Origin of the sequence: Pseudoduganella sp. OTU4001 (assembly GCF_038440195.1) — a bacterium.
Lineage (GTDB): Bacteria > Pseudomonadota > Gammaproteobacteria > Burkholderiales > Burkholderiaceae_D > Rugamonas.
Genome location: NZ_JASATG010000001.1, coordinates 1 through 57,671, shown reverse-complemented (window position 1 = coordinate 57,671; position 57,671 = coordinate 1). Strand labels below are relative to the sequence as shown.

Below are 57,671 nucleotides of genomic sequence, written 5' to 3'. Positions count from 1 at the left end.
TCAGGCTCTTTGGTAGACACGGGCTCTGCCCATGTCTACCAAAGAGCCTGACCCCAAGGTGGACACGAGCTGGGCTGTTAGGTGTTGCGGGGGTGGCATTGACTTCTTTGATTTCTGGTTAATACTTCCTTGACCGCCCATCCCGCCCGAAGGTGTCCTATGGAATTGTTGCACCACACCCCCCGCGCCGATGTTGCGCGTAGTGAAATCGTTGATCGTGGTATCGAAGTGCAAGCCAGCTTCAGCACCCTGTGTGCGGTGGAGTACATGAAGTCCCACAATATCCCGCCCGCCATCATCCAGCGCGTCTTGCTGCAGCCCGCCAAACGGCGCTCAGCTGCTCAGGTTATGCACAAGAATTAACGAGAAGTAACGCGCGACTTTAATTACTTAAAGATTGCGTGTGATAATTCGTGAGTTTGTAAGTGCTTGATTTTGAACGTGCTTTTTTCTGCACATTGAACGGGCAGTTTGTTGGAAATGGCGTCGTTGAGGGCTGTTTGCCTTGTCAAGACCCCCTTATCAACAAAGATATCCACAAACAATGTGGATAATGCAAAAAGCCCTTTTCAATCCGCCACTTAGCGCGGGTTGGCCGAAATTAGAGGCTAAATGGAGGTAAAATAACTACTGTAAATGCATACAGTAGTTATTTGATGATGCGGCCGGAAGCGCTGAAACTGCCCGGTTCCGCCCCAGGCTGGACCTGGATATCCACAGTTGAGGCAGGCTGGCCGATGACCAGCTGGCCCGACCATGCTTCACCCTTCTGCAAACCCTTCAGGATGCTGGCGAACAGTTCGCGGTGCTGGTTGTATTTGGCCAGCTGGGCTTGCAGCTGCTGCAGGTCGGCGTAATTGCGCAGCGAGGAAATCACCGTCGTGAACAGCTTGCGCGTGGTGAGGTCGGTCTTGCACCAGAAATCGTTGATGTCGTAATCGAGGATGATGCTGTGCTCCAGCGCCTGGCCGGGCTGGCCGGTACGCAGGACAATGCGCACCAGTTCATTCTTCAGCTCGGAGCGGATCTGGTTGGCGACACGCAGGCCGGCATCGCTGGTTTCCATGATCACGTCCAGCAGCACCAGCGCCACGTCGGGATTGTTGCGCAGGGTGGTGAGCGCCTCTTCGCCTGAGTAGGCGTGGAGGAAGCTGAGGCGGCGTCCCATGAAGCACGCATTGCTAAGGGAGAACTTGGTGACGACGTGGACGTCGACATCATCATCAACGATCAGTACCCGCCATGGCGCAGGAGTGGCGCCAGCCGCCTGTTCAGCTGAGCCGGCTTGCGCCTCATCGTCAATCATCCAACCTTCTGCTGCGTCGTCCTCAGGAACATTCACGTCCATGCATTTTCCCTTCATCCATTGTGGACACACTATTCTGCGGCAGGGCTTTTGTCAAAATATTTTCCAACAGCCCAGTGAGTTGCAAGAAAGCATATGCCTGCACTCGCTAAGTCATTGATTTTATTGAGTCTAGCGTCTTGCCAAAGAATTGGGCAATTTGTTGAAAGCCGCGCCGTTACAGGCGAAACAGGCTGTCAAGACCCGCTTTTCCACACGTTTATCCACAGTGAAAGTGGATAACTAGAAATTCGTCTTTAAAAACTTCGTATTAGAGCAATTTTATCATCTGGTCTATGAGGCTGCGTCCTTTAGCCGGTTCAGCTCAGCAAGAAAACGCTCGCATGCCAGGCCCGGCGGCCATGGTTCCCAGGCCCTTTCACCGTATAAGACATGCAACGGATCTTCATCCAGGGGCACGGCCGTGATCTTCAATGTGCGTTTGACTTCTTCACCGCTCCAGCCCACCACATGCACCGCTTCACTGGCCGCCGCCAGCCGGTCGGCGCGCTTGTGCACCTGGTAATCCTTGGGCGTCCAGGCCGGCAAGCCGTAGCGCAGGAAGACAGCTTGTTCCAGCCGTTTGCTCAGCTCGCGGAAGCTGTCGCCGAGGAAGGGCTTGAGCACGGAAATACAGTCGAAGCCGAGCAAGCCCTCTTCGGCGTCGTGCAGCAGTTCGCGCAGGGAGGACAGCGGGTCCAGCGGGGTGGGCGACCACATGCGCCGCAATTGCAGCACGGTGATCGAATGCTGGGCGACGGAAAGCGGCAAGGGCCAGGCGGAGTGGCCGCCCCAGCGATAGGTGCGGGCCAGGCCCAGCGCCAGGTCGGAATCGTCCCAATCGAAGGGCGTGGGGTCCAGCAGGTCCAGCCGGCGGCCGGAAGGCATGCGCACCCAGGCGCGTTGTGTCGTCATGCCGCTATCGTATCGTCGCGCCGCAGGTCGGCGCAAGCTTGCAGGATGTGGGTCTCGAGTTCCGGCAACAGTGCGGCCGCCGCTTGCAGGTCGCCGGCGGCGCTGGCTTTTTCCATCTGGTGGCACAGGGTGTGCAACTCCGGCGCGCTCAGGTAGCCACAACTGCCTTTCAGCGCGTGGAAGGCGCTGGTGGCGCCTTCGCCGTCGCCATGCTGCAAGGCCAGCCGGCCTTCGTCCAGGCGGCGCGGCGCTTCTTCCAGGAAGGCTTGGGCGATGCGCTGCTGGTGGCGCGGCGTCATGCCGCTGAGCGGCAGGATGTGGATCGCCGTGCTGGCGGGCTCGACGCCGAACATATCATCGAGTTCGGCCAGCGTCGGTGCAGTGCGCGGCAACTGGCGGCCACGCGCCAGCAGCTGGGTGATGGTCTTTTCCAGCTGGTCGTACAGCAGGCGCTCGTCGACCGGCTTGCTGAGGAAACCGTCCATGCCGGCGGCGCGGTAGCGCGCGCGGTCCAGGTCGGTGCCGTTGGCAGTGAGCGCAATAATGGGCACCAGCGGGTCGCGTACCGGCAGGTCGAGGCTGCCGCCGCGGCGGATCAGGCGGGCGGCCTGTTCGCCATCCATCTGCGGCATGCGGCCATCCATCAGCACGATGTCGAAATCCTCGCTGTGCAGGGCGCGCAGGGCTTCCAGGCCGTTTTCCGCCACCACCACCTCATGGCCCATGCCTTCCAGCAGGGTGGTGATGATGATCTGGTTGGTGCGCACGTCTTCGGCGCACAGCACGCGCAGGCGATGGGTATGGCGCAGGTGGGCCGGCACATTAAGCGGGTCGCGTTCTGGCGGGCCGCCCAGGGCCAGCGGCAGCGTGAAGCGCACCGTGGTGCCCTTGCCGAGGCGGGTGTCGGCTTCGATGTGGCCGCCCATCAGGTCCACCAGCTCCTTGCAGATGGCCAGGCCCAGGCCCGGGCCTTCGGTGCGGCGGGTGGAGGACAGGTCGGCCGGCTCGAACTTGCGGAACAGGCGCGGCAGCATTTCCAGCGGAATGCCAGGGCCGGTATCGCTGATGCTGAAGCCGATGCGCGCCAGGCCATCGGCAGTTTCGCCCGAGGCGCGCAGGCGTACCTCGCCGCGCTCGGTGAACTTGATGGCGTTGCCCAGCAGGTTGAGCAGGATCTGGCGGATGCGGTTGGGGTCGCCCTGCACATGGCGCGGCAGGCCCGGCGCCAGCTCGCAGCGCAGCAGCAGGGCCTTGGCGTCCGCTTGCGGGCGCAGGATGGTGATGGCTTCGTCGATGACGTCGATCAGGTCCAGGTCCTGGGTGCTGATGGAGAGCCGGCCGGCGTCGATGCGCGAGAAATCCAGCAAGTCGTTCAGCATGGCCAGCAGGGCTTCGCTGTTCTTCAGGCCGATGCGCAGGTACTCAACGGTGCGGTCGGCAATGCTGCTGTCGCGCAGGGCAAACTTGAGCATGCCGATCACGCCGGCCAGCGGGGTGCGGATGTCGTGGCTCATCGCAGCCAGGAAGTCGATGCGGTGGCGGCCCAGCTTTTCGTTTTGCAGCTGGAGCTTCTTTAATGTGGCTTCGCTGTCGGACAAGCGCCGGCGCAGGCGCCAGTTTTGCCAAAGCAGCAGGATAAGCGCCGCCAATCCCGCGATTATTATCAGGGATGCCGGATTATCAAATAGCGAAGCAAACGAAGAAAACAATTTTGAATGATCTCCTCAGTAGCAATATTGTAATGGACAACGGCGACATTTGTTATTGGTGTATCATCCTTGCTCCCTAATTTCACCTTGAAAGTCCACGGTGTTGATATCTCCAGAACAAGGGCTGGCCTTCCTGGCCGCCGCCATGCTGATTACTGTTTCCCCCGGTCCCGATAACCTGATGGTGTTAAGTATGGGCATGTCGCGCGGGCGCAAGCAGGGCGTCGTGTTCGGCCTGGGCTGCGCCCTCGGTTGCCTGAGCCATACGATCCTGGCGGCGCTGGGAGTTGGGGCGCTGATCGCTGCCTCGCCGACGGCATTTACGGCGCTGAAGGTTGCTGGTGGACTGTATCTGATCTGGATGGGAATCGGCGCACTGCGCAGCAAGGGCGGAGCGCAGGTGGGGCAGGCGGCCTTGCCGGAAGAGTCGCTGGGCAAGCTGTTTGCGAAGGGGCTGTTCGCCAATGCGATCAATCCCAAGGTGGTGCTGTTCTTCCTGTCCTTCCTGCCGCAATTCGTTGTCGCGGGCCGGGGCGACGCCAGCTGGCAGACTGCCCAGCTGGGCTTGCTGTTCACCCTGCAGGCGTGCTTGCTGTTCGGCGCCCTGGGCTATTTCTCGGGCGCGGTGGGCAAGTGGATTAACCGAAATCCACGTGCGGGACTGTGGCTGGACCGTGGTGCCGGGGCAATCTTTGTTGGCCTGGGTCTGCGTCTTATCGTCGCGCGCTGATCGCGAAACGCAGCTCCAATTCATCCTTCACGGCCAGCGCGCCGCCGAACACGGAAAACGGGGTGATGCCGAAGTCGCTCTGTTTGACGGTGAAGGCGCCACGCGCCTGCAGCGCGCCGCCATCCTCGCGCAGGTCGACCGGCACCTGGTAGCGGCGCGTCACGCCATGCAGCGTGATGTCCGCCGCCAGCGTGCCGCCTTCAAGCGCGGCCCGTACCAGCACCCACGGGTGCGCTTCGGCCTGCAATACCTTGCTGAACATATTCCTGCGCGTGCCATCGATGGCATCGGCCGATGGCTGGGTTTCCAGGCCGGCTTGCTTGCGCAGGTCGGGCTCATCCACCGTGAGCTGGTCGAGGCGGAAGCGCAGCTCGGTTTGTCCTTTGGCGGTATCCACAAATCCCTCCAGCTGGCGCGTGGCGACCACGTGGTCGTGGCCCATGCGCGCCAGCGGGCCGCTGCGGCGCACCGTGATGGCGACCAGTGATTCGCCGCTGACGATACGGTGGGCCTGCTGTGCGGCCGAAAGTTGCGGGGCTGGCGCCGGCGCGGCGGGCGCTTGCGGTGGCTTGGTGGTGCAGGCGGAAATGGCCAGCGCGCTAATCGCAAGCGCGAAGTAAATGGTCCATTTACAAATTTTTTCCCGCATTGTGACTATTGGAGAGTTTCTATTATAAAAATTGTACTATCTTATAGGAAGTTGTGATATTTCAGATTTAGCGATTTGAATATCACCCCCTTGCACTTTCAAATCTCTCCCGATTTGAATCCCTTCACCCGCGCTCGTCGCGGGTTTTTTTTTGCCGCGTAAATATTTTGTTTCTTAATGAACTCCTAAGCCTTGAGCAAAGGAAAGGTGGCAAAGTAGTTCCATAGCGTACAGCAAAGCTGTGCGCCGGGTTGCCGGATTCCTCAATCCGGCACGATTTCTTTCTTCTATCCCCGCGCCTTAAAAAGCGTTTTTCACCGGCCCCCTCCCAATCGGCCGGTTTTTTTTTGCCTGCTGTGTTATCTTTTTCCGATGATCGACCTGTACACCGCCGCCACGCCGAATGGCCACAAGATTTCCATCGCGCTTGAAGAACTGGAACTGCCCTATGAATTGCATGTGCTGAACCTGGGGCAGGGCGAGCAGAAAGAGCCGTGGTTCAAAGCCATTAACCCGAACGGGCGCATCCCCGCCATCATCGACCGGGCCAATGACAACTTTGCCGTGTTCGAGTCGGGCGCCATCCTGGTCTACCTGGCGGAAAAGACCGGGCGCCTGATGCCGCAGGACTTCAAGGCGCGCTCGCTGGTCATGCAATGGCTGATGTTCCAGATGGGCGGCATCGGACCCATGATGGGCCAGGCCAATGTGTTCTACCGCTATTTCCCGGAAAAGATCCAGCCGGCTATCGACCGCTACCAAGGCGAGTGCCGGCGCCTGTTCAAGGTGCTGGACGCGCGCCTGGCCGACCATGAATTCCTGGCCGGCGAATATTCGATTGCGGATATCGCCAACTGGGCCTGGGTGCGCACCCACCGCTGGTCCGGCGTGGAGACCGAGGGCATGCCGCACCTGCAGCGCTGGATCCAGCAGATCCGCGCGCGTCCCGCGGTACAGCGCGGCATCGAGCGCCCGCCCAGCGAGGTGTTGGTTCGCCCCGACAATGCTGAAAAAGCGGAGCAATTTGCCGCCGAGGCGCGCAAAATGCTGGAAACCGGTCAATCCGGCCGCCCATCATCAGGAGACTAAATGAAGCTGTACACCGCCCCACGCGCCCCCAACCCTCGCCGCGTCGCCATGTTCATGGCGGAGAAGGGCATCCGGATTGACCAGCAGATGGTCGACCTGGGCGCCGGCGAGCATCGCAGCGAGAGCTACCTGGCGGTGAACCCCTTCGGCCGGGTACCGGCGCTGGAGCTGGACGATGGCCGCATCCTGTGCGAAACGCGCGCTATCTGCACCTACCTGGAGGGCCTGCACCCGGCGCCCAACCTGATGGGCGAAGGCCACGAAGAACGCGCCTTCATTGAAATGGCCGACCGCCGCATGGAACTGCACCTGTTTGCGATTGCCGCCAACTGCATCCGCCATTCCCATCCTGGTTTCGCATCGCTGGAGAACCCGCAGTTCCCCGACTTCGGCACGTCGCAAGGCGGCAAATTCCGTGAGAACGCCCAGTGGCTGGATGGCGTGCTGTCGCGCCAGGCCTACGTTGCGGGCGATCGCTTTACCATCGCCGACATCACCGCCTTCTGCGCCATGGAGTTCGCGCGCGGCTTGATGAAATTCCGTCCGGGCGAGGCCGGGCTGACCGCGCTGCAGGCCTGGCGCGACCGCATCGCCGAGCGTCCAAGCGCCACCGCCGGGACCTGAACCATGGACCTGGCCCGGCGTCGGCGCCTGCTTGCCTGCCTGCCAGGCTTGCTGGCGCTGGGCGCCGCGCCGCATGCCGCCGCCGAACGCCGGCCATTGCGCGCTGCCGTGATGCAGATCGAACCCTATGGCGTGATCGATTCCCAGGGCCGCGTATCGGGCGCCTTTACCGAAGTGTTCGAAATGCTGGGCCGGAACCTTGGCCGCCCCACGGAAGTGGTGGTGGCGCCGTATGCCCGCACGCTGGCGCTGCTGCGCTCCGGCCGGGTCGACATGCTGCTGGCCATGCCCAGCCCCGCCATCTCGGAAGTGGCGGTGCCGGCGGGCGCGGTGTGGTCGCTGGAGACCATTGCCATCGGCCGCGCCGGCACTGACCTGCACCGCATCAGTGACCTGCATGGATTGACCGTGGCGCGCATACGCGGCACTGATTACGGCCCCGAGCTCATGGATGACAAGGCGATACGCCATTACGAAGTCACCGACCACGTGCAAGGCTTCCAGATGCTGATGGAAAAGCGCATCGACGCCATCGTCGGCGGCCGGCCGGGGGTTCTCTATGCGATGCGCAAGCTGGGCATCCGCCGCAACCAGCTAGGCGCCTCGTTCGTGGTCAATGTGCGCGAGGTGCAGCTGCACTTGTCGCGGCGGCTGGTCGATGAGCAGTTTGCGGCCGAACTGCGGCGCGGCATGGCTGCGCTGCGCGCCGAGGGCCGTATCGAAGCTGTGATCGCTAAGTATTCGGCCGGCCTGCCGCGCGATTGAGCCTGCCCACGATCCCGCTCGGGAAAAAATAGATGGCGAGGATGAACAGGATGCCGAGCCACAACAGCCAGCGGTCCGGATGCAGGGCCGCTTCCAGTACCGGTATGCCGGCCAGCGCGCCGCCGGCCTTGGCCATCAGGGCTTTCAGGTAGTTGTTGGCGAGGATGAAGAGCACGGTGCCAAGCACCGCGCCGTACATCGTACCCATGCCTCCGATCACCACGATCAGCAGGATGTCGGTCATCACTTCGAAGCCCAGGGTGGTGCGCGGACCGACATAGCGCAGCCACAGCGCCAACAGCGCCCCCGCCAGCGCTGCGGCCAGCGCGCCGATGCAATTGGCGGCAATGCGGTACAACACGGTGCGGTATCCCAGCGCCTCGGCGCGGAATTCGTTTTCGCGGATGGCTTGCAGCACGCGGCCGAAGGGCGAGTTCACCACCCGCAGCAGGGCCAGGAAGATCAGCGCGGCGCAGAAGAACACGATGTAGTAGGTGAGTACCTTGCCGTCCACGATACGGCCCATGAACTCGCCGAACTCGTTGGCGGGCGAAAGCAGCTCCGGCACGTCGAAGGTTTTGCCGTCCTCGCCGCCGGTCCAGTCGGAAAGCTGGGAGGCCAGCACCGCGAAGGATGAAGCGACGGCCAGCGTGATCATGGCGTAGAAGATGGCGCGCACGCGCAGGGCAAACAGGCCGATGACCAGGGCCAGTACCAGGGTCAATACCAGCGCGGCCGCCAGGCCGATCGCAGCTCCGCCCCAGGTGGGCGTCATGCCGACGAAGCCCAGCCCGACGCCGTAGGCGCCGATGCCGAAGAACATGGTGTGCGCGAACGAGACGATGCCGGTGTAGCCAAGCAGCAGGTCGTACGACGCCACCAGCACGATATAGATGCAGATGGTGGCGGCGGTATTCAGCGGCCGCGCGCCGGTGGTGATGAAGGGCGCCAGTGCCAGGCCAAGCACCACCAGGGACAGCAGGATGCCGAGCGTGCGGCTGCGCGGCAGGTCGCCGGAGAACAGGGTATTCAGCATTATTTCCTCGACAGGCCAGCAGGGCGCCACAGCAGGATGGCGATCATCAGCACGATATGGGATACCAGCGCGAACTTGGGCGCCAGGAAGCCGGCATAGTTGGCGGTCAGCGCCATCAGCATCGCGCCGATGAAGCAGCCGCCCACCGAGCCCAGGCCGCCGATGATGATGGTGATGAAGATCATGACCATCACTTCGCCGCCCATGGTGGCGGTCAGCGTTTCCTTGTACAGGCCCCACATCACGCCGCCCAGGCCGGCCAGCGCGGAGCCGGCCGCGAACACGGCGATGAACAGGCGGCGGATGCGGTAGCCGAGGGCTTCCACCATTTCGCCGTTTTCCACGCCGGCGCGGATCAGCAGGCCAAGCTTGGTGCGGTTCAGCACCAGCGTCAGTGTGACGAACACGATCACGCCGACGGCGACCGCCAGCAGGCGGTACTTCTCGATCGCAGCGTCGCCCAGCACGATGGCCCCGCGCAGCGCGGTCGGCAACGGCATGGGCTTGTGGTCGGCGCCCCAGATCACGTGGATCAATTGCTCCACCACGATCATGCCGCCCATGGTGATCAGGATCTGTTTCAGGTGCTGGCCGTAGACCGGCATGATGATGACGCGTTCGAAGATCCAGCCCAGCACCGCCGTCACCGCCATGGCCACGGCGATCGCCAGGCCCAGCGCGGCCAGGTTCACGCCGAGCGAGTCGGCTTCCAGCCAGCCTTGCATCGGCACCAGCACCAGGGTGGCGGCGAAGGCGCCGACGGAGACGAAGGCGCCGTGGCCGAAATTGAGCACGTCCATCAGGCCGAACACCAGTGTCAGGCCGCTGGACATGATGAAGATCATCATGCCCATGGCCAGGCCGGCCACGGTCAGGGTAACCCAGGTCGGCAAGCTGCCGACCAGCGGCAGCATGGCCAGCATGAGCGCTGGCGCCAGCAGCATGGGAATGTAGTCGCGAGGGACCGAAGGTAGGGTGGTTTCGCTCATTTTGCTCATTGGTGGGAATCGAGGGCCAGGCCGAGCAGGCGTTCCTGCAGGGCGCGGTCGGCGGCCAGTTCGGCCATGGCGCCGCTGTGGACGATGCGGCCGTCATCCATCACAGCCACGGTGTCGCCCAGCTGGCGCACGAAGTTGAAGTTCTGCTCCACCAGCAGCACCGTGGTCTGGCCTTTGAGCTGGCGGATGGCGTCGGCCAGGCTCTGGATGATGGCCGGGGCCAGGCCCTTGGTCGGCTCGTCGATCAGCAGCAGCTCGCGCGGCTCGATAATGGCGCGTGCGATGGCGACCATCTGCTTTTGGCCGCCGGACAGGTTGCCCGCCGGGTAGTTCCAGAACTTCTTCAGCGCCGGGAAGAAGGAGAAGATCCATTCCAGCCGGGCCGTGTCCATCGGCCCGCTGCGGGCGGCCAGGTAGAGGTTTTCGCGCACGGTCAGGTCGCTGAACACCGCCATCGATTCCGGCACGTAGGCGATACCTGCCTGCGCGATATCCGGTGTGCGCAGCTTGCTGATGTCGCGGCCATTGAATTCGACCTTGCCGGCACTGGCCTGCCACAGGCCCATGATGGTGCGCAGGGTGGTGGTCTTGCCGGCGCCGTTGCGGCCAAGCAGCACGGCCAGGCCGCCGCGCGGCACGGCCAGGTCGACCCCTTGCAGGATGTGGTATTCGCCGATGTGCGTGTGCACGCCGGACAGTTTGAGCAGGGCGTCAGTCATAGCTTGCAGTCCCGAGATAGGCTTCCTGCACGATGGCGGAGGACATGACGGCGGCGGGTTCGCCATCTGCCACCAATGCGCCATGGTGCAGCACGATGATGCGGTCGGCCAACGCGCGCACCACGTCCATCTTGTGCTCCACCAGCAGCACGGCCTTGTTGCGTTCAGCCTTGACCTGGTGGATCAGGTCCAGCACGACGGGCACCTCATCCACGCTCATGCCGGCGGTGGGTTCGTCGAACATCATCACGTCCGGCTCCAGGGCGAGCAGGATCGCCACTTCCAGCTTGCGCTTGTCGCCGTGCGACAGGGCGGCCACCGGGGTGTCGCGCCGCGCCGCCAGGGATACGCGCTCCAGGTAATGGTCGGCGCGCTCGATCAGCTCCGTGTGGCTGGACCAGATCGACCATAGCTTCATGCCGGCGTTGGCGCGCGCCTGCACCGCCAACCGCACGTTTTCATGCACGCTTAAATGCGGGAACAGGTTGGTCAGCTGAAAGGCGCGGCCGATGCCTTTGCGGGTGCGCATTGCCGGGCCGTTGCGCGTGATATCCACGCCGCGCAGCAGCACCTGGCCGCCGGTGGCGGGCAGCTGGCCCGACATCAGGTTGAAGTAGGTGGTCTTGCCGGCGCCATTCGGGCCGACGATTACCGTCAGCTGGCCCGCATGGAAATCGGCGCTGACGTTATCGACGGCCGTGTGGCCGCCGAAACGGATCGTCAGTCCGCGTGTAGACAGCAGAGGGGTCATGGTTCAGCGCTTGTTCTTGACAGGGACGGGCAGCTCGGAAGCCGGGATTTCGCGCACCAGTTCCAGCAGGTCCCATTCATTCTTCTGCTCCTTCTTGATGCGGAAGTGGTACATGGGCTGCATGGCCTGGTGGTCTTCCGTGCGGAATTGCATGCGGCCTTTCGGGGTGTCGAATTCCATGCCTTCCATGGCTTCGATCAGTTTTTTGGTATCGCCGCCGCCAGCCTTGGCCAATGCCGTGACCACCGCGCTGGCTGCGGTGAAGCCGCCGGCGGTGAACATGTCGGGCGGCGATTTGTAGCGCTTCATGTGTTCGGCCACGAACCAGTCGTTCATCGGGTTTTTGGGGAAGGCGTAGTAGTAATAGATGGTGCCTTCGGTGCCGCCGAAAGCCTTCCAGGTCTTCAATACCGGCAGGATGTTGCCGCCCGGCGCCAGCGTGATGCCGTAGCGTTCAGGCTTCATGTCGGCGATCTTGTTCATCGGGTTGGGGCCGGCCCAGATGATTTGCAGGATGCGCGGCTGCGGCTTGTCTTTCAGCTTGTCGAAGATGCGCTGGGCGGAAGCGGTGAAGTCGGTGGCGTTTTGCGGCGCGTATTCCTCGTGCACGATATTGGCCTTGGAACCGGTCAACGCCAGCGCTTCGCGCGCGGCTTTCACCGCATCCTTGCCGAAGGCGTAGTCCTGCGCCAGGAAGGCGACGCTGCCTTGCTTGAAGGTCGAAGCGGCGGCCAGGCCGTCCTGCATCGAGTTGCGTGCGGTACGGAAGATGTACTTGTTCCACTTCTCCCCGGTGATCGCGTCGGCCACCGCCGGTTCGACGATCAGCACCTTCTTGTATTCGGCGGCGATGGGCAGCATGGCGATGGCCGAGCCGGAAGAACTGGTACCGACAGCGATATCGACCTTGTCGTCGCCATAGGCCTCGGCCAGCATGGTGCGGCCCAGGTCAGGCTTGCTCTGGTCATCCTTGACGATGACCTTCAGCTTGCGGCCTTTGATTTCCATCTTACCCTTGGTAAGGTATTCAAGGCCCAGCATGAAGCCGGCTTCGGTCTCCTTGGCATAGGGCTCCAGGATGCCGGTCTTGCCCGTGATCAGCGCGACCTTCAGTTCCTGCGCCGGCGCGAAGGCAGGCGCGAGAGCGAGGATCAGCGGTAGGTATTTTTTCATTCAGTGTCTCCGTCTCCGCCCAATATAGTTCAATCCACGCTATCGAGGAAGCTGCGCAGCGCTTCCTGTGCGGCGGGTTCGGACAGCATCGGAGCGTGGCCGATGCCGGGTACTTCGGCATACAGCATGCCCGGCGCGGCGGCGCGCATCGCATTGGCCTGTTCCGGCTCGATCAGGTCGGACGTACCGCCGCGTATCAGCATGGTGGGACGGCGCCGCGCCAGGCGGCGGAAGGCGAAGTGCGCGGCCAGCGAGGTGGCTTTAAGCTTGTTGGCGCGGATCGGTACCGCGATATTCGGGTCGTAGCGCAAAGCCAGGTGGCCGTCGCGGTCCTCGCGGAAGGCGCGGCGCGCCCAGCGCTCCCATTCCTGCGCCGTGTTCCCGGGGAAGGCCACCGCGTTGATGCTGCTCATGTAATCCGCCGCCTGCTGCCAGCTGGTGAACGCCTCGCCCTTGCCGGTGTAGCTGCGGATGCGCGACAGGCCGCGCTCGGAAAGTGCGGGCCCCACATCGTTCAGCACCGCTGCCGCGATCAGGCTCGATTTGCGCACCGCCAGGGTCATGGTGATCAAACCGCCCATCGAGGTGCCGATGAAAACCGCGCGCTCGATGCCCAGGTCGTTCGCCAGCTTGACCACGTCGTTGGCGTAGACGGCTGGCGTGTAGCGGTCCGGCTTGGGATCGTAATCGGAGTTGCCGCGGCCGCGCACATCGACCGCGATCACGCGCCGGCCTTGCGCTGCAATCCATGGCGCGACATCTTCGAAGTCGGCCGAATTGCGCGTCAAGCCGTGGATGCAGATGACGGGCAGGCGCGCGGCGCCGCTGGCGGCAGGATAATCGCGCGCATACAGGCGCAATCCATCGTCGCTGATGTAGCTGATCTCGGAATACATAGGCCTCGTTGGCAGCGTTGCAGGAGCGTGCAGTGTGCAAGAAATGCATCGAAGCTTGAACTGGTGGCGGCGCCCACCGTGTGTGCAATTTTGCACAGCAACACTACAACGCCGGAAAATGATGCACAATACGCCGCATGAAAACACTGCCCGAATGGACTGACCTGCGTTTCTTCCTCGAGCTGGCGCGTGCCGGCACGCTGTCCGGCGCCTCGCGCCGGCTGGAAGTGGAGCACACCACCGTATCGCGCCGCATCGACCGCCTGGAGCAGCAGCTGGGCGCCACGCTGTTCGACCGCTCGCGTGAAGGCTATGAACTGACCGAGATGGGGCATGCCGTGCTGCCGCATGCGGAAGCGATGGAGAGCGCCTTGCTGGCCGCACAGGGGCAGCTGTCGGGCACCGAAGTCGGCATCCGCGGCGTGGTGCGCCTGGGCGTACCGGAAGCGCTGGGTGTGCGTTTCATCACGCCGCTGTTGGCCGGCTTCCTGCAAAACTATCCCGAGCTGGCGGTGGACCTGCTGGTGCAGCCGCGCTTTGCCAACCTGGCCAGCCGCGAGGCCGACCTGGGCGTAACGCTGGATGCGCCGAATACCGGCCGTTACATGGTGACCCGCCTGGCTTCCTTCCGCCTGTACGTGTACGGCTCGCCGGACTACCTGGCGCGCCATGCGCCGATCAAGAAACGCAGCGACCTGGCGGGACACGACTTTGTCGATTACGTGCAGGACCGCCTGGCCAGCAACGAGCTGAACTTCCTCGACGAACTGGGCGTGAACCCGCGCCGCCGCCTGTGCTGCACCGGCATGCTGGCGCAAGCCGAAGCCGCAGCAGCGGGCCTGGGCCTGATGATGGCGCCGCCGTACATGGCAACCGACGGCCGGCTGGTGCCGGTTCTGCAGGATGAAGTGTATGTGGAGCGTGCGTACTGGCTGGTGGCGCCGGTCGACCTGTACCGCCTGCCGCGCGTGCGCACCGTGTGGAACTTGCTGAGGGAATTTGCGGAAACGCAGCCAGGGCTGTTCGCCCTGGCTGGTTCTTGAAGCTTAGAACTTATAGGAAGCGGTCAGCTTGTAAGTGCGCGGATCGCCATAGTAGGTGGTGATGGTGTTGAAGAAGCCACCGAATGCATAGCCTGCCACTTTATAGCGCTTGTCGGTCAGGTTGCGGCCGTGCAGGCCGATTTGCAGGCGGCGGTCGGCACTGGTCCAGACCAGGCCCGCATCCCACAGCCCGAAGGCGCCTTGCGCCAGCATCTGGTTCTGCGGCACCAGCGCATCCAGCGAGGCGACGCCGGTCGGACGCACGATTTCGGCCTGGTACACCTTGTCCTTGTAGGACAGGCTGTTGTTGAAGCTCATGCTGCCGCTGCGGCCCATGACGTTGACCGGCCATTCGTAAGTAGCGCTCAGGTTGGCCGACATCTTCGGCGTGTTCTGGATTTCCGCGCTCTTGGCGATGTTGACCAGGTTGGCGCCGCTGGCGACGATCCACTCCTTGTACTCGGCATCGATGTAGCTCAGCATGCCGTTCACGGTCAGAGCATCGGTCACGCGGGCAATCGCTTCCAGTTCCACGCCCTTGATCTTGGCCTTGCCGGCGTTGGTCAGGGTGCCGGCGAAGCCGCTTACCTGGCCCTGTGCGTTGTAGGTCGGGATCGAACCGGCGATCTGGACGTTCTTGTAGTCGGTGTAGAACAGCGCGGCATTGGTCTGCAGGCGGCCGCCGTTCAGCGACGATTTCAGGCCCAGTTCAACCGTGTCGACTTCCTCCGGACTGACGCCCTTGCGCTTCTCCAGCGAGGCCGGGGTGTTCGGGCCGCCGGTTGCCGCCAGGTCCATGCGCGGATCGTACATGCCGCCCTTGAAACCGCTCTGGTAGGTACCGTAGACGTTGTGCTCCGGCGCCACCTTCCAGCCGAAGCCCACTTTCGGGGTGAACTTCTTGTCCTTGCGGTGCAGGTCGCCCTTGCCCATATCGGTGTTGGCAGCCAGGCCCACGGCTGCCGGATTGCCCAGGTTAGGCGAACCGGCCAGGCCCAGGTAGGTACGCTTGAAGATCGCAGCTTCGCGCTCGTCGTCGGTCCAGCGGCCGCCGACGCTCACGTTGAAGCTGTCGGTGACGCTGTAGCTGGCGTCAGCGTAGACCGCCCAGGTCCTGGAATCGATATCGTCGCGGGTCAGCAGCGACAGGCCGCCGGAGGCGTTATACAGCACGTCGAATTCGTTGAAGGCGTTGGTCTTCATATAGAACAGGCCTGCCACCCCTTGCCACTTGGAGCCGGCGTAGGTCAGCTGGAACTCCTGGCTGTCCTGCTTGTCGCTGTAAATTGCCGGTGCTTCCCACAGCGGCGCGTTCAGCGAGTCGAAGTCGATCGGCGCGTAGGACTTGGAGGAGCGGTGCGCGGTAACCGATTTGAACATCAGCTCCTGGCTGATGTTGTAGTCGATCGTCAGCGAGACGCCCTTGGTGGTCACTTCCTGGTCGTGGCCATTCACCTTGTACAGGTTGGCGCGGGTGTCGTAGTCGCCGGCCAGCGGCGGCTCGTTGCCAGGCGCCGGGCCGTTCAGCAGGCGATAGCCTTGCTTCGGCTGCGAATCGTCCTTGGTGTAGTCGCCGGCCAGGCGGATGAACAGGTCGCTGTTCGGCACCAGCTCGGCGCTGACGCGGGCTGCACCGACATCCTTGTTGTAGTTTTCGCGGCCGTTGATCACGTTCTTGCCGAAGCCGTCGCGGTTGAAGGTACCGACGGTGGCGCCGAGGCGCAGGATATCGCTGACCGGGGTGCTGCCTTTCAGGACCAGGTCATGCTGGCCATAGTTGCCCACGGCGCCCTTGATTTCAAAGGTCGGGTTGGGCGACAGCTTGCGGGTCACGTATTTGACCGCGCCGCCGATGGTGTTGCGGCCATACAGCGTGCCTTGCGGGCCGCGCAGGACTTCGATGCGCTCCAGGTCGTAGATGTCGGTCAGGGCGCCTTGCGGGCGGGCCAGGTAGACATCGTCCAGGTAGATGCCGACGCCTTGCTCGTAGCCGGCCACCGGATCCTGCTGGCCGATGCCGCGGATGAAGGCGGTCAGCGTGGTGTTGGTGCCACGCGAGGCCTTGAGGGTGGTGTTCGGCACGATATCGGTCAGTGCTGTGATATCAGGCAGCGCCTTCTTTTCCAGCTGTGCGCCGGAAAGCGCAGTCACCGCGCCCGGCACGTCCTGGATCAGCTCCTCGCGTTTGCGGGCGGTCACGATGACCCGGTCAATCGCGCCTTCAGCCTTTTCCCCGCCGGCGTCTTGCGCCAGGACAGGTTGGGCGTAGATGGCGGGCAGGGTCATCATCACTGCCGCCACGGAGCGGCGCAGCATGAACTTGTGTTTCGACACACGCATCAAAGTCTCCTTGGGTTTTGTTATGCGAGGAGTGTGCATGTTTTGCCAACTGTGCGAAACTGACAGGGTTGCACTCACGTTGTGCAATTTTGCACACGCCGTCAGGCAACCCGTTTGTACCAGGATTGGCTAGGGGAGAGGGGCTGGTAGGCGGCGGAAAGGGGATCGGACGGGTCGAGTTCGCGGTCCAGGCCGAGGGTGCCGAAAGAGTAGGGGTCGTGTCTGACATTCGGACATACCTCCGGCCTTATACATGGAAGCGGATTCATTGTCGCTTTCGAGAGTTTCCCTTTTTTCTTGACCAGCTCAATTACTGAAAGACATACTTGGCAGATTTCTTTTTGTATAAGACGAAACATGAGCCGATACTGCGATCTACCGATAACTTCAATTCTGGCTGCAGCCGAACGCTGGAAGCAGCGCTGTTTGACGGAAGGGCTGTCCATTTTCACTGACCTGTCTGTTTGGTCGACATCCGCATTCGATGAACTGAAACGCTTGTATATCGACGCACCGGATATGGGCTCAGGGAATTTCTACGACAAGTTGAAGGGGCAGTTGGCAACCGCTTCGGACGAGGCGAAATGGCTGGCGGTTGAGGTGACTTGGGTGTTGTATCTGTTCCCTGCAAAGTTAATCGGCATCCAGGGTAAACGCAAGAATCTTGAACTAATCTGCAGTAACGCTGGGCTGCAACTTCCTAAGGATCATTGGGCGCTGCAAGATAAGGTGCTATCAGGGGTTGGGAACCCCGGAACATACTTTAATACGGGATTTTGGGTCGAACTTTCATATACGCTTCTGGTGTTTCGGGCGCTTATCAGGCTTCCTCGAGAGCAGCGCGAAGCGGTGCTGCAAGAAGACGATCTTTTCGTTAGCTGGATTGATTCGCTTGCCGATGTGCTGGAATCGGACAAAGTTATGAATCCGCATAATCGACAGGCGAGGCATATCTTTCTATTCCTGCTCCAGCCGGACTTTCACGAACGGATTGCTTCATCAACTCAAAAGCGCAATATCGTCAAAAAGTTGGCAAACCGTGCTGGTCTTAGACCAGATGTTGGTTCGCCTAGCGCCATTGATAAACAGCTGCTGGCGATTCGAAACCATTTCGAATCGGTCTATGGGACGACGGAGCTGGACTTCTATCGCTCCCCATTGTATGAGTTATGGAATGAGGAGAAATCTTTGGCTGTCGAGGAAGCATCGAGCGAATACATGGTGGGCCAAGCGGCGGGAACGGAGCCCGAAACTGATGCCGGCCTGGATTTGGGAGCATTCCCCCGCAACGTAATTTTTTACGGGCCGCCTGGGACGGGCAAGACGTGGACCCTAATGAATCAAGTGCTGTCAGGTGGGCACTATGTGTCTCCTGCTGGGCCGCATGCCAGTGGCGAAGTCGAAACCCGCTATACATTTGTTACTTTTCATCCCTCCTATTCGTATGAGGATCTTATCGAGGGCTTACGCCCAGTTGAGGTCCAATGCGCAGATGGTAGGACTGAAATCCAAATCAAGACACGGGACGGGGCATTGAAGGCACTTTGCAAGCGCGCCATTGCGGATCCCAAAAAGCGATTTGCGCTGGTAGTTGATGAAGTGAATCGGGGAAATATCGCAAAGATCTTCGGCGAACTGATCACACTTATGGAATCTGATAAGCGGCTGAGGTTCGACAAAAGCGGCAAGCCAAAGTATGAGCCAGGTCGCTCAGTAACGCTGCCGACGTCGCAAGAATTTTTCGGCATTCCCGAGAATGTCGATATCTACTGCACAATGAACACGGCGGATCGTTCGATAGCTCTGGTCGATATCGCCCTACGTCGCCGCTTCGTTTTTCGTGAATTGCTTCCCAATCCTGGTGTCATTGCGGGGGAACAGGAAACTGGGTCCATTCCATCCGATGATGACGGTGGTCGGATTGATTTGCGGCGATTGTTGTTAGTGCTGAATGCCCGCTTGACAGTGTTACGTGGTCGGGATGCATGCATTGGACACGCCTACTTCTGTAAGGTCACCTCGATTGATGATTTGCGTTCGACTTTCCGAGACCGCGTCATCCCGCTTCTACAAGAGTATTTCTATGAGGATTGGGAGGGAATTTCGTTGGTATTGGCAGTAAGCGGCGGTGCCAAAGCCTTCGTTGAAGCAACGCAGACAAACTTGGAAGGGTTGTTTGGTCCTCAATCGAGAGAGGTCGTGAAACTATCTGAAGCACCGGTATGGCGCATCGCCCGCTCGTTGCGTCCAGATGCCCCGGATGATGAACTATTCCCGGCTTCCTCATTTCGGGCCCTTTACGAGAGCGTACCGTTGGCAGCTACGGACCTTTCCTAGAGCGGGGGGGAGAGTGCGCCATCTCATCGTCCGTGAGCACGAACGTGTTCACGTTGTAACTAGCCCCATCTCTGGCAAGTACATTACACAGCAGGAGCTGGAAGAACTTTTCCGTGTTTGCGAAGAACACGCGGTTTCACCATTCGTGCCTGGCTATCGATGCATCAAGTTCTCGCATTTTTGCGGCCTTATCCAAGCTGGCGACCTGTCGATAGAGATCTTGCCAAAGGTTTCCGACGATTATGGGTATGAGCGCGGCACTTTATTGAGAATGCTGGCAATCGCTTCGGAATTCCCAGTTCGCAGCATGATGGGGGACAAGATGGATTCACAATCGCATAGCTTGCTTGCGGTGCTCGCACGCTGGTTTTGTGATGAAGTGTATGCGTTATGCCATCGAGGATTGGTCCGTCGGTATGTCACGCATCAGGATGATCTCCCGGTTGTTCGTGGCCGTTGGCATCCCGCGACCGACTTACAACGATTCCCTGGGCGTCGGGACCGTCTGCATTGTGAATTTGATGAACTGACAGCCGACAATCCTCATAACCGCATTTTGAAGGCCGCTCTACGAAAGCTGAAGGCACTTTTTGGCGGGCATGCAGCTATACGGCGCGATTCGGAAACGCTGCTGATTTGGTTCGGCGAAGTAGCTGACGTGGGAGTGACACGAAATGAATTACTTCGCCTAAGCACAGATCGCTTGGTGGCACACTATAAACGTGCCTTGATGATGGCCGAATGGTTTCTCTGTGAAAGAGCTACAGATTTTGGCTCTGGGAGAAATGAAGGCTTTACACTACTTTTTGACATGAATGCGCTCTTTCAGGCGGTTACTGAAAAGCTCATACGGAAAGCGCTTCCCTCTGGCTTTGCATTGCGCGAAGAGGGACCTCGCTATTTCCTGACGAGGGCCATAGATGGTAGCTCGCGCTTTCAAATGAGACCTGACTTCTGCCTCCTCCAGGGAACCAGGATTCACGCCATTATTGATACGAAGTGGAAGCGTCTCGAACCGGAGGACAAGGATGGAAAGTGGGGCGTCAGTCAATCGGATGTCTACCAGTTAAATGCTTACGCCAACGCATACGCATGTCCGCATGTTGTCCTGCTCTACCCTGGGCATTCTGGGTTGGGAGAAGATGCTAGCCGCCCTTGCTTCAGCTTTCTTACGCAAGGTCAGGCGGAATCTGGCGCGAAACTGCTTGTCGACTGGATTCCTTTGGGATTCAATCGGGAACGGATCAATTGGTTGGCAAGTTTGCAGAAAGAGGTCACCTCAGTTCTTGCCCGAGTCAATGTTGCTAACTAAATTTCATAGCGCGGCCTATTAAGCAATCCGCTTATACCAAGCCAGTCCCTGTGTGATGGACTGGTAAGCCAAGTTCAGTGGGTCGTTTAGGTCGAGTTCGCGGTCCAGGCCGAGGGTGCCGAAGGGGGCGAGGCTGTCGTGGAAAAGCTGCAGCACGCGCTGGCGCAGCAGCGGGCCGAAGTCGGGCAGGGCGCGCTGGCAGGCGATCAGATTAAACTCGTTAAACGATGCGTCGGTGACCAGGTTGTACTGGGCCCAGGTGATATGGCTGCGCAGGGACGGCGCCAGCACGGCGCGTCCCGATTGCAGCTGGAAGTGGTCGGCCAGCCGGCCATGGCAGCCGGCTTGCAGGTAGGCGGCCTGCGCGCGTTCCAGTTCGGATTCCGGCAGCCAGGCGCCAGCCGCTTCCTCCAGCATATCGTCGCTGGCGACGGTGGCGTGGATTTCCGCATGCGCCAGCAGCCCAAGATCGGCCAGGATGGCGGCCAGCGTCCAGGCCTGGCCCGCGCCGGCGCAATCGGCCAGCCAGATGCGGGGCAGGGCGACGCCGCGCAGCGAGTGCTCGGCTGCGGCGCGCAGCATCATGGCTTCCGCAGGATCGTCGAACAGGGTGGCGGGCGGCACGTGCAGGGCGCGCAGCAGGCTGCCGGCGGTGGCTGCGTCGTGCAGCACCTGGTCCTGCAGCTGCGACAGGGTGGCAAGGCCGCGCTGCTGCATGAAACCAAACAGCTTGCGTTTCAGCAGCGCGCGCTCGTGCAAGCGGAAGTCGAAGCCGAAGCGGCGCACCACCGCCTCCAGCAGCAATTCCAGCTCAAGCTCCTCCAGTTCCGGCGCCGTGTTGCGGCGCAGCTCCTCGTTGGCGCCCATCAGTGCAGCCAAACGCGCATCAGGGACAACAGCTGCGCCACATCCACCGGCTTGGTGATGTAGTCGGAAGCGCCGGCGGCAATACACTTGTCACGGTCGCCCTTCATCGCCTTCGCCGTCAGCGTGATGATCGGCAGCGAACGGAATTTCGGGATGCGGCGGATGGCGCGCATGGTGTCGTAGCCGTCCATCTCCGGCATCATGATGTCCATCAGGACGATTTCGATGGTCGGGTCGCGTTCCAGCACCTCGATCCCATCGCGCCCGTTTTCGGCGAACGAGACCTGCATCTGCTGGCGTTCCAGCAGCGAGGACAGGGCGAAGATGTTGCGCAGGTCATCGTCGACGATCAGCACCTTGCGGCCCGCCAGGCCGGCATCGGCGGCATGCACCTCCTCCAGCATGCGGCGCTGCGCCTCCGGCAGGTTGGCCTGGGAACGGTGCAGGAACAGCGCCGTTTCATCGAGCAGGCGTTCCGGCGAGCGGGCATCCTTGATGACGATGGTCTTGGCGTAGCGCTTCAGCTTCGCCACTTCCTTGCGGTTCAGCTCTTTGGCGGTGTTGATCACGATGGGCAGGTCGCGCAGGCGCTGGTCCTTGCCGATCATGTCCAGCAAGTCGAAGCCGCTGATGTCGGGCAGGGTCAGGTCCAGCACCATGCAATCGAAGTGGGCGGCATGCAGGGCTGCCAGCGCATCCTGGCCGGTGCCCACCGCCGTGATGTCCACGTCCGACTCGCCAATCAGCTTGACGATGGCGGCGCGCTGGTTTTCCTCATCGTCCACCACCAGCAGGTTGCGTTTGCCGCCGATCAGGAAGCGCTGGATGCGCGTGAATTCCTCGTTCAGGTCTTCCTTGCTGACCGGCTTATTCAAATAGGAGATGGCCCCGCTGCGCAGCGCGCGTTCGCGTTCGCGCATGCTGGACATCACATGCACCGGGATATGGCGCGTGCTGGGGTCGCGCTTCAGCCGTTCCAGCACGGTGAAGCCGTCGATATCCGGTAGATCCAGGTCGAGCAGGATGGCCGATGGCAGGTAATCGCGCGCCAGGCTCAGGGCCCAGTCGCCCTGGTGCGTCACGATACCCTTGAAGTTCTTCTCGCGCGCAAAGTCCAGTACCACCTTGGCGAAACGGTCGTCGTCTTCGATGATCAGCACCGAAGGATCGCCCGGTGCGGTCAGGCCGCGGTCGTCGATGGTCGAGCCGTAGATTTGCTCGTCCCGCTCGGCCGCCTGGTCCTGCTGCGCCGGCGTGTAGACCACGGCCGGCGTCGTGATGATCGGCTGCGTGGCCGTTGCGGGGGCGGGCAGGCGCGGCATGGCCGGCTGGCGCGCGGTTTCGTAATACACGAAGCCGGAACGGTTATATGGCAGGAACAGGGTAAAGGTCGAACCCGAGCCGACCACAGACTCCACGCGGATCTCACCGCCAAGCAGGCGCGCCAGTTCGCGCGAGATGGACAGGCCCAGGCCGGTGCCGCCGTATTTGCGCGCGGTGGAACCGTCCGCCTGCTGGAAGGCCTCGAAGATCAGCTGCAGCTTGTCGCTCGCGATACCGACGCCGGTATCGCTGACGGCGAAGGATAGTACCGCGTCCGCATTGCCCAGGTTCGGGTGGTCGCTGCTCCAGCCGCTCTGTACCAGGGCGATGTTCAGCGAAACCTGGCCATGGTTGGTGAACTTGAACGCGTTCGACAGCAGGTTTTTCAGAACCTGCTGCAAGCGCGTGGTATCGGTCATCAGCGAAGCGGGCAGGTTGTCGCCCAGTTCCACCGTGAAGCCCAGGTGCTTGGCTTCGGCCATGTGGCGGAAGGTGCGTTCCACATAGCTGCGCAGGTTGGCGAAGCGGTACTCGGAAACGTCCAGCGTAACGGTACCGGACTCGATCTTGGACAGGTCCAGGATGTCGTTAATCAGCGTCAGCAGGTCGGAACCCGAACCGTGGATGGTCTTCGCGAACTCCACCTGCTTGCCGGACAGGTTGCCCTCCGGGTTGTCGCCCAGCTGCTGCGCAAGGATCAGCAGCGAGTTCAAAGGCGTACGCAGCTCGTGCGACATATTCGCCAGGAACTCGGATTTGTACTTGGAGGACAGGGCCAGCTGGGTCGCTTTTTCTTCCAGCGCCAGTTTTGCCTGTTCCACCTCCCGGTTTTTGCGTTCCACCTCGATATTCTGCTCGGACAGCAGGCGGGCCTTTTCCGCCAGCTCCTGGTTGGTCTGCTGCAGCTCCTGCGCCAGCGACTGCGACTGCGTCAGCAGCGACTCGGTTCGGCTGTTTGCCTCGATGGTGTTCAGCACCACGCCGATCGATTCCATCAGCTGGTCCAGGAAGGACAGGTGGGTTTCAGTGAAGCGGTCCAGCGATGCGATCTCGATCACCGCCTTCACCTGTTGCTCGAACAGGATAGGCAGCACCACGATATTGGTCGGCGGCGCCGCGCCCAGGCCCGAACTCACCACGATATAGTCGCGCGGCACGTCGGTCAGCCAGATACGCATCTTCTCCAGCGCGCACTGGCCCACCAGCCCCTCGCCCGGCAGGAAGGAGGTCGGCAGCTTGCGCGAGGAACGGTAGCCGTAGCTCGCGATCATGCGCAGGCGCGCATCGGCCAGCTGCGAGTCCATCATATAGAACACGCCGTGGTGCGCCGACACCAGCGGCGCCAGTTCGGACAGGATCAGTTTCGTCACCGCCTGCAGGTCGCGCTGGCCTTGCAGCAGGCGGGTGAAGCGCGCCAGGTTGGTCTTCAGCCAGTCCTGCTGCGCGTTCTTCTGCGTGGTTTCCTTCAGGTTGCGGATCATCTCGTTGATGTTGTCCTTCAGGTAGGACACCTCGCCGCGCGCCTCCACCTGGATGGAACGGGACAAGTCGCCGCGCGTCACGGCGGTTGCCACCTCCGCAATCGCGCGCACCTGGTTGGTAAGGTTCGCCGCCAGCTGGTTCACGTTCTCGGTCAAGTCCTTCCAGGTACCTGCCACGCCGGACACGTTTGCCTGGCCGCCCAGCTTACCTTCGGTACCCACCTCGCGCGCCACGCGGGTCACTTCCGATGCGAAGGAAGACAGCTGGTCCACCATCACGTTGATGGTGTCCTTCAGTTCCAGGATCTCACCCTTCACGTCCACCGTAATCTTCTTCGACAAGTCGCCGCGGGCCACCGCGGTGGTCACCGCCGCGATATTACGCACCTGGCCCGTCAGGTTGGACGCCATGAAGTTCACGTTATCGGTCAAGTCCTTCCAAGTGCCGCCGACGCCCGGCACGTAGGCCTGGCCGCCCAGCTTACCCTCGGTACCCACCTCACGCGCCACGCGGGTCACTTCCGACGCGAAGGATGACAGCTGGTCCACCATCACGTTGATGGTGTTCTTCAGCTCCAGGATCTCGCCCTTCACGTCCACCGTGATTTTCTTGGACAGGTCGCCGTTCGCCACCGCCGTGGTCACCTCCGCGATGTTACGCACCTGGCCCGTCAGGTTGGATGCCATGAAGTTCACGTTGTCGGTCAAGTCCTTCCAGGTACCGCCGACGCCCGACACGTTAGCCTGGCCGCCCAGCTTACCCTCGGTACCCACCTCACGCGCCACACGCGTCACTTCCGACGCGAAGGAGTTCAATTGGTCCACCATCACGTTGATGGTGTTTTTCAGTTCCAGGATCTCGCCCTTCACGTCCACCGTAATCTTCTTGGACAAGTCGCCGTTTGCCACCGCCGTGGTCACCTCCGCGATATTACGCACCTGGGAGGTCAGGTTACCCGCCATCGAGTTCACCGAGTCGGTCAAGTCCTTCCACGTGCCCGCCACGCCTTTCACCTGTGCCTGGCCGCCCAGCTTACCTTCGGTACCCACCTCACGCGCCACGCGGGTCACTTCCGATGCGAAGGAAGACAGCTGGTCCACCATCACGTTGATGGTGTTTTTCAGTTCAAGGATTTCGCCCTTCACGTCCACCGTGATTTTCTTGGACAGGTCGCCGTTTGCCACCGCCGTCGTCACCGCCGCGATATTACGCACCTGGCCCGTCAGGTTGGACGCCATGAAGTTCACGTTGTCGGTCAAGTCCTTCCAGGTACCGCCCACGCCCGGCACATAAGCCTGGCCGCCCAGCTTACCCTCGGTACCGACCTCGCGCGCCACGCGGGTCACTTCCGAAGCGAAGGAACGCAGCTGGTCCACCATCACGTTGATGGTGTCTTTCAATTGCAGGATCTCGCCGCGCACGTCCACCGTGATTTTCTTGGACAAGTCGCCGTTTGCCACCGCGGTGGTCACCTCCGCGATATTACGCACCTGGGAGGTCAGGTTACCCGCCATCGAGTTCACCGAGTCGGTCAAGTCCTTCCAGGTACCGGCCACGCCTTTCACCTGCGCCTGGCCGCCCAGCTTACCCTCGGTACCCACCTCGCGCGCCACGCGGGTCACTTCGGAGGAGAATGAAGTCAGCTGCTCCACCATTGTATTTGCCGTCATCGCGGCCCGCAGGTACTGGCCTTTCAGCGGATGGCCGTCGACCTCCAGCGCCATGGTCTGCGACAGGTCGCCTTTCGCCACGGCGCCGATCACGCGCGCCATTTCTGTGGTCGGCCGCACCAGGTCATCGATCAGGGTATTGACCGCGCTGATGATGGTCGCCCAGCCGCCGGAGACGTGCACTGTCGCGCGCTGCGTCAATCGGCCCTCGCGGCCCACGACGCGGCTAACTTCCGTCACCGACTTCACCATACGTTCGTTGGTTTCGATGATGTCGTTGAGGGTATCGGCGATCTTGCCCGAGACGCCGGTCCAGTCAGACGGCAGGCGCGCCGAGAAATCACCTTTCTTCAGGGCCATCAGAGTGGACAGGATCAGTTTGAGGTCCAACTCTTCCGGCAGTTCGGTCATGTCATTCATCGACGCTACCTCAGGTATGAAGGTGGAAAGCGGGGGAAGGCTTAATTTACTCCTGCGCCTGCGACAGTCAATCACAAAGTGTTAAAAAGCTTCACTTTGTTAATAATGCAACACGCCAGGCAACACTTTCTTAAGCATAACGAGCCCCACCTTTCCCCCGCGCACGATTGGTCAAAGTCAGTGCCAGGTCTGTCAAATGAACGGGGCACCGACTCTTACTTCAGCTGTTTGAGGAGGAAGGCGTAGGTCAAGGCCCACATTTGGGCTTGCTGGTCGTTATTGGCCGCGCCGGCGTGGCCGCCTTCGGTGTTCTCCCAGTACAGCACATCGTGCCCCTGTTCCTTCATCTTGGCGACCATCTTGCGGGCGTGGCCGGGGTGGACGCGGTCGTCGCGGGTGGAAGTCGTGAACAGAACGCGCGGGTAGTGCTTGTCCTTGAACACGTTCTGGTACGGCGAGTATTTGCTGATATAAGACCACTGCTTCGGATCATCCGGATCGCCATATTCCCCCATCCACGACGCACCGGCCAGCAGCTTGCTATAGCGCTGCATGTCCAGCAGCGGGACCTGGCACACCACGGCATTGAACAGGTCAGGACGCTGGGTCAGCGCGGCGCCAACCAGCAGGCCGCCATTGCTGCCACCCATGATGCCCAGGTGGCGCGGGCTGGTGATCTTGCGTTTGATGACGTCCTGCGCGACGGCGATAAAGTCGTCGAACGCGCGCTGGCGGTTTTCCTTCAGCGCCGCCTGGTGCCAGCGCGGGCCGAATTCGCCGCCGCCGCGAATATTGGCCAGCACGTAAATACCGCCTTGCTTGAGCCATGCTTCGCCGGTGGTGCCGCTATAGAAGGGCTTCATTGAAACCTCAAAGCCGCCGTAGCCATACAGCACGGTCGGATTCTTGCCATTCAGCTTGGCCTTCTTGTCCATCAGGACGAAGTAGGGCACCTTGGTGCCGTCCTTCGAGACAGCCATGTGCTGCTGCACGGTGTACGGCTTGGCGTCAAAGAAGGCCGGCAGGGCCTTAAGCGCCTTGCGTTCATCGCTGCCCGCCTGCGCCAGGTACATCGTGGTGGGATTGAGGAAATCGGTCACCGTCAGGAAGTACTGGTCGGACTCGATCGGTTCCAGCGCCTGCACGGCCAGCGTGCCGAAGGCAGGCGCCTTGACGTCGCGCTGTTGCCATTTTCCGTCCACATGGCGCAGTTCGACCAGACGGTTCTTCACGTTATCCAGCACGTTGAGCAGCAGCGCGCTGCGGGTAGCGGTCACGCCGTCCAGGGAGCTGGTTGGCGTTGGCGTGAACAGCACTTCGAACTGGCGGTCGCCGGCCATGAAACGTTTGAAGTCCGTCGCCAGCAGCGAACCTTGCTTGTAGGTGGCGCCGTTGACTGTCCAGTCGGAGCGCAAATCGATCACCAGCTGGTCGCGCACGGTGTAGGCGTTGGCGTCGTCCGGCTTGTCGACTTTGGCCAGCGTATCGCCCATGCGTACAAACAGCTCGCTGGAGTAGAAGCCGATCTGGCGTGTAATGAATTGGTAGCTGTGGCCCTGCGTGAAGTCCTTATAGGCGCCCACGCCAAGGTCTTCGTTCTTCGCTTCGTACAGGGTCACGGCCTGCGCCAGCGGAGCGCCGCGCTTCCATTCCTTGACGATGCGGGGATAGCCGGAGGTCGTCATGCTGCCGGCGCCAAAGTCGGTAGAGACAAAGATGGTGTCGGCATCAATCCAGCCGATATCGCTCTTGGCCTCGGCCAGGTTGAAACCGTCGCTGACGAAGGCGCGTTTGGCGACGTCGAACTCGCGCACCACATGGGCATCGCCGCCGCCGCGCGACAGCTGCACCAGGCATTTCTCGCCCTGCGGATAGAGACACGAAACCCCATGCCACACCCAGTTTTCGTTTTCGTCCTTGGCCAGCTTGTCGATGTCGAGCACAGTCTCCCACTGCGGCTCGGCCTTCTGGTACTGCTCAAGCGTGGTGCGGCGCCAGATGCCGCGCGTATGCTCGGCGTCGCGCCAGAAGTTGTAGTAGTACGCGCCGTGCTTGCTGACGTAGGGGATACGTTCTTTGGAGTTCAGGATGGTGCGCAGGCGTTCGTGGATGCCGTTGTAGCTTGGATGCGCTTGCAGTTCCTTCAGCGCGACGGCGTTCTGCTCCTTGACCCAGGACAGGGGCTTGTCGCCGCCCACGTCTTCCAGCCAGAGATACGGATCGGGCTTCTGCGCGTATGCGCCGCCCACTGCCGCCAAACCAAGCACTACGCCGGATGCCATTTTTCGATACGAGCGCATTCCCACTCCTCTAAAAAAGAATGCGCTTAATCTACACTAAAGCTGGCGGGCCTCAAAGGTATTGCACTGGGCGATTTCGCCGGATTCGATGCCGCGGTTGAACCAGCGTACGCGCTGGGCGGAACTGCCATGGGTGAAGGAGTCCGGCACCACCTGGCCGCCGGCCTGGCGTTGCAATGCATCGTCGCCGATGGCGGTGGCGGCAGCCAATGCGGCTTCTACGTCGCCTTTTTCGATGATGCTGCGGGCGCGGTTGGCGTGGTAGGCCCAGACGCCGGCAAAGCAGTCAGCCTGCAGCTCAAGCCGCACCGACAAGGCGTTGGCCTGCCGTTCGGAGGCGTTGCGCTGGGCGTTGTGCACCTTGTCGCTCAGGCCCATCAGGTTTTGTACGTGGTGGCCGACTTCATGGGCGACCACATAGGCTTGCGCAAACTCGCCTGGGGCGTGGAAGCGGCGCTCCATCAGCTTGAAGAAATCAAGGTCGATGTAGATGTCCTGGTCGCCGGGGCAGTAGAACGGGCCGGTGGCCGAGCGTCCAGTACCGCAGGCGGTCTGGATTGCGCCGCTGAATACTTTCAGCTTGGGTACCTGGTAGTTGCCGCCATTGCGGCGGAACAGGTCGCCCCAGACGTCTTCAGTATCGGCCAGCACAACCTTCATCAGTTTGTATTCGCGGTCCGTGGCTTCGGCGCGCGGCTGGCGCGGTTGCTGCTGCTCGCTTACCTGGACCGGGCCGCCGCCGCTCAGCAGCCCGAGGATGGTGAGGGGATTGATGCCGAATACCCAGCCGCCAATCAGGGCGAGGACAATGGTGCCGATGCCGATCGAGCGGCCGCCGAAGCCGAAGCCCCCGCCGCCTCCGCCGCCATCGCCACGATGGTCCTCGACGTTTTCACTTTCACGGTTGCCTTCCCAGCGCATTTTTCTAACTCCTTACTAGTTTTCGCTAAGTGTAACGCATTGGTGTGGGCCGCTGGCGCACGTACAATGCTGGGCATGAGAAAACGAATCTTTGTGGCGCTGGCCGCCCTTGTGGCTGTTGCGCTGGCGACGGGCGGCGCCTGGTATTACAAACGGCAGCAGGAACGCGGCAGTTTGCCGTGCGCGCAGCAGCCGCCTTCCCAATTCAGCCCCTATTGCCTGGCCCAGGCGCAGGCAGCGGCCGGGCGCCGCGATCGCGCGGCAATGATGTCCCTGGTCGAGTATTTTGAAAAGCGCCAGCCGGCCGAAGCGGTGCGCTGGACCCGCGCGGCGGCGGCGCTGGGTGAACCGCGTGCCATCAGCCGGGTCCTGTCCACCTGCGGCGAGGGCAAAGCGTTCACGTTGGCCGAGGCGCAGGCATTGCTGCCACAGGCGCCGCAGATGGAGGTATTGAATTTCCAGTTGGGAGGTTCCTGCGCTGGCGCGGATTTCGCGGTGGTGCGTGGCCTGCATCCGGCGCAGATGCTGTCGGAGCCGGATAGTGCGGGGCTGTGCAAGGTGGCAGTACGCTATGGCTTGCTGCGCCTGTCGCGCGACGGCGCGCAGCTGGATTCCCAGGCGGCGCAGCAAATGCTGGCCGAGTGCGAACGCCGCCCTCAAATTTCACCAACGGCGCGCAGGCAGGCGGAGTCGGTGCGCCAGATGCTGGCGCGCGAGATCCGGCCAGTCCATATCAGCGTTGATTGACCCATACCGGGGCCGACCAGAGCTGCCTTCCGTCGTCCTGTGTGATGCGGGCGTAATAGAAGTGCGGGCCTGGCGCCGGTGTGAAGCGGTGCTGCAGGGCGCTCACTCCGGGGAGCGGGCGCACCTCGCCCTGGCGGCCGGGGATGCCTTCCATGATTTCCAGACTGGCGATGCCGCGTCCTGCGGCGCTGGTGAAGTGCACTTGTAGTGTGAGCTCGCCGCTGTTGTCGATTTCGCTGCCCATCATGGCGCCGTTGGCGGTGAGGGCAATGGCGCTTTGTTTATCCATCGTGGCGAATACGCGGCGAGCGCGGATGGCGTTGAGCAGGGCTTGCGGCGATGCGGCTTCGTTTTCCGGCAGCAGGATGCCGGTGCGGTTGCTGTAGGCGGCGCCCCAGTTGGCGCAGTGGTTGTCCTGGTTGCTGCTGAAGGCGAGGCGGTAGCCGGCTTCCAGCAGGCGGTTACAGGCGTCTTCAAAGAAGCTGTGACGGGTTTCGCCTTCATCCAGGCGGGTGGAGAAGGCGTTGCTGTTCATGATTTCGCACAGGGCCATGGCGTTTGCTCCGTCTTCGCTGAAGGCTAGGGGCTGGCCGGCAATGGGGAAGTGGTCGCGCTTGGGGTGGTTGAACTGGCCTAGCCAGCCCTGGTCTTTCATTAGCTTGTATAGCGCGGCGTAGTCGTTGCGTGGGGTGACCACGTCGGCAAACGGTTGGCCGTCGGTGTTGCGCTCCCAGCCGAGCAGGGCGGGGCTGTTAAGGATGTTGAGGTGGCCTCCGCCGCTGATGACGCCCCATTCCTGGCCGTACATGGCGCTGAAGCCGGGGGTGGCGGTGTTGAAAGACTCGGCGCGGTCGAGGCCCAGCCGATAGAGCTGGCGGGCGGCCAGCGGGTCGGCGTTGGGGACGCTGCCTTCGCTGCCGTCGTACATGTGGTTGTGTTCTGAGGCTAACAGGAAGTCCAGGCCGTGCTGGTGGGCGAAGGTATAGGCGTCTTCAGGACCGAATGGGGCGGATTGCGGCTCTTGCGCTCCGCGACAGGTGGCCGGGTCGCCGCCGCCGTCGCTGTGGTTGGTTTGGCTGTGCAGGTTGCCATAAAAGATGCTGGAGGGGAGGCCGGGAAGGCGTTGTGGGCCGGTTGCCGGCACGTGGGCACGGGCGGCGGAATCGCGTGGCGTGGCGGAGGCGGATTGCGCTGTGGCGGCTGCGGGCGGCACTGCGGCGGCAACCAGCGGGATGGGGTGGCCGACGGCGATCGGGCGGCGCTGGGTGGTGTCGCCGGCCTGGAGGCGCAGCTCGTAGATGCCGGCTGGCAGCGTCGGGGCGGCGCGCCATTGCACTTGCACGCGGCCGTTGCCGCGCAGCAGGGCGTGGCGTCCGCGCCACTGGCGCAACAGGCGGCCATCGGGACGGTGCAGGTTGAGTTGCCAGTCGATGGGCAACGCCGCTTTTGCACCCGGCAGTGTAAAGTGCAGGATGAAAGCCCTCGTCCGGCCTGGCGCGGGCGCCGTAAAAACAGCTTCCAGCATGGCGTCAAATTCCTGGTGTTCCAGTATTGGCGCGGGTGCTGGCGGCGGGGCGGGCGGGGCGGCGGCGCTCGCTCCGGGACTAAGGCAAAATGCCACCATTTGTGGAATGACTATCAGACCCCGGCGCATCCGGTATGCCGGTAAGATGTGGAATCCGTTTTTCATGGTCAGCCCTCCTGTTGGGCTTTAGACCAATGGCCAAGGATTTGGTTCCGTTCCGGGCTGCTTTAATAGTATGCTGCTTAAATGCAAGACTTTTCTCATTGGATTAGACGTAAGCTGAGGAGCCTGGCTGCCGGGCGAGCCCTGCTATGGCTGCTGGGGCTGTCGCTGGCGGCGGCGGTCGGCACCACCTTGTACGCCACCACGGCCAATACGGTCGAAGACCAGGCGCAGCTGCGCTTCGACAATATGAACCGCGCCACCCAGTACAGCATTTCGGCGCGCGTGAAAGCCTATTCGGATGTGGTGCGCGGCCTGGTGGCGCTGTTCCAGACGTCCGACCATGTGAGCCGCCTGCAGTTCCGCCAGTACGTCACAACGCTGGACGTGGGCAAGCATTTCCCCGCAATCGAGGCGATCAACTTCGCGCCGGACGTGCAGCAGGAGCAGCGCGATGCCTTCGTGGCCGCCGTGCGCGCCGATACCAGCCTGACGCCGGAGGGCTATCCCAAGTTCGACATCAAGCCGCCGGGCAAGCGCGCCCATTACTCTCCGCTGACCTATCTGGAGCCGATGTCGCTGCTGATGGAGAAATTCGGCGTCGACATCACTGCCAACCCGAACATCGACCGCGCCATGCAGCTCTCGCGCGATACAGGCCAGATCAGCGCCTCCGGCCAGCCGGTGGTGGTCAAACAGCCGGTGCCCCACATTGGACTGGGCATGCGCCTGCCGGTCTACAAGCGCGGCATGCCGGTCCATGATGTGAACAGCCGCCGCGCCGCTTTTCTTGGTTCGGTCGGTATCGGCTTTTCGGTCGCGAAGCTGATCCAGGGCGCCATCGATGAAATGGCGGACCGCCAGGTGCACATGATCCTGTACGCGGACGCTTCGGTCGACCCTGAAAAGCGCAGCCTGGTCATCGAGAAGGAAGACCGCCTGCTGTTCAACGATAACGGTTCGATCGACAAGCCGGCCGCGCTGCCGGGCGATCCGGGGGACTATTTCATTTCCGTGCTGCCCATCGATTTCAACGGCAGCCTGTGGAAGGCCCAGTTCTACGCCCGCAAGGACGCGATGATCGTCGGTTTCGACCGCTGGATCCCGTATATCGCGCTGGTGACCGGATTTTCCGGCACGCTGCTGATTTACGGTTACTTCTTCACCATGTACTCGCAGCGCCGCAATGCGCTGGAGCAGCGCCGCCTGCTGGACAGCGTGCTCGATAACGTCGATGCCCACGTCTATATGAAGGACCAGGAGCGCCGCTACATCTACGTCAACGCCAAGATGGCGGAGGTGATCGGCCGTCCGGTGGAAGACATCATCGGCAAGTATGACCGGGAAGTGATGAACGCGCGCGAGGCCGACGAAGCCTGGCGCGAGGACCGCGTGGTGCTGTCCGACGGCCAGCGGCGCTCGGGCGAGGCAAGCTACACCGACCGCCATGGGGTGGTACACCATCTGTGGACGGTGAAGGCGCCGGTGCGGCTGGACAAGGAAGTGTCGGTGGTGATCGCACTGTCGACCGACGTGACCGAACTGCATATGCTGAAAGAACAGGCGCGCGCGGCCAACCAGGCCAAGAGCGATTTCCTGTCCAATATGAGCCACGAGATCCGCACGCCGATGAATTCCGTGATCGGCATGGCGCACCTGGCGCTGAAAGGCGCCACCAATCCAAAGCAGAAGGATTACCTGCAAAAGATCTACCACTCCGGCCAGCACCTGCTGGGCATCATCAACGATATCCTCGACTTCTCCAAGATCGAGGCCGGCAAGCTTGACCTGGAAGTGCTGGACTTTGCGCTGGAATCGCTGCTGACCAATATTTCCAGCCAGCTCGGCGATGCGGCCAGCCGCAAGCAGCTCGAGCTGGTGTTCGAGATCTGGCCTGGCCTGGCGCACCAGCTGCGCGGCGACCCGCTGCGCCTGGAGCAGGTGCTGCTGAATTTCACCAGCAACGCCATCAAGTTCTCGGAGAACGGCAAGATCTATATCCGCGCGCGGCCGGTGGAAGACCGCGACAACTACACCGTGGTGCGCTTCGAGGTGCAGGACAACGGCATCGGCATGACGCCGGCCCAGGTATCCAACCTGTTCCAGTCCTTCCACCAGGGCGACACCTCGACCACCCGCAAGTACGGCGGCACCGGGCTTGGCCTGGTGATCAGCAAGCAGCTGGCGGAGCTGATGGGCGGCACCGTGGGCGTGGAGTCGGAGCCGGGCCATGGCTCGACCTTCTGGTTCACCGCCAAGCTGCAAAAGGGCACCCACCTGCTGCAGGCGACCGACAGCAACGCGCTGCAGCCGGATATGCTGGCGCCGATCCATGGCGCCTCCATCCTGCTGGTGGAAGACAATATCTTCAGCCAGCAGGTTGGCCAGGAGCTGCTGGAGGATGCCGGCGCCACCGTGGTGGTGGCCAACAACGGCAAGGAAGCCATCGACCTGCTGCTGAAAGAGCATTTCGACTGCGTGCTGATGGACGTGCAGATGCCGGTAATGGACGGTTATGAGGCCACGCGCCTGATCCGCGCCCATCCGAAACTGGCCGGCACCCTGATCATCGCCATGACCGCCAATGCCGGCCGCGAAGACCAGGCGCGCTGCCTGTCGGCCGGCATGGACGAATTCGTGACCAAGCCGATCGCGCCGAACCTGCTGTTCTCGGTGCTGTCCAAGTGGATGAGCCAGCGCGCTGCGGAAGGCCGTGTGGCGGAGGTGCGCAGCACCACCACGCCGGGCCAGCCGGTGGCGCCGGCCTTGTCCCTGGTGCCGGCGCCTGAGCCGGTGGCCGCGGCTGGTCCGGAAGCAGGCGGCGACGCCGAACTGTTCGACCTGCGCGCCCTGGCCCAGACTTTCGGCAACAAGCCCGAGAAAATGCGCAAGTATGCCAATATGTTCGTCGATTCCGCCCAGGATGGCCTGCGCGAAGTGCAGGCGGCATTGGAGGCGGGCGATTTGGTGCGCCTGTCGGAACTGGGCCACCGCATCAAGTCTTCGGCGCGCGCGGTTGGCGCCATGAGCTTTGCGGAGCTGTGCCTGGCGCTGGAGAAAATGACGCCGGCCGATGGCATCGAGCGCGCCCGCGACATCGTCGGCCAGATGCAGCCCTTGCTGGACCGCCTGCGCGAACACATAGCGCAGGAAATGAACGTGAATATTCCCGGATAGGCCGCTTGCTGCGATAATTGCGGCCATATGGCCCAAAGCATCCAACCCGGACTCCTCATCCTGCACGGCAACCAGCTCGAAGAGCTGCGCGGCGCCGTCTTCCAGTGGCTTCGCAGCCATCCCCTGGCGCCGCTGGAGCAGGAAATCTTCCTGGTGCAATCGAACGGCGTGGCCGAATGGCTGAAGATTGCGCTGGCCGAGGAAACAGGCCTGTGCGGCGCCACCCGCGTGGCGCTGCCGGCGCGCCTGCTGTGGGAAATCTATCGGGGCATGCTGGGCCATGCCCGCGTGCCGCCCATCTCCGCATTCGACAAAGGACCTTTGACCTGGCGCCTGATGCGCCTGCTGCCGCAGCTGCTGGCGCAGGACGCGTTTGCGCCGCTGCGCCATTTCCTGCGCGACGGCGACCCTGAACGCCGCCTGCAGCTGGCCGAACGCCTGGCTGACCTGTTCGACCAGTACCAGGTCTACCGCGCCGACTGGCTGGAAGACTGGGCCGCCGGGCGCGACCAGCTGCGCAATGCGCGCGGCGAGCCGGTGGCGCTGGCGCCGGACCAGCGCTGGCAGGCCGAGTTGTGGCGGGCGGTGGCGGCCAGCGTGCCGCACGAGGAACGCGGCCTGGGCCGCGCCAGTGTGCATGCGGCCTTCGTGGAAGCGGTGCAGCGCGGTGACGAGCCGCTGGGCCGCCTGCCGCGCCGTATCGTGCTGTTTGGCGTGTCGGCGCTGCCGTACCAGACCTTGCAGGCCATGGCTTCGCTGGCGCGCTTCACCCAGGTGGTGATTGCGGTGCCCAATCCTTGCCAGTACTACTGGGGCGACATCATCGAAGGGCGCGACCTGCTGCGGGCGGCGCGCCATCGCCATGCTGCGCGCAAGGACATCGACCTGTCGGCGGTGCCGCTGGAGGCGCTGCATGCGCACAGCCACCCGCTGCTGGCGAGCTGGGGCCGCCAGGGCCGCGACTATATCCGCATGCTCGATGAATTCGATACCGCCTCCGACCTGGCGGGGCGCGATGACAAGCTACGCGTGGACCTGTTCAGCGAAGGCGAGGGCGAAACCCTGCTGGCGCAGGTGCAGGCGGCGGTGCGCGACATGCTGCCGCTGGCCGAGCATCCGGCCGCACGGGGCGCTGCGCCGCCGGCGGCGCAGGACCGTTCGATCGAATTCCACGTCGCCCACAGCGTACAGCGCGAAGTCGAGGTGCTGCACGACCAGCTGCTGGCCATGTTTGCCGCCGATCCGGGCTTGCGGCCGCGCGACGTGGTGGTGATGGTGCCGGATATCGATGTCTTCACCGCCTCGATCCGCGCCGTGTTCGGCCAGCACCGCCGCCACGACCCGCGCTTCATCCCGCACGAAATCGGCGACGTCAACGACCGCAGCGTCAACCCGGTGCTGGTGGCGCTGGAATGGCTGCTGCGCCTGCCGCAGCAGCGCTGCCGCCAGAGCGAGGTGCGCGACCTGCTGGACGTGCCGGCCCTGGCGCGCCGATTCGGCCTGGCCGAGGACGACCTGCCGACACTGGGACAGTGGATCGAGGGCGCGGGCGTGCGCTGGGGACTGGACGCCGGCCACCGCGCCGGCCTGGGCCTGGCGCCGGCCGGCGAGCAGAATGCCTGGATGTTCGGCGTGCGGCGCATGCTGCTTGGCTATGCCGCCGGCAATGGCGCGTCCTTCGCCGGCATTGAACCGTATTCGGAGGTCGGCGGGCTGGATGCGGCACTGGCCGGTTCGCTGGCGCAGTTGATCGAGGCGCTGCTGGCCTGGCGCGAGCGCCTGGGTGCTGCGCGCCGGCCGGAGGAATGGGCCGAACAGGCGCGCCTGCTGCTGGCGGCCTTCTTCAGCGACCGCGATGAAGCCGACCGCCTGACCCTGGCGCGCCTGGACGATGCGCTGGACAAGTGGCTGGAAACCTGCGAAGACGCGGGCTTCGACGAGGCAGTGCCGCTGGCCACCTTGCGCGAGGCCTGGATGGGCGGTCTGGATGAACCATCGCTGGAGCACCAGTTTGTGTCCGGCGGCGTCACTTTCTGCACCCTGATGCCGATGCGGGCGGTGCCGTTCCGCGTGGTGTGCCTGCTGGGCATGAACGACGGCGACTTCCCGCGCCGCGCCAGCCGTGCCGATTTCGACCTGCTGGTGTTGCCGGGCATGGCGCGTCCGGGCGACCGTTCGCGCCGCGACGACGACCGCTACCTGATGCTGGAAGCGCTGCTGGCGGCGCGCGACAAGCTGTATATCAGCTGGGTGGGCCGCAATGTGCGCGACAACAGCGAGCAGCCGCCGTCGGTGCTGGTGGCGCAGCTGCGCGACTACCTGCAGGCCGGCTGGCAGCTGGACCTGCACGCGCGCACCACGGAACATGCGCTGCAGCCGTTCAGCCGCGCCTATTTCGAGCGCGGCGGCCTGCTGACCTTTGCCGGCGAGTGGCGCGCGGCGCACGATGCGGAGGCGCAGCCGGCTGCCGAGGCCGAGCTGCCGCCGTATGAGGTGGAAGAGGGCTTCCGCCTGCGCCTGTCGACGCTGGCGGCCTTCCTGCGCCAGCCGGTCAAGCATTTCTTCCGCCAGCGCCTGGGTGTGTTCTTCGGCGAATCGGCGGTGGTGGGCGAGGACGAGGAGCCGTTCCAGCTCGATGGCTTGCAGCGCTATGCGCTGGAAGACCTGATGCTGGCCGATGGCGGCGAGCCGGAGGCGCTGGACGATGTACGCGCCAGCCTGCAGCAGCGCGGCCTGCGCCTGCGCCGCCAGGGCATGCTGCCGATTGGCCTGATCGGCGACCGCGTGCTGGACGAATTGGTGGAGGAACTGGTGCCGGTGCGTACTGCCTGGCTGACCTTGTGCGGCACTTATTGGGAGCCCGCCCCCAAGCTGGCGATCCATCTGGAGCTGGGCGGGCTGGCGCTGGAGGACTGGGTGGACCAGTTGCGGCGCGCGGGTGAGGCTACGGCCTGGCTGATGCAGATGTCGTCGCGCATGTGCGACAAGGCCGGCGCGCCGCGTGGCGAGAAACTGATCCCGATGTGGCTGCGCCAGCTGGCTGCGGCGGCGCAGGGGCAGCCGGTGACCGGTTTCCTGGTGGCGCGCGATGCGATCGTCATCATGGATCCGCTGGAGCCTGCGGCTGCGCGCGCGACACTGGCCGGTATCGTTGAATTGTGGCGCGCCGGGATGGACCGGCCTTTGCCGGCGGCCTGCAAGACCGGCCTGGCGCTGGTGATGGACGGCGATCCGCGCAGTACCTATGACGGGGGATTCGAGCTGTCCGGAGAGAATGAAGATCCATGCCTGGCCCGCTTGTGGCCGGAGTTCGCGGCGCTGTCGGCGCAGGCCGGCTTTGCGGAAACCAGTCGCGCGCTGTACCAGCCGCTGGCGGACTGGCTGGCGCAGTCGGTGAATGTGCAGGCCATTGCCGGCGACGAGGAGGGCGCGGAATGAGCACTGCCCTGAAGCCGCTCGATTTCCCGCTGCATGGCTCGCGCCTGATCGAGGCCAGTGCCGGTACCGGCAAGACCTGGACCATCGCTGCCTTATATGTGCGCCTGGTGCTGGGACATGGCGGCGTCAATGCCTTCCCGCGGCCGTTGATGCCGTCCGAAATCCTGGTGATGACCTTTACCCGCGCGGCGACGCGCGAGCTGTCAAACCGGGTGCGCGAACGCCTGGTGGAGGCGGCGGCCTACTTCCGCGCGGAGGAGGTCCATGCGCCGGACGCGTATCTGGATGCCTTGCTTGAAGAGCTGCCGGACCAGAGCCTGCGCATGCAGGCAGCGCACCGTCTGCAACTGGCGGCGGAGACGATGGATGAAGCGGCCATCTTCACCATCGACGCCTGGTGCCAGCGCATGCTGCGCGAGCACGCTTTCGACAGCGGCAACCTGTTTGATGAAGAGCTGCTCAGCGATGAGGGCGCGCTGTACGAGGACGCCGCGCATGACTACTGGCGCCAGCAAGTCTATCCGCTGGGCGAAGAGGCGCTGCGCGTCCTGCTCTCCGCCTGCCGCGACGTCGAAGCCCTCAAGCGCAGCGTGCGCGACCTGGCCCGCCGCCCCGGCGCCGCCGAGGGTGGCGGTGCGGGCGGGCGCGGTGACGAGGCGCTGGGCGTCCTGATCGCGCGCGTGCGCCGCGAGCAGCAGGCCACGCTGGCCGCCTTGAAGGAAGGCTGGGCCGAGCGCGCCGGCCGTATGGAAGCCTGGATCGCCGGCCAGCGCGAGGCCAACGCCAAGTGCTTCAACGGCACCAAGCTGCGCGCCGACTCCGTCGCCAAATGGTTCGCCGCCCTGCGCGACTGGGCCAGCGACCCGGCGCTGCACGAGCCGGACATGAACGCCACGCCCTGGTTCCGCCTGACGCCCGCCGGCATGATCGACGCCTGCGCGAAAGGCTTCGCGCCCGACATCCCCGACGATTTCGACGCCATCCTCCCGCTGCGCCGCGCGCTGGACGCTATCGAACCGCTGCGCCACCACGTGCTGCGCCACGCCGCCGCAACCATCGCCGCCCGCATGCAGCAGCTGAAAAGCCAGCAGCGCCAGTTCGGTTTTGCCGACATGCTGGAACGCCTGCGCAGCGCGCTGGAAGGCAGCAACGGTCCGGCCCTGCGCCAGCGCATCATCACCCAATACCCGGTGGCGATGGTCGACGAGTTCCAGGACACCGCCCCCAGCCAGTACCGCATCTTCAACCTGCTGTACCGGGTGGCCGACAACGACCCGAATCTGGGCCTGTTCCTGATCGGCGACCCCAAACAGTCGATCTACGGCTTCCGCGGCGCCGACATCCACAGCTACCTCGATGCGCGCCGCGCCACTGAAGGCCGCCATTACCAGCTGGGCACCAACTTTCGCTCCACCGCCCAGGTGGTGGCCGCCGTCAACCAGGTCTTCCTGCACGCGGAGGGTGTGGCCGGTGAGGGCGGCTTCGCGCGCGGCGCCTTCCGCTTCCGCACCGGGCAAGGCAACCCGCTGCCATTCGACGCCGTCGGCGCGCGCGGCAGGGCAGAGCGCCTGGTCGGCCCGGACGGCGACATCCAGGCTATGACCGCCGGCTGCACCCTGGAGCAGCTGGGCGCCGATGCCTACCGCGAATACTTCGCCGAGCAGTGCGCCGAGCATATCGCCTGCCTGCTGAACGACCCGCTCACCGGCTTCCAGGGACCGGAAGGATTCAAGCGCCTGCAGCCAGCCGATATCGCCATCCTGGTGCGCGACCGCCGCGAGGCCGCCGCCGTGCGCAAGTCGCTGCAGCGCCGCCTGGTGCCCAGCGTCTACCTGTCCGACAAGGATTCCGTGCTGTCCAGCGACGAGGCGGCGGACATCCTGCGCTGGCTGTCCGCCGTCGCCAACCCGCTGGACGGCCAGCTGGCGCGCACCGCCTTTGCCACCCGCAGCGCCAACCTGCCGCTGGCCGAGCTGGCGCAGTTCTCGGCCGACGAACTGGCCTGGGAGCGCCGCGTCGAACAGCTCAAGGAACTGCATGTCGTCTGGCAGCGCCAGGGCGTGCTGGCCATGCTGCGTCGCTTCATCCACGATCTCGGCCTGCCGGCCCAGTTGCTGGCGCGCCCGGGCGGGGAGCGCAGCCTGACCAATATGCTGCACCTGGCCGAACTGCTGCAGCAGGCCAGTCGCCAGCTGGAAGGCGAACAGGCCCTGATCCGCTGGCTGGCCGAACAGATCGAAGACGAAACCGACGGCGGCGACGAACGCGTGCTGCGCCTGGAATCGGACGCGGAGCTGGTCAAGGTGGTCACCGTGCACAAATCCAAGGGCCTGGAATACCCGCTGGTCTACCTGCCGTTCGCCGTCACCGTGCGCAAGGTCGACAAGCGCAACCGCGTCTTCTTCGAGTACACCGACGCCAGCGGCGAGCGCCGCATCGACATGAAGCTGTCCGATGAAGGCCAGGAAGCCGCCGAAGCCGCGCGCATCGAAGAAGACTTGCGCCTGCTCTACGTGGCGCTGACCCGCGCCCGCCATTTCCTGTGGCTCGGTGTGGCCGCGCTGCCATCGCGCAAAAAAGACGAGAACACCCTGCACGAATCGGCGCTCGGCTACCTGCTGACCGGCGGCGACCCGCTGCCGGCAGGCCAACTGCTGGAAACCTGGCAGCGCCTGCGCGCCGATTGCGACGCGATTGCCGTCGCCACCCTGCAGCCGCAAGCGCCCGTGACCCGCCTGGCGCGCGCGGTGGAGCGCCCGCCGCTGGAAGCCCCGCTGGCGTATGAAGGCGACTTTGAGCGCGACTGGTCGGTCGGCAGTTTCAGCTCGCTGGCAAGGCGCAGCGGCGAAGCGCTGCCGGCCCCGACGCATGCCTCGCAGGAAACCCTGATGGAAGGCGAGGACGCCGCCAGCGCCTTGCGCATCGAAGACACGGCCTGGCACCGCTTCCCGCGCGGTTCGGTGCCGGGCAACTTCCTGCACGAACAGCTGGAAGCACTGGCGCGCGAAGGTTTCGCCGCCGTCCACCAGGAGCACTACGCCGAACGCGCCGCGCGCCAGATCAAGCGCGCCGGCTGGGGGCACCGCGAGGCCGACACCCTGGAATGGCTGCGGGTGATCGCCACCACCGAGTTGCCGCCGCTTGGCAATGCCTTGGACGCGGTCAGCCAGCTGCTGCCGGAAATGGAATTCTGGTTCCCGAGCGAGCGCATGGACACCGCCCAGCTGGACCGCCTGTGCCGCCAGCGCCTGCTGGACGGCATCGCGCGCCCGGCGCTGCCGCAGCGCGAGCTGCACGGCATGCTGAAAGGCTTCTGCGACCTGGTGTTCGAACACGAAGGCCGCTACTGGGTGCTGGACTATAAATCGAACGCGCTGGGCGGCGGCGATGCGGCCTACCACAAGGCGGCGCTGGCGCACGGCATGGCGGCCCACCGCTACGACGTGCAGGGCGCCATCTACATGCTGGCCCTGCACCGCCTGCTGCGCACCCGCCTGGGCGAGGCCTACGATCCCGCCACGCAGCTGGGCGGGGCCATCTTCTACTTCCTGCGCGGCGTCGGCAACGAACAGACGCGCGGCTGCTACGTGCTGCCGCCGGACGCCGAGCTGCTGGACGGACTGGACGAGCTTTGCCAATGAGTTTTTACGAACATATCGATATGCTGGCCGAAGGCGGCATGCTGCGCCGCCTGGGTCCCGTGTTTGCGCGTTTTATCACCGCGCTGGCGCCGCAAGGCAGCGCCGCCGCCGGCACGCCACTGGCGTTGGCCTGCCTGCTGCTGTCCGAGCTGGAAGGCCGCGGCCACAGCTGCCTTCAATTGGGTGCGTTGGCCGGAGACCCGTCTTCCATGCTGGGCTGGAGCGACGACGACTGGCCGGGCCTGTGCGCGGAAGCGGGCGAGCTGCCGCAAGGTGCGGCCGGCTGGCAAGCGTATTTGCAGGAATGCCCGCAGGTGCTGGCCTGGCCCGGCGGCACGGACAGCGGCCAGCCGCTGGTGCTGGCCGGCGGCCGCCTGTACCTGCGCCGCTACTGGTCCGATGAAAACACCGTGGCCGACGCCGTACGCGCCCGCACTTGCGAATCGGAAAAACAGGGACGTAACACGTTTTCCGAGCACGGCGAGGAAAACGTGTTACGTCCCCGTTTTGCCGCTTCGCAAGTGCGCCACTGGCTGGACCAGCTGTTCACCCACGCCACGCGCGAGGGCGGCGCCGACTGGCAGAAGATCGCCTGCGCCATCGCCACGCGCGGCGGCCTGGCGGTCATTACGGGCGGCCCCGGGACCGGCAAGACTTATACGGTGGCGCGCTTGCTGGCGCTGCTGTTCGCAGTGGAGGGCGAGCACGCCGGCCAGTTGCGCGTCGCGCTGGCCGCACCCACCGGCAAGGCCGCCGCGCGCCTGAAACAGGCCATCGACGACGCCCTGGAAAAGCTGGAGGAAAGCCTGCACGGCGCCTTGCCGCTGCGCGCGCTGGCCGAGCGCATGGGCGGCGCGCGCACCCTGCATTCGCTGCTCGGTGCACGCCCAGACACGCGCGCCTTCCGCCACAACGCCGGCAACCCGCTCGACGTGGACGTGCTGATCGTCGACGAGGCCTCGATGGTGCACCTGGAAATGATGGCGTCCCTGCTGGATGCCTTGCCGCCCACCGCGCGCCTGATCCTGTTGGGCGACAAGGACCAGCTGGCATCGGTGGAAGCTGGCTCGGTGCTGGGCGACCTGTGCCACGACGCCCAGGTTGGCGGCTACAACGCCGCCACCGCCGCTTTCGTGCAGGCTGCGTCCGGCCAGGAGCTGCCGCCGGAATACCTGGGTAACGCCGGCGCGCTGGCACAGCAGACCGTCATGCTGCGCCAGAGCCGCCGTTTCGGCGGCCCGATCGGCCAGCTGGCGCTTGCCGTCAACCAGGGCGACGCCGAGACCGCACGCGCCGTGCTGCGCGCCGACAGCGGTGGCCAGTTGCACTGGAACGAAGCCGCCCAGCAGGAAGACATGCTGCGCCTGGCAGCCGAGGGCTATCGTCCTTTCCTGGAACTGGTGCGGCAGGGCCGCGGCGCCGCCAGCCACGACGAATGGGCGGCCAGCGTGCTGCAGGCGTTCGAAGGATTCCGCCTGCTGTGCGCGGTGCGTGAAGGCGAGTGGGGCGTGTCCGGCCTGAACGACAGCATCGCCCAGCGCCTGGAAGCGCAAGGCCTGTTGAAGCGGCGCGGCGAATGGTATGTCGGCCGCCCCGTCATGGTCACGCGCAACGACTACGCCACCGGCGTGTACAACGGGGACATCGGCCTGGTGCTGCCCGATCCGGAACGCCCGGCGTCGCTGCGGGTGTATTTCTCCGACGCGGGCCAGGTGCGCAGCGTCCTCGCCACCCGCCTGCGCAACGTGGAAACCGCCTTCGCCATGACGGTGCATAAATCGCAGGGCTCGGAATTCAGCCACACCGTGCTGGTGCTGCCGCGCGAAGCCTCCAGCGTGCTGGCGCGCGAACTGGTCTACACCGGCATCACGCGCGCGCGTCAGCATTTCACGCTGCTGACGCCCAACCCCGGCGTGCTGCCCGATGCGATCCGCCGCCGCACTGAACGTACCAGTGGACTACGCAGCCTGCTCGCCTGACCCTTCCGAAGACTGCAGGTCGGCGTGGATGGCCCGCAGCACCGCATCCAGCACCGGCGCCATGCGCGCCAGTTCCTCGCTTGCCGCGCCGCCGTTGCGCAAGGCATTCAGCACTTCCGCCGCAGCCTGGCGCAAATCCTCCATGCCCAGCTGCGCCGACATCCCGGCCAGCGTGTGGGCCAGCCGCTGCGCGCGTGGGCGGTCGCCCTGCGCCACCGCATCGGCGATGGTGGCGTGCAGGGCCGCCTGGCCCTGCAGGAACTGGCCCAGTACTTTGCGCAGCTGCATGCCGTTGCCTTTCAGGCGCGCCAGTGCACCGGCGACGTCGGCGCCGCAAGCACTCAGGGCCGGGTAGGCGGTGCGCGCGGCCGCCTGGGCCTCGGCGCTGGAGGTGGCGGCCGGCAAAGCATGCTGGAACAGGGCTGTAAAGATGAAGCGGTTGCCCTGCACCGGATCGCTTTCCAGCATCAGGTGGCCGCCCAGCATGGCCGCCAGCTGGCGCGCCACCGACAGGCCCAGTCCCGCCGCGCAATCGCCTTGCGATACCGGCTCGAACAGCTGGATGGCGGCATCGCGCGCGGCGCCGGTATCGCGCACTTCGCAACGCAGTGCGGTGGCGTGCTGGCTGCCTTCCTCGCGCTGCAACAGGAGTACCACCTTGCCTTGTTCGGTAAACCGCACCGCATGCGCCAGCAAATGCTGCAGCAGCTGCTGCAAGCGCGCCGCGTCGCCCACCAGCTCCGCCGGCACCGCCGGATCGACCGTGCATTCCAGCAGCAAGCCCTTGGCCTGGGCCGCCGCCTGCCATGCCGCGCAAGCCTGCTCGGCCGCCTGGCGCACGCTGAATACGCTGGGGTGCATTTCAACCTTGCCCGCCTCGATGCGCGAGTAATCCAGGATGTCGTTGAACATGGCCAGCAGGCTGGCCGCCGCACCATCGACCTGTTCCAGGTAGCCGCGCTGGCGCGCATCGAGCTGGCCTTGCAGGGCAAGCTGGGTCAGGCCGATGATGGCATTCAGCGGCGTGCGGATCTCGTGGCTCATATTGGCCAGGAAGGCGCCCTTGCTGCGGCTGGCGCTATCCGCCGTTTCGCGCGCGGCGGCGACGGCGCGTTCGGCCTGGCGCAGCTCCGTCACGTCGATGCCGAAGGAGAGCAGGGCAATCTCGCCTTCGTCCAGCACCGTGTGGCGCCAGGCGATGCGGCGCTCGTCGCCGGACATGGTCTGGATCATGTGTTCCTGGGTCGCCGGCATGGCGCGCAGCTGTTCGGCGTGGCCGCCCGCCGGCCACAGGGCGGTGGCGGACATTGGCAGCAGCGGCAGATCGCGCCACACGCGGCCCATCACGCTTTCACGCGCGCAGCCGCTGACGCGCGCAGCGGTGTCGTTGAACAGCAGGACTTCGCCATCGTGGCCCAGCCCCACCACCAGCACATCGGCACTGTTCAAAAGCTGCTCCAGCAGCTGGCGCGTGTGTTTCAGCTTGCGGCCGGCCGCATCGCGCGCGGCGGCGGCAGTGGCCAGGTCGTTCTGCAAGGCGTGCAGCGACAGTAGCAGTTCGCCGGTCTCGTCATGGTAAGGCTCCGGCGCCGGTGAACCGAGGTCGCCGCTGCGCATGCGCTGCGCCACCGCCAGCGCTTCGGCCAGCGGCTGCGTGATACTGCGGCTGATCAGCCACGCCACGCCGATGGCGGCCGCCAGCGAGCCGGCCAGGATGGCCAGCAGCAGCACCGAATCGTTTTCCACGCGGTCGGCCGCCTGGCCCTCGGTAAAGCGCGCGCGGCTGGCTGCCAGCTGCACCAGGTTGTCCACCACGCGCCGGTGCTGTTCGTAATGGCGCTTCATGGACAGCAGGGCGTGTTCGGCGCGTGCACGGTCGCCCAGGTCCAGGCCCGGCACCAGCTCGCCGAAGGCTTCGCGGTAGAAGGCCGCCGCGTGCAGGTTGCTTTGCTTGAGCGCCTGGGCCAGGCTGTGGTCCAGCTCCCGGCTTTGCCAGTAATGCTCGCGCGCCAGCTGCTGCGCGTGCAGGGTGCGCAGGCGCTGCGCCAGCTGGTCGCGTTCGACCTGGTTGCCGGCGGCGGCCAGCTGCTGCGCCACCAGGAAGGATTCGATGATGTACAGCGGCGGCGGCAGCACGTCCGCAATCAGGTCCTTGCCCTGGATGACATCGTTGTACAGCGGCCCGTTGACGCGCAGTTCATCGAGCGTACGGAACGACCATAGCCCGTACAGCAGGAAGCCGCCGGCGAAGATCCCCACAAGGATCGCCAGGCGGCGCGCGAAGCGCAGGTTGCGCAGCAGGTCCATGGTGCCTCTCGGCAGCGAACCCCGTCAGGTCAGGTGCGGCGGCGACGGCGTTCAGTGGTGCGCGCAGCTTTCTTGCGCGGGCTGGATGCTTTCATCACCTTGGGCTCATTGCCGCCGGCCAGCAGGCGACGGATGTTCAGGGCATCCATCAGGCGCGCGGAATTGCCACTGGCGTTCAGCAGGACCAGGGTGGCGTTGCGGCCGGCCTCAGTGATGCGCATGATGAGGCAGCGGCCCGCTTCTTCTGTATAGCCGGTCTTCGACAGGCCGATATCCCAGCCCTTGGCGCCGACCAGGCGGTTGGTGTTGTGGTATTCGACCTTGCGGCCCTTCATGGCGATGACTTCCTCGGTATCCGTGGTCATGCGGCGGATTTCCGGGTACTTGGCGGCAGCGGCGGCCATCTTCACCAGGTCGGCGGCGTTCGAGGTGTTGTTGGGCGACAGGCCGGTCGGTTCGTCGATGCGGGTGCTGCTCATGCCCAGCTGCTTGATCTTGGCGTCCACCGCAGCCTTGAAGGCGGTCGGCCCGCCGGGGAAGGTGCGCGCCAGCGAGGCGGCGGCGCGGTTGTCGGAGGACATCAGCGCCAGTTGCAGCACGTCGCCGCGCGAAATGCTGGCGCCTACCGGCACGCGCGAGGTGCTGTGCTTGAGGGTGTCGACGTCTTCGCGGTCGATGCTGATCTGCTCCTCCATATCAAGCTTGGAGTCGAGCACGACCATCGCGGTCATCAATTTGGTCAGGGACGCGATCGGAACAACGGCAGTGGCGTTCTTCTCGACCAGCACTTTGCCAGTCTCATCCTCTACGACAAGCACGGATTGCGAGCTCAAAGGAGCTGCAAAAGCGGCTGCGGAGATCGACATCAGCAGGGCTGCGGTGATTTTCTTTAGCATGGTTGAAAAGTAATATTCGGTCAGGGCGGAATATTGCTGGATTAGGGGCAATATTCTAAATTCCGAAGATATCACTTATGGGTTAACTCGTCCACCTATCGTCAACCATGCGCAACTCAGGAATAAAAAAAGCCGGCTTGGCCGGCTTTAATAAGTTCATTTAGACGAATAAATCTTGTCAAACTCGCCGCCGTCGTCGAAGTGCTTCTTCTGCGCCGCACGCCAGCCGCCGAATACCTCATCCACGGTGAACAGGGAAATCGGTTTGAAATTGGCCGAATATTTCTTAAAAATAACATCCGAACGCGGGCGCAGGTAGTGTTTGGCGATAATCTCCTGGCCGGCGTCCGAATACAGGAAATTCAGGTAGGCGGTCGCTTCCTTGCGAATATTCTTTTTATCCACGACTTTATCGACCACGGCCACCGGCGATTCAGCCAGGATCGAGGCCGATGGATAGACCACCTCGAAGTTGTCGCCGAATTCCGAGCGCACCAGGTTCACCTCGTTCTCGAAGGTCACCAGCACGTCGCCGATCTGGCGCTGGGTGAAGGTGGTGGTGGCGGCGCGGCCGCCGGCATCCAGGATCGGCACGTTCTTGAAGATTTTGGTGACCAGCTCGCGCGCCTGCGCTTCGCTGCCGCCTTTCTTCAGCACCGAACCCCACGCCGCCAGGTAGGTATAGCGGCCATTGCCGGCGGTCTTGGGATTCGGGATGATCACCTGCACGCCCGGCTTGGCCAGGTCGCCCCATTCCTTGATCGCCTTGGGATTACCCTTGCGCACCAGGTAGACCATGGTGGAATAGGCCGGCGCGGCATTGTTCGGGAATTTCTTGGCCCAGTCCTGCACCACCAGGCCGCGGTCGGCCAGCATGTCGATGTCGTTGGCCTGGTTCATGGTCACCACGGAAGCTTCCAGGCCGTCCGCCACAGCGCGCGCCTGCTTGGAGGAGCCGCCATGCGACTGCTTGATGGTCACCTCGGTGCCGCTGCTCTTTTTATAGGCAGCCGCGAAGGCCGGGTTGATGTCTTTATACAGCTCACGCGCCACGTCATAGGACACGTTCAGCAAGGTCACTTCTTCGGCCTGCGCAAGGGGTGCAAACGCGATGCAAGCCGCCGTCAGGGCAAATGCGAATTTGTTATAAGTCATGGCAATCTCTATTGTGAAAACAGATATGCATGGTCTAGAATTCGGCGCCGAAATGAAACTACTTATTCGTCATAAGCTTAGATCGGGCGGCCGCCAACGGGGATTTTGCCGCTGGTGTATATTCCGCCTGTGAACTGATTTTTATTGAGCACTCATGAGTTTTGAAATCCGCCGCGCGGAAGCGAACGACGCCACGGCAGCCTGTGAGGTGCTGCGACGCTCGATCGCTGAATGTTGTGTGCTTGACCATAAAAACGACCCCGCCATCCTGGATGCATGGCTGGGCAACAAGACGCCGGATACGGTCGCGTCCTGGTTCGTCTCGCCCACCAATTACTCGCTGGTCGCCACCGAGAACGGCGCGGTAGTCGGTGTCGCCCTGCTGACTGCGGCCGGCAAGCTGGCCCTGTGCTACCTGCTGCCGGAAGTGCGCCAGCGCGGCGCCGGCAAGGCCCTGCTGGCCTGCATCGAGCAGCAGGCGTGCAGCTGGGGCGTCAAGGCCCTGCAGCTGCACAGCACCGCCAGCGGCGAGGAATTCTTCGCGCGCCAGGGCTACCTGCGCGCCGGCAATGTACGTTCACCCTACGGTGTTGACACCGTCTTCTTCTGGAAGCAGCTGGACGGTACCGTCTGCGACGCCTCCAAACCCAAACGTTTCTGCGGTTGTAACTGACACTGTACGCGTCCTAATGTACCGTGCAGTTTGGACACAAATGCTATAGTGTCTTCTCGACAATCTTCGTGCGGGGTTCACTATGCTCCAACCGCAGAACAACCAGACTGATGCATTCATCTCGACAGGTATCGCCGGGCTGGACACCATCCTGGCCGGCGGGCTGACGAAAGACCGGCTTTATCTGCTGGAGGGCAACCCAGGGGCGGGCAAGACCACCATAGCTTTGCAGTTCCTCCAAGAGGGAGCGCGCCAGGGCGAACGGGTGCTGTACATCACCCTGGCCGAAAACGAAGTGGAATTGCGCGCGGTGGCGCGCTCGCACGGCTTTGCCATGGATGGCGTCGACGTGCATGAAATCATCCCGGCCGAGAGCGTGCTTGATCCGGATGAGCAGTACACCATTTTCCACCCCTCGGAAGTGGAACTGGGCGAAACCAATCGCCGCATCCTGTCCCGTATCGACCAGCTCAATCCCAGCCGCGTGGTGCTCGATTCGCTGTCCGAATTGCAGCTGCTGGCGGGGAGCCCGCTGCGCTATCGCCGGCATGTGCTCGCGCTTAAACAGTACTTCGCCAAGCGCGCGTGCACGGCTTTGTTCCTGGACGATAAAACTGCCGCGGGCGGCGACCAGCAAGTACGCAGCATCGCCCACGGTGTGATCTCGCTGCATCAGCATGAATCGGGATACGGTGCGGAGCGCCGCGTCCTGCGCGTGCTGAAGTACCGTGGCATCGATTACCGGCGCGGGCCGCACGATTATGTGATTGTGCGCGGCGGGGTGGTGGTGTTTCCGCGCATCGTGCCGTCGGAGTCGCGCGAGATCGCGGCGCGGAAGCAGATCGCGAGTGGTATCGCGGCGCTCGACGCGCTGCTTGGCGGGGGCATAGAGGAGGGCTCCAGCACCCTGATCTCGGGGCCGCCCGGCACCGGCAAGTCGAGCCTGGCCGCGCAGTTCGTCAAGACCGCGGCCGAGCGGGGGCAAAGGGCTGCCATGTTCGTGTTCGAAGAAGCGTTGAATACCTTGCTCAATCGGGCCGATGGCATCGGCATGGACTTGCGTACGCCGCTGTCCAACGGCATGCTCAGCGTGCACCAGATCAATCCGGCGGAACTCTCGCCCGGCCAGTTTTCACACCTGGTGTGCCAGGCGGCCGACGCGGGTGCCAAGGTTGTGGTGATCGACAGCTTGAACGGCTACCTGAACGCGATGCCGGAAGCGCGCTTCCTCACCAGCCATTTGCGTGAGGTGCTGACCTACCTGGGCCAACGCGGCGTGGCGACCTTCCTGGTCGGGGTGCAGCAGGGCATGATGGGCCCGATGGGCAGCAGTGTCGATGTCAGCTATCTCGCCGACAACGTCCTGATGCTGCGCTATTTCGAAGCGTCCGGCGCCGTGCACAAGGCGCTGTCGGTCTTCAAGAAGCGCGGCAGCGAACACGAAACTACACTCCGTTCGTTCGACATTACGCGCGCAGGACTCAAGGTGGGACCGGTGCTGGCCGACTTCCGGGGCATCCTGACCGGCGTTCCCGTGCGCGAGGGCGCCAGCGATGGCGGAGCAAAGCATGAATGACCTGGAGCAGCGCATTGTGGTGTTTGCGCCGGTCGGCAAGGATGCGCGGCTGATCCAGGAAGTGCTGCGCTACGCGCGCCTGGAATGCGAAATCTGCGCGCTGCTGGACGACGTGGTGCAGCAGCTGCAGCGCGGTGCGGCGGCCTTGTTTGTGATCGAGGAAGGTTTCAACCCCGAATTCCTGGCGGAGCTCACGGGCTTCCTGGCCAGCCAGCCCACCTGGTCGGATTTGCCGGTGGTGGTGCTGACCAAGCAGGGGCTCGATTCGCCGGCCATCCGCAAGATCTTCGAACAGGTCGGTAATGTCACGCTGCTGGAACGGCCGGTGCGCCGCGCCACCCTCGTCAGTGCTGCGCTGTCGGCACGGCGCGCGCGCCTGCGGCAGTATGAAATGCGCGAAGTCGACCGCCGCAAGGATGAATTCCTGGCGATCCTCGGCCATGAACTGCGCAACCCGCTGGCGCCGATCCGCACCGCGATGGATGTGCTGAATACCATGCCCGACACCAATCCCCAGCTGCGCCGCATCACGCAGATCGTGGAGCGCCAGGTCAAGCACCTGACCCGCCTGGTGGATGACCTGCTCGACGTGGCCCGCATCACCAATGACAAGGTGGCGTTGAAATGCGAGTGGGTGACCGTGGACACGGTGCTGCAGCATGCGGTGGAGATTTGCCGCCCGCAGATGGAGGCCGCCGGCAACGCACTGGACCTGCACCAGCCGTCAGCCAGCGTGCTGCTGGCCGGCGACCGCGCGCGACTGGTGCAAAGCCTGGCCAATGTGCTGGGCAATGCCATCAAGTTCTCGCCGCCCGGCTCGCCGATCCAGCTGCGCGCGGAAGTGCAAGGCGCTGACATTGTATTCAGCGTGCGCGATTTCGGCGTGGGCATGGAGCCGGAAACGCGTGACCGCATCTTCGACCTGTTCGTGCAGGGCCAGGCCGGCCGTGCCAGTGCGCTGGGCGGCCTGGGAATTGGCCTTAGCCTGGCGCAGCGCTTCACGCGCATGCATGGCGGCACGGTGCAGGTGCTCAGTGCGGGTAAGGACAAGGGCTGCGAGTTCGTGCTGCGTATGCCGATTGTGGTGGAGGAGCGCCGCCGGCGCCCGCGCCGCGACGCGAAAGGCCCGGCGGCCGATACCGAAGGGCCGATGCGGGTCATGGTGGTGGACGACAATATCGACGGCGCCGACATGCTGCAGGTCATGCTGGAAATGGACGGCTATATGGTCGGCAAAGCCAACGACGGCGAGGGCGCCATCGCATTGGCGCAGCGCTTCCATCCGCACGTCGCCCTGATGGATATCGGCCTGCCCGATATGCAGGGCTACGAAGCGGCGCGCCGCATCCACGCCCTGCGCGAGGACGACGACACGGTCTTCATCGCCATGACGGGATGGGGGCATGAGGAAGCGCGTCGCCTCGCAGCGGATGCCGGCATGCAGCATTACCTGGTCAAGCCGGTGGACTTGAGCGCGCTGCGCCGTCAACTGGCGGAGATCCGCGGCCGGGTCCGGGGCGCGGACTAGGCGTAGACTGGCAGCGCTGCCGCTTTCGTGGTAGCGTTGCCAGCCATGAAGCGACCACTCCTGATTTTTGCCGCCAGCGTGCTCGCGCTGGCCGGCGCCTGCGCGCAGGCGGCCCAATTCAAGGTCCTGGTGTTTTCCCGCACCGCCGGTTGGCACCACGATGCCATTCCCGCCGGCGTCGCCGCATTGCAGGAACTGGGCAAACTGCACGACTTCACCGTGTTCTGGACCGAGGACCCGAACCGCGCCTTCAATGACGCGGAGCTGCCCAAATACCAGGCGGTGGTGTTCCTGCTGACCTCCGGCGACGTCCTCGACCCGCAGCAGCAGGCAGCGTTCGAGCGCTATATCCGCGCCGGCGGCGGCTTTGTCGGCGTGCACAGCGCCGCCGATACGGAGTATGGCTGGCCATGGTACACGCGGCTGGTGGGCCATATGTTCGACCACCACCCCGCCATCCAGAGCGCCGTGCTGAAGGTCGAAGACACAGGTTTCCCCGGCATGGAACGCTTCGCACCGCGCAACCTGGTGACGGAGGAGTGGTACGCCTTCAAGCCCGCCAGCGGCAAGCTGCATTACCTGCTGACGGTGGACGAATCGACCTACCAGCCAGGCCCGCAAGGCATGGGCGCTTTCCATCCAGTCAGCTGGTACCACCACTTCAACAACGGCCGCGCGTTTTACACAGGACTGGGCCACTTGCCCGCCACCTATGCCGACCCGGTGTTCCGCCATCACCTGTACGGCGGCATTTACTGGGCAGCCACCGGCCGCGGCGCTTCCAATAAAGGATCCCCATGACCCGACTCCACGTGCTCGCGGTCCCGCTGCTGTTGACCTGTATTGCCGCGCAAGCCGCGTCGCCCGAAGCGGCCAAGGCGGACCGGCTGGTGGCGCGCTGGACGAAAGCTGGCGCGCCGGGTGGGGCGCTGGCGGTCTACAAGGATGGCAGGACGATCTACCGCAAGGGCTTTGGGCTGGCCAACCTTGAACACAAGGTGCGCAACACTCCGGCCACGCCATTTCACGTCGCTTCGGTTTCCAAGCAATTTACCGCCTTCGCCATCCATCTGCTGGCCGACGACGGCAAACTGTCCCTGGATGACGACGTGCGCAAGTACGTGCCCGAGCTGCAGGACATGGGAAGCACCATAACCTTGCGCCATCTGCTGCACCACACCAGCGGCTTGCGCGACCAGTGGGGCTTGCTGGCGCTGGCGGGATGGCGGCTGGAAGACGTGATCACCGACGACGATGTGATGCGCCTGGTCAGCCGTCAACAAGCGCTTAACTTCGCCCCGGGCACGCGCTTCAGTTACAGCAATACCGGCTATATGCTGCTGGCGCGGGTAGTCGAGCGTGTGTCGGGCCGCTCGCTGGGGCAATTCACCAGGGAGCGCATCTTCGATCCGCTGGGCATGAAGCACACCCATTTCCAGGAACGCTACGGCACCGTAGTGCCCGGGCGCGCCGCTTCCTATGAGGCGGACGGCGAGGGCGGCTACCGCTACATTGCGCTGTCATATTCGACGGTTGGCCCGAGCAGCTTGAGCACCACGGTGGATGACCTGGCGCGCTGGGAAGCCAATTTCCTCAAGCCGGTGGTCGGCACGGTGGACACCCTGGCGCGCATGGAACAGGGCGTCACCCTGGCGAATGGCAGGCAGCTCAATTACGCTTCCGGCATCGCCCATGGCAGCTATCGCGGCTTGCCCACCATCTCGCATAGCGGCGCCGATGCGGCATTCCGCAGCGTCTTGCTGCGTTTCCCGAAGCAGCGCCTGGCCGTCGCCCTCCTGTCGAACGACGCCGGGACGCAAGCGGAGGAGCGCGCGAAGGAGGTGGCCGAAATTTACCTGGGCGCCGCGATGGCGCCGCACACCAACGCTTCAACGCGCGCGCCGGCACACGCTGCGGCGGCAGCGCTGCCATCCGCGAACCAGCTGGCGGCGTTCACTGGCCGCTATGGATCGCGGCAAATCACCCTGAACTTCCTGGTCGATAACGGGCGCCTGCACGCCCAGTCGCCGGAAGTGCCGCGCACAGAATTGAAAGCGGTCGGCGAACGCAGCTTCCATTCGGAAAAGCATAACGCGCGCATGGAATTCGAGACCCCAGGCCCCGATGGCGTGGTTGCAGGCGGCACGCTGACGATGAACGGTGGCGAGATCCCGCTGCGCCGCTTGGCCGACGAGGCGCTGGACGAGCAGGCCAGCCGGCGTTATGTGGGCGACTACTACAGCGACGAACTGCGCGTGCTCTACGCCGTATCCTACCGCGATGGAAAGCTGCTGGTGGACCACCCGCGCGGACGCGACGAACTGGCTCCGCTCAAGCAGGGCAGCTTTGCTGCTGGCTACCCGCTGGGTGATATTGAGTTCCAGTGCGTAGCGGCAGCTTGCCATGGCTTTGTCCTGAGTCATGACCGCCTGCGCAACCTCCAGTTCAGCAAGGTGGATATCGCCGGCAAACTGCTGCCGGCGCGCCAGGACCGCGCACAGCTGTTTGCGACCGTACCGCTTTACCTGCGCGGCAGCATGAATGGCTGGGCGATGCGCGACCGGCTGCAGCCGGCCGTGGATGGCAAGCGGCTGGAGGCCACGCTGCTGCTGGAAGCCGGGCGGCATGAATTCAAGATTGGTTCCGCCGACTACAGCAAGATCGACCTGGGCGGCAAGCTGCAGGCGCCGCAGGCCCATGCCGGGCAGGCGCTGCAGCTGGCGGAGCAGGGCGGCAACCTGCAACTGGAAGTGCCGGCCCGCGCCGTCTATCGCTTCGCCCTGGACGTGGCCGACCCGGCTGCGCCGTCACTATTGGTGGAGCTGGCGCCAGTCGCCGCGCGCTGAAGCTTAACTGGCGTTGGCCTTGGCCTTGGCCTTGGCTGCCGCAGCGTTGGCGCGCAGCGTGGTCACGTTGTCGTAGCCGATGCCCCAGTTATCGGTCTCCACCTCGTCGATGATGACGAAGGTGGTGGCCGGATTCTTGTTCAGCACGCGCTGCAGCAGCTCGGTGGCGCCCTTGATCAGTTCCAGCTTCTGCTCGGCGGTCACGCCTTCCTTGGTGACGCGAAAATTTACGTACGGCATGGTGAATCTCCTTCAGGTTGAAAAACTTGGTGCGGGGCGATGCAGTGCAAGGCCAGCAGGGCGGCAAGCAGCAGTAGCAGGCTGGATACGGCCAGCGCGATCCTGATGCCGTGCATCGCAGCGCCGGCATCGACGCCGCCAACCAGCGCGCCAAAGATGGCCACGCCCATGGCGCCGCCGAGCTGGCGTGCGGTGTTCAATATGGCCGATGCGGCGCCGGACTGGCTGCGCTCGACCGCCGCCAGGATCGACGTGGTCATCGCCGGCACCGCCAGGCCCATGCCGGCCGGGATAAGCGCCAGCCCTGGCAGCATCATGAGGAAGGTCGCCTCGGCGCCGATGCCGACGGCACCAAGCAGGGCATAGCCGCAGGCGCCAACCACGCCACCGATGATCATCGGCAAGCGTGAGCCGCTGCGTGCCTGCAGCCAGCCGCTGGCGATATTCGAGAAGATGAAAGTGCCCGTCAGCGGCAGGAAGATCAAGCCCGCCTGCAGGACCGAAAAGCCGCGCACCTGCTGCAGATAGAAACTGAGCACGAAGATCACGCCGTAGTAGGCGAAATTGACCAGTACCCCGAACAGCACGGCGCCGGAGAACGCCCGGGTAGCAAACAGATCGAGGGGCAGCATAGGCGCGCTGGCCCGTCGCTGGCGGCGGATGAACAGCACGCCGGCCGCCGCTGCCACCAGCAGGGCGCCATGCACCAGCGGGCTGCTGATCCCAAGCGCATGGCATTCAATGACAGCGCCGACCAGGGCGGTCAGCGCGACGATGGCGAGCACCTGGCCGGCAGCATCGAATCCGCGCGCACCGGCCTGGGCGCCCACGGCCGGCACGGCGCGCAGCGTCAGCCAGAAGCCCAGCAGGCAGATCGGGATATTGACCCAGAAGATGCTGCGCCAGCCCGCAAAGCTCATCAGCAAGCCGCCCAGCACCGGCCCGGCGGCGATCGACACGCCGCCCGCCGCCGTCCACCAGGCCACAGCCTTGGCCAGCAGCGCACGGTCATGGCCATAGCCGGCATTCAGGATCGCCAGCGAGCTTGGCACCATCAGCGCCGCCCCGACGCCTTGTGCCGCACGCGCCAGGTTCAGGGCCAGCACGCCGGGCGCAATGGCGCAGGCCAGCGAAGCCGCCGTGAACAGCGCAAAGCCGCCCAGGAACACCCGGCGCGCGCCAAAGCGGTCGCCCAGCACCCCCGCCGACAGCAGGAATACGGCAAAGCCCAGCGTGTATGCATCCACCACCCATTGCAGCGCACTGACGCCGGCGCCCAGTTCGCGCCCGATCGCGGGCAGCGCCACATTGACGATGGTGACGTCGAGCTGGACGATGATAAAAGCGAAGCTGGCGGCGAGCAGGATGGCGGGTGATGGCTGGTTCATGGCGAAGGCTCCTATAGCCTGAACTATAGAATCCTTCACGCATCATTAAAAATGAATAATAATGAAGAAGACCATCTCATATGGAGAACTGAATGGAACTCTCCTCACTGCGTATTTTCAAGACGGTAGCCGAAGAGGGCAGCGTGACCCAGGCGGCAGCGCGGCTGCACCGCGTCCAGTCGAATGTCTCGGCGCGTCTGACCCAGCTGGAAGAATCGCTGGGCGTCACGCTGTTCCACCGCTCCGGCCGGCGCCTGCTGATCACGCCCGAAGGCACGCGCCTGCTGGAATACGCCGACCGCCTGCTGCGGCTCGCCGATGAAGCGCAAAGTTCGGTGCGCGGCGGCCAGGAGCCGTCCGGTACGCTGCGTATCGGTTCGATCGAGACCACGGCCGCCGCCCGCCTGCCGCGCGTGCTGGGCGCATTCCACCGCAAATACCCGCAGGTCGAACTGGTGCTCGATACCGGCCCGACCGACTACCTGATCCAGGCGGTGCTGAACCACAAGGTCGACGTGGCCCTGGTGTCAGCGCCGATCGAGCGCACGGAACTGGTCCAGATACCGGCTTTTGTGGAGGAGCTGGTGCTGCTCACCGACGCCCTGCAAGGCCCCGTCAGCGGGCCGGCCGATGTGGCGCGCCGCAGCCTGCTGGCCTTCCGCAGCGGCTGCTCCTACCGGCGCCGCCTCGAGTGGTGGTTTGCCGAAGCCGGCATCACGCCCACCCGCATTTCCGAATTCGGCACCTTCGAAGCCATCATCGGCTGCGTTGCCGCCGGCATGGGTGTCGCCATGATGCCGCGCGAAGTGCTGAAGCAGCGCAGCCTGGGGCGCACGGTCCAGGTGCACACGCTGCCGCCGGAAGTGGCGGAGGCGGAAACCATGCTGGTCTGGCGCAAGGACATCCCGCAGCACGTCGCGCGCGACGCCTTCGCCGCCAGCCTTTGAAAGTCGTGAAAGTCGGGGGGGGGGGGGGGGGT

At 63.9% G+C, this 57,671-nt stretch carries 40 protein-coding genes; 19 read left to right on the top strand and 21 right to left on the bottom strand.

What is annotated here, in order from left to right; translation table 11 throughout:
- The first annotated feature begins 159 nt into the window (after nt 1–159).
- A complete protein-coding gene (locus AAHE99_RS00200; RefSeq protein WP_342113184.1) occupies nt 160–363 on the top strand; it encodes a hypothetical protein in 204 nt (67 codons plus the stop codon).
- A 286-nt stretch (nt 364–649) separates the two neighbouring features.
- Here the strand turns inward: AAHE99_RS00200 and AAHE99_RS00195 are convergent, their stop codons facing one another.
- The 3 genes from AAHE99_RS00195 to AAHE99_RS00185 all read right to left on the bottom strand — a co-directional run bounded on the left by AAHE99_RS00195 (nt 650) and on the right by AAHE99_RS00185 (nt 3,909).
- The gene (locus tag AAHE99_RS00195) at nt 650–1,306 is read right to left on the bottom strand and encodes a hypothetical protein (protein WP_342113182.1); all 657 of its coding nucleotides are present in this window, start codon (nt 1,304–1,306) and stop codon (nt 650–652) included.
- Between the two features lie 333 nt (nt 1,307–1,639).
- Nucleotides 1,640–2,260, bottom strand: coding sequence for a phosphohydrolase (locus AAHE99_RS00190; protein WP_342113180.1), 621 nt, complete (start codon nt 2,258–2,260; stop codon nt 1,640–1,642).
- On the bottom strand, nt 2,257–3,909 hold the full coding sequence (locus AAHE99_RS00185; RefSeq protein ID WP_342113178.1) for an ATP-binding protein: 1,653 nt from the start codon (nt 3,907–3,909) through the stop codon (nt 2,257–2,259). Before AAHE99_RS00185 ends, AAHE99_RS00190 begins: the two co-directional genes overlap by 4 nt.
- A gap of 205 nt (nt 3,910–4,114) precedes the next feature.
- Between AAHE99_RS00185 and AAHE99_RS00180 the strand changes: the two genes are divergently transcribed.
- Nucleotides 4,115–4,699, top strand: coding sequence for a LysE family translocator (locus tag AAHE99_RS00180; RefSeq protein WP_342113871.1), 585 nt, complete (start codon nt 4,115–4,117; stop codon nt 4,697–4,699).
- Here the strand turns inward: AAHE99_RS00180 and AAHE99_RS00175 are convergent.
- Entirely contained in the window at nt 4,683–5,348 is a 666-nt protein-coding gene (locus tag AAHE99_RS00175; RefSeq protein WP_342113176.1) for a YceI family protein, read from the bottom strand. The genes AAHE99_RS00180 and AAHE99_RS00175 overlap by 17 nt on opposite strands.
- Before the next feature lie 372 nt (nt 5,349–5,720).
- Here AAHE99_RS00175 and AAHE99_RS00170 point away from each other — a divergent pair, with 372 nt between their 5' ends.
- From AAHE99_RS00170 to AAHE99_RS00160, 3 genes are read left to right on the top strand one after another with little or no spacing between them, the layout of a single operon-like run.
- A complete protein-coding gene (locus tag AAHE99_RS00170; RefSeq protein ID WP_342113174.1) occupies nt 5,721–6,437 on the top strand; it encodes a glutathione S-transferase family protein in 717 nt (238 codons plus the stop codon).
- The gene (locus AAHE99_RS00165) at nt 6,438–7,061 is read left to right on the top strand and encodes a glutathione S-transferase family protein (protein ID WP_342113173.1); all 624 of its coding nucleotides are present in this window, start codon (nt 6,438–6,440) and stop codon (nt 7,059–7,061) included.
- Nucleotides 7,062–7,064: 3 nt separating this feature from the next.
- Nucleotides 7,065–7,826, top strand: a complete 762-nt coding sequence (locus AAHE99_RS00160; protein ID WP_342113171.1) for a substrate-binding periplasmic protein — start codon at nt 7,065–7,067, stop codon at nt 7,824–7,826.
- Here the strand turns inward: AAHE99_RS00160 and AAHE99_RS00155 are convergent.
- The 6 genes from AAHE99_RS00155 to AAHE99_RS00130 are packed head-to-tail and all read right to left on the bottom strand — an operon-like array spanning nt 7,795 to nt 13,399.
- Nucleotides 7,795–8,862 (bottom strand): branched-chain amino acid ABC transporter permease, encoded by a 1,068-nt coding sequence (locus tag AAHE99_RS00155; protein ID WP_342113169.1) that lies wholly within the window; start codon nt 8,860–8,862, stop codon nt 7,795–7,797. The two genes, AAHE99_RS00160 and AAHE99_RS00155, sit on opposite strands and share 32 nt — an antisense overlap.
- A complete protein-coding gene (locus tag AAHE99_RS00150; protein ID WP_446728880.1) occupies nt 8,862–9,860 on the bottom strand; it encodes a branched-chain amino acid ABC transporter permease in 999 nt (332 codons plus the stop codon). Before AAHE99_RS00150 ends, AAHE99_RS00155 begins: the two co-directional genes overlap by 1 nt.
- Nucleotides 9,857–10,579 carry an ABC transporter ATP-binding protein gene (locus AAHE99_RS00145; RefSeq protein WP_342113166.1) on the bottom strand — a complete coding sequence of 241 codons (723 nt, stop codon included), beginning with the start codon at nt 10,577–10,579 and terminating at the stop codon, nt 9,857–9,859. Before AAHE99_RS00145 ends, AAHE99_RS00150 begins: the two co-directional genes overlap by 4 nt.
- Nucleotides 10,572–11,321 (bottom strand): ABC transporter ATP-binding protein, encoded by a 750-nt coding sequence (locus AAHE99_RS00140; protein ID WP_342113869.1) that lies wholly within the window; start codon nt 11,319–11,321, stop codon nt 10,572–10,574. The genes AAHE99_RS00145 and AAHE99_RS00140 overlap by 8 nt, the downstream gene beginning before the upstream one ends.
- 12 nt (nt 11,322–11,333) lie before the next feature.
- On the bottom strand, nt 11,334–12,503 hold the full coding sequence (locus AAHE99_RS00135; RefSeq protein WP_342113164.1) for a substrate-binding domain-containing protein: 1,170 nt from the start codon (nt 12,501–12,503) through the stop codon (nt 11,334–11,336).
- A gap of 29 nt (nt 12,504–12,532) precedes the next feature.
- Nucleotides 12,533–13,399, bottom strand: a complete 867-nt coding sequence (locus AAHE99_RS00130; protein WP_342113162.1) for an alpha/beta fold hydrolase — start codon at nt 13,397–13,399, stop codon at nt 12,533–12,535.
- Between the two features lie 137 nt (nt 13,400–13,536).
- Here AAHE99_RS00130 and AAHE99_RS00125 point away from each other — a divergent pair, with 137 nt between their 5' ends.
- Nucleotides 13,537–14,442, top strand: a complete 906-nt coding sequence (locus AAHE99_RS00125; RefSeq protein ID WP_342113160.1) for a LysR family transcriptional regulator — start codon at nt 13,537–13,539, stop codon at nt 14,440–14,442.
- Nucleotides 14,443–14,445: 3 nt separating this feature from the next.
- Here AAHE99_RS00125 and AAHE99_RS00120 read toward each other — a convergent pair whose 3' ends face one another.
- Nucleotides 14,446–16,782, bottom strand: a complete 2,337-nt coding sequence (locus AAHE99_RS00120) for a TonB-dependent receptor (RefSeq protein WP_342113157.1) — start codon at nt 16,780–16,782, stop codon at nt 14,446–14,448.
- Nucleotides 16,783–17,139: 357 nt separating this feature from the next.
- Between AAHE99_RS00120 and AAHE99_RS00115 the strand changes: the two genes are divergently transcribed.
- Both AAHE99_RS00115 and AAHE99_RS00110 read left to right on the top strand, forming a co-directional pair.
- Nucleotides 17,140–19,119 (top strand): McrB family protein, encoded by a 1,980-nt coding sequence (locus AAHE99_RS00115; RefSeq protein ID WP_342113154.1) that lies wholly within the window; start codon nt 17,140–17,142, stop codon nt 19,117–19,119.
- A 13-nt stretch (nt 19,120–19,132) separates the two neighbouring features.
- Nucleotides 19,133–20,431 (top strand): McrC family protein, encoded by a 1,299-nt coding sequence (locus AAHE99_RS00110; RefSeq protein WP_342113153.1) that lies wholly within the window; start codon nt 19,133–19,135, stop codon nt 20,429–20,431.
- An 18-nt stretch (nt 20,432–20,449) separates the two neighbouring features.
- Here the strand turns inward: AAHE99_RS00110 and AAHE99_RS00105 are convergent, their stop codons facing one another.
- The 4 genes from AAHE99_RS00105 to ypfJ form a co-directional block, all read right to left on the bottom strand.
- On the bottom strand, nt 20,450–21,310 hold the full coding sequence (locus AAHE99_RS00105; RefSeq protein WP_342113152.1) for a CheR family methyltransferase: 861 nt from the start codon (nt 21,308–21,310) through the stop codon (nt 20,450–20,452).
- Nucleotides 21,298–26,193: a hybrid sensor histidine kinase/response regulator gene (locus tag AAHE99_RS00100; RefSeq protein ID WP_342113150.1), complete on the bottom strand. Its 4,896-nt coding sequence runs from the start codon at nt 26,191–26,193 to the stop codon at nt 21,298–21,300. The genes AAHE99_RS00105 and AAHE99_RS00100 overlap by 13 nt, the downstream gene beginning before the upstream one ends.
- Before the next feature lie 215 nt (nt 26,194–26,408).
- A complete protein-coding gene (locus tag AAHE99_RS00095) occupies nt 26,409–28,493 on the bottom strand; it encodes a prolyl oligopeptidase family serine peptidase (RefSeq protein ID WP_342113148.1) in 2,085 nt (694 codons plus the stop codon).
- Nucleotides 28,494–28,529: 36 nt separating this feature from the next.
- The gene (gene ypfJ, locus AAHE99_RS00090) at nt 28,530–29,414 is read right to left on the bottom strand and encodes a KPN_02809 family neutral zinc metallopeptidase (RefSeq protein WP_342113147.1); all 885 of its coding nucleotides are present in this window, start codon (nt 29,412–29,414) and stop codon (nt 28,530–28,532) included.
- Nucleotides 29,415–29,489: 75 nt separating this feature from the next.
- Between ypfJ and AAHE99_RS00085 the strand changes: the two genes are divergently transcribed.
- Entirely contained in the window at nt 29,490–30,161 is a 672-nt protein-coding gene (locus tag AAHE99_RS00085; RefSeq protein WP_342113146.1) for a hypothetical protein, read from the top strand.
- On the opposite strand, the gene AAHE99_RS00080 is transcribed toward AAHE99_RS00085, so the two are convergent.
- On the bottom strand, nt 30,148–31,686 hold the full coding sequence (locus AAHE99_RS00080) for a CehA/McbA family metallohydrolase (RefSeq protein WP_342113145.1): 1,539 nt from the start codon (nt 31,684–31,686) through the stop codon (nt 30,148–30,150). The genes AAHE99_RS00085 and AAHE99_RS00080 overlap by 14 nt on opposite strands.
- A 246-nt stretch (nt 31,687–31,932) precedes the next feature.
- On the opposite strand from AAHE99_RS00080, the gene AAHE99_RS00075 reads away from it, so the two are divergent.
- From AAHE99_RS00075 to recD, 4 genes are read left to right on the top strand one after another with little or no spacing between them, the layout of a single operon-like run.
- Nucleotides 31,933–35,025, top strand: a complete 3,093-nt coding sequence (locus AAHE99_RS00075) for a CHASE domain-containing protein (protein ID WP_342113144.1) — start codon at nt 31,933–31,935, stop codon at nt 35,023–35,025.
- Nucleotides 35,026–35,052: 27 nt separating this feature from the next.
- The gene (gene recC / locus AAHE99_RS00070) at nt 35,053–38,463 is read left to right on the top strand and encodes an exodeoxyribonuclease V subunit gamma (RefSeq protein ID WP_342113143.1); all 3,411 of its coding nucleotides are present in this window, start codon (nt 35,053–35,055) and stop codon (nt 38,461–38,463) included.
- Nucleotides 38,460–42,104, top strand: coding sequence for an exodeoxyribonuclease V subunit beta (recB, locus tag AAHE99_RS00065; RefSeq protein ID WP_342113142.1), 3,645 nt, complete (start codon nt 38,460–38,462; stop codon nt 42,102–42,104). The genes recC and recB overlap by 4 nt, the downstream gene beginning before the upstream one ends.
- The gene (gene recD / locus AAHE99_RS00060; RefSeq protein ID WP_342113141.1) at nt 42,101–44,083 is read left to right on the top strand and encodes an exodeoxyribonuclease V subunit alpha; all 1,983 of its coding nucleotides are present in this window, start codon (nt 42,101–42,103) and stop codon (nt 44,081–44,083) included. Before recB ends, recD begins: the two co-directional genes overlap by 4 nt.
- Here the strand turns inward: recD and AAHE99_RS00055 are convergent.
- The 3 genes from AAHE99_RS00055 to AAHE99_RS00045 form a co-directional block, all read right to left on the bottom strand.
- Complete coding sequence (locus AAHE99_RS00055) at nt 44,063–46,390, bottom strand: histidine kinase dimerization/phospho-acceptor domain-containing protein (RefSeq protein ID WP_342113140.1); 2,328 nt, start codon at nt 46,388–46,390, stop codon at nt 44,063–44,065. The two genes, recD and AAHE99_RS00055, sit on opposite strands and share 21 nt — an antisense overlap.
- A 29-nt stretch (nt 46,391–46,419) precedes the next feature.
- Complete coding sequence (locus AAHE99_RS00050) at nt 46,420–47,286, bottom strand: serine hydrolase (RefSeq protein ID WP_342113139.1); 867 nt, start codon at nt 47,284–47,286, stop codon at nt 46,420–46,422.
- Nucleotides 47,287–47,442: 156 nt separating this feature from the next.
- Complete coding sequence (locus AAHE99_RS00045; protein ID WP_342113138.1) at nt 47,443–48,441, bottom strand: sulfate ABC transporter substrate-binding protein; 999 nt, start codon at nt 48,439–48,441, stop codon at nt 47,443–47,445.
- A gap of 154 nt (nt 48,442–48,595) precedes the next feature.
- Between AAHE99_RS00045 and AAHE99_RS00040 the strand changes: the two genes are divergently transcribed.
- From AAHE99_RS00040 to AAHE99_RS00020, 5 genes are all read left to right on the top strand, one after another.
- Nucleotides 48,596–49,114: a GNAT family N-acetyltransferase gene (locus AAHE99_RS00040; protein WP_342113137.1), complete on the top strand. Its 519-nt coding sequence runs from the start codon at nt 48,596–48,598 to the stop codon at nt 49,112–49,114.
- An 82-nt stretch (nt 49,115–49,196) separates the two neighbouring features.
- On the top strand, nt 49,197–50,690 hold the full coding sequence (locus AAHE99_RS00035) for an ATPase domain-containing protein (RefSeq protein ID WP_342113135.1): 1,494 nt from the start codon (nt 49,197–49,199) through the stop codon (nt 50,688–50,690).
- Nucleotides 50,683–52,218, top strand: coding sequence for a hybrid sensor histidine kinase/response regulator (locus AAHE99_RS00030; RefSeq protein ID WP_342113134.1), 1,536 nt, complete (start codon nt 50,683–50,685; stop codon nt 52,216–52,218). The genes AAHE99_RS00035 and AAHE99_RS00030 overlap by 8 nt, the downstream gene beginning before the upstream one ends.
- Nucleotides 52,219–52,263: 45 nt before the next feature.
- Nucleotides 52,264–53,019: a ThuA domain-containing protein gene (locus AAHE99_RS00025; protein WP_342113133.1), complete on the top strand. Its 756-nt coding sequence runs from the start codon at nt 52,264–52,266 to the stop codon at nt 53,017–53,019.
- Nucleotides 53,016–55,064, top strand: coding sequence for a serine hydrolase (locus tag AAHE99_RS00020; RefSeq protein ID WP_342113132.1), 2,049 nt, complete (start codon nt 53,016–53,018; stop codon nt 55,062–55,064). The genes AAHE99_RS00025 and AAHE99_RS00020 overlap by 4 nt, the downstream gene beginning before the upstream one ends.
- A gap of 3 nt (nt 55,065–55,067) precedes the next feature.
- On the opposite strand, the gene AAHE99_RS00015 is transcribed toward AAHE99_RS00020, so the two are convergent.
- Both AAHE99_RS00015 and AAHE99_RS00010 read right to left on the bottom strand, forming a co-directional pair.
- Entirely contained in the window at nt 55,068–55,304 is a 237-nt protein-coding gene (locus AAHE99_RS00015; protein WP_342113131.1) for a 4-oxalocrotonate tautomerase family protein, read from the bottom strand.
- Nucleotides 55,292–56,692, bottom strand: a complete 1,401-nt coding sequence (locus tag AAHE99_RS00010; protein ID WP_342113130.1) for an MFS transporter — start codon at nt 56,690–56,692, stop codon at nt 55,292–55,294. The genes AAHE99_RS00015 and AAHE99_RS00010 overlap by 13 nt, the downstream gene beginning before the upstream one ends.
- A 92-nt stretch (nt 56,693–56,784) precedes the next feature.
- Here AAHE99_RS00010 and AAHE99_RS00005 point away from each other — a divergent pair, with 92 nt between their 5' ends.
- On the top strand, nt 56,785–57,639 hold the full coding sequence (locus AAHE99_RS00005) for a LysR family transcriptional regulator (RefSeq protein ID WP_342113129.1): 855 nt from the start codon (nt 56,785–56,787) through the stop codon (nt 57,637–57,639).
- The last annotated feature ends 32 nt before the right edge of the window (nt 57,640–57,671 follow it).

What these genes read in the sequence shown, in the direction of transcription:
- AAHE99_RS00200 (WP_342113184.1), top strand. Translation starts at nt 160, where the DNA reads ATGGAATTGTTGCACCACACCCCCCGCGCCGATGTTGCGCGTAGTGAA.
- AAHE99_RS00195 (WP_342113182.1), bottom strand. Translation starts at nt 1,306, where the DNA reads ATGATTGACGATGAGGCGCAAGCCGGCTCAGCTGAACAGGCGGCTGGC.
- AAHE99_RS00190 (WP_342113180.1), bottom strand. Translation starts at nt 2,260, where the DNA reads ATGACGACACAACGCGCCTGGGTGCGCATGCCTTCCGGCCGCCGGCTG.
- AAHE99_RS00180 (WP_342113871.1), top strand. Translation starts at nt 4,115, where the DNA reads ATGCTGATTACTGTTTCCCCCGGTCCCGATAACCTGATGGTGTTAAGT.
- AAHE99_RS00175 (WP_342113176.1), bottom strand. Translation starts at nt 5,348, where the DNA reads ATGCGGGAAAAAATTTGTAAATGGACCATTTACTTCGCGCTTGCGATT.
- AAHE99_RS00170 (WP_342113174.1), top strand. Translation starts at nt 5,721, where the DNA reads ATGATCGACCTGTACACCGCCGCCACGCCGAATGGCCACAAGATTTCC.
- AAHE99_RS00165 (WP_342113173.1), top strand. Translation starts at nt 6,438, where the DNA reads ATGAAGCTGTACACCGCCCCACGCGCCCCCAACCCTCGCCGCGTCGCC.
- AAHE99_RS00160 (WP_342113171.1), top strand. Translation starts at nt 7,065, where the DNA reads ATGGACCTGGCCCGGCGTCGGCGCCTGCTTGCCTGCCTGCCAGGCTTG.
- AAHE99_RS00155 (WP_342113169.1), bottom strand. Translation starts at nt 8,862, where the DNA reads ATGCTGAATACCCTGTTCTCCGGCGACCTGCCGCGCAGCCGCACGCTC.
- AAHE99_RS00150 (WP_446728880.1), bottom strand. Translation starts at nt 9,860, where the DNA reads ATGAGCAAAATGAGCGAAACCACCCTACCTTCGGTCCCTCGCGACTAC.
- AAHE99_RS00145 (WP_342113166.1), bottom strand. Translation starts at nt 10,579, where the DNA reads ATGACTGACGCCCTGCTCAAACTGTCCGGCGTGCACACGCACATCGGC.
- AAHE99_RS00135 (WP_342113164.1), bottom strand. Translation starts at nt 12,503, where the DNA reads ATGAAAAAATACCTACCGCTGATCCTCGCTCTCGCGCCTGCCTTCGCG.
- AAHE99_RS00130 (WP_342113162.1), bottom strand. Translation starts at nt 13,399, where the DNA reads ATGTATTCCGAGATCAGCTACATCAGCGACGATGGATTGCGCCTGTAT.
- AAHE99_RS00125 (WP_342113160.1), top strand. Translation starts at nt 13,537, where the DNA reads ATGAAAACACTGCCCGAATGGACTGACCTGCGTTTCTTCCTCGAGCTG.
- AAHE99_RS00120 (WP_342113157.1), bottom strand. Translation starts at nt 16,782, where the DNA reads ATGCGTGTGTCGAAACACAAGTTCATGCTGCGCCGCTCCGTGGCGGCA.
- AAHE99_RS00115 (WP_342113154.1), top strand. Translation starts at nt 17,140, where the DNA reads ATGAGCCGATACTGCGATCTACCGATAACTTCAATTCTGGCTGCAGCC.
- AAHE99_RS00100 (WP_342113150.1), bottom strand. Translation starts at nt 26,193, where the DNA reads ATGAATGACATGACCGAACTGCCGGAAGAGTTGGACCTCAAACTGATC.
- AAHE99_RS00095 (WP_342113148.1), bottom strand. Translation starts at nt 28,493, where the DNA reads ATGCGCTCGTATCGAAAAATGGCATCCGGCGTAGTGCTTGGTTTGGCG.
- ypfJ (WP_342113147.1), bottom strand. Translation starts at nt 29,414, where the DNA reads ATGCGCTGGGAAGGCAACCGTGAAAGTGAAAACGTCGAGGACCATCGT.
- AAHE99_RS00085 (WP_342113146.1), top strand. Translation starts at nt 29,490, where the DNA reads ATGAGAAAACGAATCTTTGTGGCGCTGGCCGCCCTTGTGGCTGTTGCG.
- AAHE99_RS00080 (WP_342113145.1), bottom strand. Translation starts at nt 31,686, where the DNA reads ATGCTGGAAGCTGTTTTTACGGCGCCCGCGCCAGGCCGGACGAGGGCT.
- AAHE99_RS00075 (WP_342113144.1), top strand. Translation starts at nt 31,933, where the DNA reads ATGCAAGACTTTTCTCATTGGATTAGACGTAAGCTGAGGAGCCTGGCT.
- recC (WP_342113143.1), top strand. Translation starts at nt 35,053, where the DNA reads ATGGCCCAAAGCATCCAACCCGGACTCCTCATCCTGCACGGCAACCAG.
- recB (WP_342113142.1), top strand. Translation starts at nt 38,460, where the DNA reads ATGAGCACTGCCCTGAAGCCGCTCGATTTCCCGCTGCATGGCTCGCGC.
- recD (WP_342113141.1), top strand. Translation starts at nt 42,101, where the DNA reads ATGAGTTTTTACGAACATATCGATATGCTGGCCGAAGGCGGCATGCTG.
- AAHE99_RS00055 (WP_342113140.1), bottom strand. Translation starts at nt 46,390, where the DNA reads ATGGACCTGCTGCGCAACCTGCGCTTCGCGCGCCGCCTGGCGATCCTT.
- AAHE99_RS00050 (WP_342113139.1), bottom strand. Translation starts at nt 47,286, where the DNA reads ATGCTAAAGAAAATCACCGCAGCCCTGCTGATGTCGATCTCCGCAGCC.
- AAHE99_RS00045 (WP_342113138.1), bottom strand. Translation starts at nt 48,441, where the DNA reads ATGACTTATAACAAATTCGCATTTGCCCTGACGGCGGCTTGCATCGCG.
- AAHE99_RS00040 (WP_342113137.1), top strand. Translation starts at nt 48,596, where the DNA reads ATGAGTTTTGAAATCCGCCGCGCGGAAGCGAACGACGCCACGGCAGCC.
- AAHE99_RS00035 (WP_342113135.1), top strand. Translation starts at nt 49,197, where the DNA reads ATGCTCCAACCGCAGAACAACCAGACTGATGCATTCATCTCGACAGGT.
- AAHE99_RS00030 (WP_342113134.1), top strand. Translation starts at nt 50,683, where the DNA reads ATGAATGACCTGGAGCAGCGCATTGTGGTGTTTGCGCCGGTCGGCAAG.
- AAHE99_RS00025 (WP_342113133.1), top strand. Translation starts at nt 52,264, where the DNA reads ATGAAGCGACCACTCCTGATTTTTGCCGCCAGCGTGCTCGCGCTGGCC.
- AAHE99_RS00020 (WP_342113132.1), top strand. Translation starts at nt 53,016, where the DNA reads ATGACCCGACTCCACGTGCTCGCGGTCCCGCTGCTGTTGACCTGTATT.
- AAHE99_RS00015 (WP_342113131.1), bottom strand. Translation starts at nt 55,304, where the DNA reads ATGCCGTACGTAAATTTTCGCGTCACCAAGGAAGGCGTGACCGCCGAG.
- AAHE99_RS00010 (WP_342113130.1), bottom strand. Translation starts at nt 56,692, where the DNA reads ATGAACCAGCCATCACCCGCCATCCTGCTCGCCGCCAGCTTCGCTTTT.
- AAHE99_RS00005 (WP_342113129.1), top strand. Translation starts at nt 56,785, where the DNA reads ATGGAACTCTCCTCACTGCGTATTTTCAAGACGGTAGCCGAAGAGGGC.